The 55,695-nt window shown below is 66.7% G+C and carries 50 protein-coding genes, 1 tRNA gene and 1 pseudogene; 14 read left to right on the top strand and 38 right to left on the bottom strand.

Features of this window, described 5'->3' with window-relative positions; all coding sequences use genetic code 11:
* The first annotated feature begins 154 nt into the window (after positions 1–154).
* The 3 genes from N5J73_RS13190 to N5J73_RS13180 all read left to right on the top strand — a co-directional run bounded on the left by N5J73_RS13190 (position 155) and on the right by N5J73_RS13180 (position 3,133).
* Positions 155–922, top strand: coding sequence for a hypothetical protein (locus N5J73_RS13190; RefSeq protein ID WP_164078725.1), 768 nt, complete (start codon positions 155–157; stop codon positions 920–922).
* Positions 923–1,298: 376 nt separating this feature from the next.
* Positions 1,299–2,237, top strand: a complete 939-nt coding sequence (gene panE / locus N5J73_RS13185; RefSeq protein WP_049446500.1) for a 2-dehydropantoate 2-reductase — start codon at positions 1,299–1,301, stop codon at positions 2,235–2,237.
* Positions 2,234–3,133 carry an epimerase gene (locus N5J73_RS13180; protein ID WP_049446499.1) on the top strand — a complete coding sequence of 300 codons (900 nt, stop codon included), beginning with the start codon at positions 2,234–2,236 and terminating at the stop codon, positions 3,131–3,133. Before panE ends, N5J73_RS13180 begins: the two co-directional genes overlap by 4 nt.
* Before the next feature lie 89 nt (positions 3,134–3,222).
* On the opposite strand, the gene N5J73_RS13175 is transcribed toward N5J73_RS13180, so the two are convergent.
* On the bottom strand, positions 3,223–4,020 hold the full coding sequence (locus N5J73_RS13175) for a TatD family hydrolase (RefSeq protein ID WP_049443593.1): 798 nt from the start codon (positions 4,018–4,020) through the stop codon (positions 3,223–3,225).
* Positions 4,021–4,087: 67 nt separating this feature from the next.
* Here N5J73_RS13175 and hrpB point away from each other — a divergent pair, with 67 nt between their 5' ends.
* Both hrpB and N5J73_RS13165 read left to right on the top strand, forming a co-directional pair.
* Positions 4,088–6,592, top strand: a complete 2,505-nt coding sequence (gene hrpB / locus N5J73_RS13170) for an ATP-dependent helicase HrpB (RefSeq protein WP_279941042.1) — start codon at positions 4,088–4,090, stop codon at positions 6,590–6,592.
* Positions 6,593–6,736: 144 nt separating this feature from the next.
* Positions 6,737–7,111 carry a hypothetical protein gene (locus N5J73_RS13165; RefSeq protein ID WP_049443563.1) on the top strand — a complete coding sequence of 125 codons (375 nt, stop codon included), beginning with the start codon at positions 6,737–6,739 and terminating at the stop codon, positions 7,109–7,111.
* A 60-nt stretch (positions 7,112–7,171) separates the two neighbouring features.
* On the opposite strand, the gene N5J73_RS13160 is transcribed toward N5J73_RS13165, so the two are convergent.
* Positions 7,172–7,711 (bottom strand): pseudouridine synthase, encoded by a 540-nt coding sequence (locus N5J73_RS13160; protein ID WP_049443565.1) that lies wholly within the window; start codon positions 7,709–7,711, stop codon positions 7,172–7,174.
* A 160-nt stretch (positions 7,712–7,871) separates the two neighbouring features.
* Entirely contained in the window at positions 7,872–8,729 is an 858-nt protein-coding gene (locus tag N5J73_RS13155) for a class I SAM-dependent methyltransferase (protein ID WP_049443567.1), read from the bottom strand.
* Between the two features lie 169 nt (positions 8,730–8,898).
* On the opposite strand from N5J73_RS13155, the gene N5J73_RS13150 reads away from it, so the two are divergent.
* The 4 genes from N5J73_RS13150 to N5J73_RS13135 all read left to right on the top strand — a co-directional run bounded on the left by N5J73_RS13150 (position 8,899) and on the right by N5J73_RS13135 (position 13,331).
* Positions 8,899–9,855, top strand: coding sequence for an aldo/keto reductase (locus N5J73_RS13150; RefSeq protein ID WP_049443569.1), 957 nt, complete (start codon positions 8,899–8,901; stop codon positions 9,853–9,855).
* A 645-nt stretch (positions 9,856–10,500) separates the two neighbouring features.
* A tRNA-Gln gene (locus N5J73_RS13145) sits at positions 10,501–10,573 on the top strand.
* Positions 10,574–10,929: 356 nt separating this feature from the next.
* The gene (locus N5J73_RS13140; protein WP_049443571.1) at positions 10,930–12,054 is read left to right on the top strand and encodes a slipin family protein; all 1,125 of its coding nucleotides are present in this window, start codon (positions 10,930–10,932) and stop codon (positions 12,052–12,054) included.
* Positions 12,055–12,110: 56 nt separating this feature from the next.
* Positions 12,111–13,331 (top strand): RtcB family protein, encoded by a 1,221-nt coding sequence (locus N5J73_RS13135; RefSeq protein WP_279941041.1) that lies wholly within the window; start codon positions 12,111–12,113, stop codon positions 13,329–13,331.
* Between the two features lie 42 nt (positions 13,332–13,373).
* On the opposite strand, the gene N5J73_RS13130 is transcribed toward N5J73_RS13135, so the two are convergent.
* Both N5J73_RS13130 and N5J73_RS13125 read right to left on the bottom strand, forming a co-directional pair.
* Complete coding sequence (locus N5J73_RS13130) at positions 13,374–14,279, bottom strand: NAD(P)/FAD-dependent oxidoreductase (protein WP_049443575.1); 906 nt, start codon at positions 14,277–14,279, stop codon at positions 13,374–13,376.
* Positions 14,269–14,724, bottom strand: coding sequence for an Rrf2 family transcriptional regulator (locus N5J73_RS13125; RefSeq protein WP_049443577.1), 456 nt, complete (start codon positions 14,722–14,724; stop codon positions 14,269–14,271). Before N5J73_RS13125 ends, N5J73_RS13130 begins: the two co-directional genes overlap by 11 nt.
* A gap of 182 nt (positions 14,725–14,906) precedes the next feature.
* Here N5J73_RS13125 and N5J73_RS13120 point away from each other — a divergent pair, with 182 nt between their 5' ends.
* A complete protein-coding gene (locus tag N5J73_RS13120; protein ID WP_049443580.1) occupies positions 14,907–17,027 on the top strand; it encodes a methyl-accepting chemotaxis protein in 2,121 nt (706 codons plus the stop codon).
* A gap of 101 nt (positions 17,028–17,128) precedes the next feature.
* On the opposite strand, the gene N5J73_RS13115 is transcribed toward N5J73_RS13120, so the two are convergent.
* A complete protein-coding gene (locus N5J73_RS13115) occupies positions 17,129–18,031 on the bottom strand; it encodes a LysR family transcriptional regulator (protein WP_049443582.1) in 903 nt (300 codons plus the stop codon).
* 105 nt (positions 18,032–18,136) lie between these two features.
* Here N5J73_RS13115 and N5J73_RS13110 point away from each other — a divergent pair, with 105 nt between their 5' ends.
* Together N5J73_RS13110 and dkgB are read left to right on the top strand one after the other, a co-directional pair.
* Positions 18,137–19,351 carry an MFS transporter gene (locus N5J73_RS13110; protein WP_049443584.1) on the top strand — a complete coding sequence of 405 codons (1,215 nt, stop codon included), beginning with the start codon at positions 18,137–18,139 and terminating at the stop codon, positions 19,349–19,351.
* Between the two features lie 126 nt (positions 19,352–19,477).
* Complete coding sequence (dkgB, locus tag N5J73_RS13105) at positions 19,478–20,287, top strand: 2,5-didehydrogluconate reductase DkgB (RefSeq protein WP_049443586.1); 810 nt, start codon at positions 19,478–19,480, stop codon at positions 20,285–20,287.
* Between the two features lie 119 nt (positions 20,288–20,406).
* Here dkgB and N5J73_RS13100 read toward each other — a convergent pair whose 3' ends face one another.
* A complete protein-coding gene (locus N5J73_RS13100) occupies positions 20,407–21,108 on the bottom strand; it encodes an alpha/beta hydrolase (RefSeq protein WP_049443588.1) in 702 nt (233 codons plus the stop codon).
* A gap of 140 nt (positions 21,109–21,248) precedes the next feature.
* On the opposite strand from N5J73_RS13100, the pseudogene N5J73_RS13095 reads away from it, so the two are divergent.
* Positions 21,249–21,628, top strand: a pseudogene (locus tag N5J73_RS13095) (YbjQ family protein).
* Between the two features lie 24 nt (positions 21,629–21,652).
* Here N5J73_RS13095 and N5J73_RS13090 read toward each other — a convergent pair.
* Positions 21,653–24,379, bottom strand: a complete 2,727-nt coding sequence (locus tag N5J73_RS13090; protein WP_049443591.1) for a bifunctional acetate--CoA ligase family protein/GNAT family N-acetyltransferase — start codon at positions 24,377–24,379, stop codon at positions 21,653–21,655.
* Between the two features lie 85 nt (positions 24,380–24,464).
* Entirely contained in the window at positions 24,465–25,835 is a 1,371-nt protein-coding gene (gene mgtE / locus N5J73_RS13085) for a magnesium transporter (RefSeq protein ID WP_049443708.1), read from the bottom strand.
* A gap of 341 nt (positions 25,836–26,176) precedes the next feature.
* Here mgtE and N5J73_RS13080 point away from each other — a divergent pair, with 341 nt between their 5' ends.
* The gene (locus tag N5J73_RS13080) at positions 26,177–27,955 is read left to right on the top strand and encodes a monovalent cation:proton antiporter-2 (CPA2) family protein (protein ID WP_049443710.1); all 1,779 of its coding nucleotides are present in this window, start codon (positions 26,177–26,179) and stop codon (positions 27,953–27,955) included.
* Between the two features lie 39 nt (positions 27,956–27,994).
* On the opposite strand, the gene N5J73_RS13075 is transcribed toward N5J73_RS13080, so the two are convergent.
* The 29 genes from N5J73_RS13075 to N5J73_RS12935 form a co-directional block, all read right to left on the bottom strand.
* Complete coding sequence (locus N5J73_RS13075) at positions 27,995–31,333, bottom strand: ankyrin repeat domain-containing protein (RefSeq protein ID WP_049443712.1); 3,339 nt, start codon at positions 31,331–31,333, stop codon at positions 27,995–27,997.
* Positions 31,326–31,586: a YcgL domain-containing protein gene (locus N5J73_RS13070; protein WP_049443714.1), complete on the bottom strand. Its 261-nt coding sequence runs from the start codon at positions 31,584–31,586 to the stop codon at positions 31,326–31,328. Before N5J73_RS13070 ends, N5J73_RS13075 begins: the two co-directional genes overlap by 8 nt.
* A 163-nt stretch (positions 31,587–31,749) precedes the next feature.
* Positions 31,750–32,988, bottom strand: coding sequence for a beta-ketoacyl-ACP synthase (locus N5J73_RS13065; protein ID WP_049443716.1), 1,239 nt, complete (start codon positions 32,986–32,988; stop codon positions 31,750–31,752).
* Entirely contained in the window at positions 32,988–33,719 is a 732-nt protein-coding gene (locus N5J73_RS13060; RefSeq protein WP_049443717.1) for a 3-ketoacyl-ACP reductase FabG2, read from the bottom strand. The genes N5J73_RS13065 and N5J73_RS13060 overlap by 1 nt, the downstream gene beginning before the upstream one ends.
* A complete protein-coding gene (locus N5J73_RS13055; RefSeq protein ID WP_049443719.1) occupies positions 33,716–34,171 on the bottom strand; it encodes a dehydratase in 456 nt (151 codons plus the stop codon). Before N5J73_RS13055 ends, N5J73_RS13060 begins: the two co-directional genes overlap by 4 nt.
* Positions 34,168–35,352 carry a beta-ketoacyl-ACP synthase gene (locus N5J73_RS13050; protein ID WP_049443721.1) on the bottom strand — a complete coding sequence of 395 codons (1,185 nt, stop codon included), beginning with the start codon at positions 35,350–35,352 and terminating at the stop codon, positions 34,168–34,170. Before N5J73_RS13050 ends, N5J73_RS13055 begins: the two co-directional genes overlap by 4 nt.
* Positions 35,352–35,837 carry a DUF3261 domain-containing protein gene (locus tag N5J73_RS13045; RefSeq protein WP_243747244.1) on the bottom strand — a complete coding sequence of 162 codons (486 nt, stop codon included), beginning with the start codon at positions 35,835–35,837 and terminating at the stop codon, positions 35,352–35,354. The genes N5J73_RS13050 and N5J73_RS13045 overlap by 1 nt, the downstream gene beginning before the upstream one ends.
* A 216-nt stretch (positions 35,838–36,053) precedes the next feature.
* A complete protein-coding gene (locus N5J73_RS13040) occupies positions 36,054–38,408 on the bottom strand; it encodes an MMPL family transporter (protein WP_049443724.1) in 2,355 nt (784 codons plus the stop codon).
* Positions 38,401–39,030, bottom strand: coding sequence for an outer membrane lipoprotein carrier protein LolA (locus N5J73_RS13035; RefSeq protein WP_049443726.1), 630 nt, complete (start codon positions 39,028–39,030; stop codon positions 38,401–38,403). The genes N5J73_RS13040 and N5J73_RS13035 overlap by 8 nt, the downstream gene beginning before the upstream one ends.
* The gene (locus N5J73_RS13030) at positions 39,027–39,458 is read right to left on the bottom strand and encodes an acyl-CoA thioesterase (protein WP_049443727.1); all 432 of its coding nucleotides are present in this window, start codon (positions 39,456–39,458) and stop codon (positions 39,027–39,029) included. Before N5J73_RS13030 ends, N5J73_RS13035 begins: the two co-directional genes overlap by 4 nt.
* On the bottom strand, positions 39,445–40,995 hold the full coding sequence (locus N5J73_RS13025; protein WP_049443729.1) for an aromatic amino acid ammonia-lyase: 1,551 nt from the start codon (positions 40,993–40,995) through the stop codon (positions 39,445–39,447). The genes N5J73_RS13030 and N5J73_RS13025 overlap by 14 nt, the downstream gene beginning before the upstream one ends.
* Complete coding sequence (locus N5J73_RS13020; protein WP_049443731.1) at positions 40,985–41,926, bottom strand: acyltransferase; 942 nt, start codon at positions 41,924–41,926, stop codon at positions 40,985–40,987. Before N5J73_RS13020 ends, N5J73_RS13025 begins: the two co-directional genes overlap by 11 nt.
* Position 41,927: 1 nt before the next feature.
* Positions 41,928–42,698 carry a glycosyltransferase family 2 protein gene (locus tag N5J73_RS13015; protein WP_088480126.1) on the bottom strand — a complete coding sequence of 257 codons (771 nt, stop codon included), beginning with the start codon at positions 42,696–42,698 and terminating at the stop codon, positions 41,928–41,930.
* Positions 42,688–44,373 carry an AMP-binding protein gene (locus N5J73_RS13010; protein ID WP_049443735.1) on the bottom strand — a complete coding sequence of 562 codons (1,686 nt, stop codon included), beginning with the start codon at positions 44,371–44,373 and terminating at the stop codon, positions 42,688–42,690. Before N5J73_RS13010 ends, N5J73_RS13015 begins: the two co-directional genes overlap by 11 nt.
* The gene (locus N5J73_RS13005) at positions 44,366–44,917 is read right to left on the bottom strand and encodes a membrane protein (RefSeq protein ID WP_049443737.1); all 552 of its coding nucleotides are present in this window, start codon (positions 44,915–44,917) and stop codon (positions 44,366–44,368) included. The genes N5J73_RS13010 and N5J73_RS13005 overlap by 8 nt, the downstream gene beginning before the upstream one ends.
* Before the next feature lie 22 nt (positions 44,918–44,939).
* Positions 44,940–45,197, bottom strand: coding sequence for an acyl carrier protein (locus N5J73_RS13000; RefSeq protein ID WP_279941039.1), 258 nt, complete (start codon positions 45,195–45,197; stop codon positions 44,940–44,942).
* A gap of 18 nt (positions 45,198–45,215) precedes the next feature.
* Positions 45,216–45,473, bottom strand: coding sequence for a phosphopantetheine-binding protein (locus N5J73_RS12995; protein ID WP_046983475.1), 258 nt, complete (start codon positions 45,471–45,473; stop codon positions 45,216–45,218).
* Positions 45,460–46,257 (bottom strand): lysophospholipid acyltransferase family protein, encoded by a 798-nt coding sequence (locus N5J73_RS12990; protein WP_049443742.1) that lies wholly within the window; start codon positions 46,255–46,257, stop codon positions 45,460–45,462. The genes N5J73_RS12995 and N5J73_RS12990 overlap by 14 nt, the downstream gene beginning before the upstream one ends.
* Positions 46,250–46,990, bottom strand: coding sequence for a beta-ketoacyl synthase chain length factor (locus N5J73_RS12985; protein ID WP_049443744.1), 741 nt, complete (start codon positions 46,988–46,990; stop codon positions 46,250–46,252). The genes N5J73_RS12990 and N5J73_RS12985 overlap by 8 nt, the downstream gene beginning before the upstream one ends.
* Positions 46,991–47,204: 214 nt before the next feature.
* Positions 47,205–48,218, bottom strand: coding sequence for a cytochrome d ubiquinol oxidase subunit II (gene cydB, locus N5J73_RS12980; protein WP_049443745.1), 1,014 nt, complete (start codon positions 48,216–48,218; stop codon positions 47,205–47,207).
* Between the two features lies 1 nt (position 48,219).
* Positions 48,220–49,617, bottom strand: a complete 1,398-nt coding sequence (locus N5J73_RS12975; protein ID WP_049443747.1) for a cytochrome ubiquinol oxidase subunit I — start codon at positions 49,615–49,617, stop codon at positions 48,220–48,222.
* Positions 49,618–49,746: 129 nt separating this feature from the next.
* Positions 49,747–50,946, bottom strand: a complete 1,200-nt coding sequence (locus tag N5J73_RS12970; protein WP_164078606.1) for an ABC transporter permease — start codon at positions 50,944–50,946, stop codon at positions 49,747–49,749.
* Position 50,947: 1 nt separating this feature from the next.
* Positions 50,948–51,952 carry an FtsX-like permease family protein gene (locus N5J73_RS12965; RefSeq protein WP_279941037.1) on the bottom strand — a complete coding sequence of 335 codons (1,005 nt, stop codon included), beginning with the start codon at positions 51,950–51,952 and terminating at the stop codon, positions 50,948–50,950.
* A 6-nt stretch (positions 51,953–51,958) separates the two neighbouring features.
* Positions 51,959–52,246, bottom strand: a complete 288-nt coding sequence (locus N5J73_RS12960) for a hypothetical protein (protein ID WP_279941036.1) — start codon at positions 52,244–52,246, stop codon at positions 51,959–51,961.
* A gap of 33 nt (positions 52,247–52,279) precedes the next feature.
* A complete protein-coding gene (locus N5J73_RS12955; protein WP_152906632.1) occupies positions 52,280–53,098 on the bottom strand; it encodes a hypothetical protein in 819 nt (272 codons plus the stop codon).
* A complete protein-coding gene (locus tag N5J73_RS12950) occupies positions 53,095–54,306 on the bottom strand; it encodes a hypothetical protein (RefSeq protein WP_164078605.1) in 1,212 nt (403 codons plus the stop codon). Before N5J73_RS12950 ends, N5J73_RS12955 begins: the two co-directional genes overlap by 4 nt.
* Before the next feature lie 52 nt (positions 54,307–54,358).
* Entirely contained in the window at positions 54,359–54,664 is a 306-nt protein-coding gene (locus tag N5J73_RS12945; RefSeq protein WP_099589314.1) for a hypothetical protein, read from the bottom strand.
* A 267-nt stretch (positions 54,665–54,931) separates the two neighbouring features.
* Positions 54,932–55,147, bottom strand: coding sequence for a hypothetical protein (locus N5J73_RS12940; protein ID WP_049443757.1), 216 nt, complete (start codon positions 55,145–55,147; stop codon positions 54,932–54,934).
* Positions 55,144–55,695 (bottom strand): sigma-70 family RNA polymerase sigma factor (locus N5J73_RS12935; protein ID WP_279941034.1); only part of this gene is annotated, 552 nt, incomplete at its 5' end. The genes N5J73_RS12935 and N5J73_RS12940, both read right to left, overlap by 4 nt.

Below are 55,695 nucleotides of genomic sequence, written 5' to 3'. Positions count from 1 at the left end.
AACCGGCCCCACCCCGCCTTCGACAGATTGCCGCTGCTGTTGGTAGGTGTCGACCTTGGTCGACACGGTAGATCCACGCCATGCGTGGATGAAGCATTCACGGTAAGGCCGATGCTCGGCTCTTTTCGTTCGGGATTGCGGCTAGGCTGTGGTCATGAAGATCACTTCCATTCCGTTGGACAAGGCCGTGTCGGATGGCCCCGTCGATGCATTCAGCCATGTCCTGCTGAGCGATTCGCCCACGCTGGATGAGGTGCTGGATTGCCTGGCCTCGCTGCACGTGGCCGCTCCCCGCCATCGCTACCTGTGCACGCTCGATGATGCCGGCCAGTGCCGCTACACCAGCATGCACGCGTCAGACGACGCGCGCATCGCGCTGTACGAGGACGAAGACCCGGAAACCCCCGAGGATGCGTTGGCTGCACGCGAGCGGTTGCTGGCGCATGTCATCGCGCAGCTTGAGCATTCCACGCACCGGCTGCAGTGGCCCGCGCTGGCGGGCACGCTGATGTGCAGCGACGAGGACATCGAGGCGCTGGTCGCCGCCAATGCAACGCCGGACTTCATCGTCGACGAGGTGGTCTGCGTGCAGCAGGTGCCGGTGGACCGCGATGACCTGCTGATTGCCGCCCTGCCCAACGGCTACTTCAGCGCGGACTGGGACATCTTCCAGAACCATGCCCTGATACGGCATCTGCAGGAGCGCCACGACTACCGCCTGTTCGGACTTGGCGCATCGTGGCTGGGCTTCCAGCGCGACAGCGCGCCGTCGCCTGCACAGGCAAATGCGTTGGTCGCTGACCTGCAGCGCGTCTACGCGGCCGGAACACACGACACCTGGTCACAATTGGCTGCAACGCTGGCCACCCGCACCACACTGCTATTGGGCTATACCGAAGGCTTCAGCGAACAACTGACCTGAGCACCGCTCTGCACGAGCGAGCGCAGCGAGCGACCCGCTTCTGCTCCTGATCTGTTTTCCGTGGTGGCCGCACCCGGAAACTGTCAGGAGTCGTGTGCGATGGGCTCGCGGGGTATCCGCGCCATGGATGGCGCGGCTAAGCCCCAGGGGTGAGGGCGCTTTGCTTGCGAAGCATTGCTTCGCAAGCGCCCGAACGCACAGCCGCCAGCGGCTGGGCCGGACCGCGGAGCGGGGTTCACGGCGTCCCCCGCGAACCCATCTCACACGACCCAGCTCATGAAACCAACTGCGCGAACCACCACGAGGGGCTCCGCCGTTGGCCGCAATCTCCGGCACAATCGCACTCCTGATTCCCCCAGAAAACGGTGAACGTGCAATGCGCATCCTGATCCTTGGCGCCGGCGGTACCGGCGGTTACTTCGGTGGTCGCCTGGCCCAGGCCGGCGTGGACGTAACCTTCCTCGTACGCCCCGCGCGCGCCGCACAGCTGGACCGCGATGGCCTGGTCATCCGCAGCCCGATCGGCGATGCCAACTTCCCGGTGCAGCACGTCACCGCCGATGCGCTGCCCGCATTGGCCGCGCAGAAGCCGTTCGACCTGGTCATTCTCAGCTGCAAGGCCTACGACCTGGACAGCTCGATCGACGCCATTGCTCCAGCCGTGGGCGCGAACACTGCCGTGCTGCCCATCCTCAATGGCCTGCATCACTACAATGCGCTGGACCTGCGCTTCGGCCGCGAGGCGGTGCTGGGCGGCCTGTGCTTCATCAGCGCCACCAAGGCACCTGATGGCGCCGTGCTGCATCTAGGCAAGCCGGCCAAGCTCACCTTCGGCGAACGCGATGGCGGCGCGGCGTCCGCACGCGTACGTGCCTTCGCCGCCGCCTGCGCGCAGGCCAATCTTGATCACCTGGCCAGCGAACACATCGGCCAGGAACAGTGGATCAAGTACACCTTCCTGACCGCGCTGGCCGCCGCGACCTGCCTGCTGCGTGCGGATATCGGCACCATCGTCGCCACCGATGATGGCGAGGCGATCGTGCGTGGCCTGTACGACGAGTGCCTGGCCGTGGCCGAAGCTGCCGGTGAGCCGATTCCCGACGCCGCGCAGGACACCGCGCGCGGCACCCTCACCCAGGCCGGCTCTGCATTGAAGGCATCGATGCTGCGGGACCTGGAGGCTGGCCAGCAGGTCGAGGCCGAGCAGATCGTCGGCGACATGCTGGCGCGTGCACGCAAGGCCGATCAGGAAGCCCTGTTGCTGCAGGTCGCCTACAGCAGCCTGCAGGCCTACCAGGCACTGCGCGGCGCGTGAGCATCCCGTTGCAGGCCAGCGCGCTGCCTACGCGGGTGCTGATCCTCGGTATGGGCTGGAGCGGATGCGTGCTGGCCACGCAGCTGCAGGCACGGGGAGTGCACGTCGTCGGCACGGTGCGTGACCCCTCATCGGCGCCGGACGATGGCCTGCTGCGGCATCAGCTGCACGCTGACACTCCACCGTCGCCAGCCCTGCTCGATGAGATCGCGCAGGCCGAGGCCGTGCTATGCAGCGTGCCGCCCGATGCCGAGGGCGACCCGGCACTGCGTCTGCTGCTTCCGGCACTGCAGGGCAGCCCGGCACTGCGCTGGGTCGGTTATCTGTCGTCCACGTCGGTGTATGCCGACCGCGCCGGCGGCTGGATCAACGAAACCAGCGTGGCCGATGCCACTGAAACGACGGGCGTACGGCGCCTGCTCGCGGAAGCACAGTGGCTTGCACTGGCTGAACAACGCGGCATCGCCTCGGCGGTGTTCCGCCTGCCAGGGCTGTATGGTCCTGGCCGCAATGCCCTGCTGCAGTTGGCGGAGGGCCGTGCCCGCCATGTGATTCGGCCGGGCCTGGCGTTCAACCGCCTGCACGTAGAGGATCTTGCGGCAGTGATCATCGCGTCGATGCAGCGACCGGCGCACCGGGGCCTGTACCTGCCCAGCGACGACGAACCGGCACCACCACAGGATGTGCTGGCCTTCGCCGCGAAGCTGGGCGGGTTTGCGATGCCGCCTGCCGTGGCCTGGGACGACCCGACACTGAGCCCGACGCTGCGGCGCTTCTATGAGAGCAACAAGCGCATCGACAGCCGTGGCACGCGCCAAGCCCTGGGCTGGAAGCCGAGGTTCCCGACGTACCGGGAAGGACTGCGGGCTGCTGGAATCACTCTGACCCGCTTGTAGAGTCGAGCTTGCTCGACTGCTTCTGCACGGCAGTCGAGCAAGCTCGACTCTACGACACACGGTCGCCGCGTTCGACGCGACGAAGGGAATCAACCCGCGTCGGGCAGGCGGAAGAACGTACGCGTCGCGGCAGTTGCATTGGCCGCCGTCACCGCCACGTCCTCGCCACGGTCACGCGCCAGCTCTTCCACGATGTGCGAGAGGAACATCGGTTCGTTGCGTCGGTCCTTCGGCAGCGGCTTCAGCGTGCGCGGCAGCAGGTACGGTGCGTCGGTCTCGATCATCAGGCGGTTGGCCGGAATGTTCTTCACCAGCTCGCGCAGGTGCGCGCCGCGGCGCTCGTCACACAGCCAGCCGGTGATGCCGATGTACCAGTCCTGGTCCAGGTAATCGAACAGCTCATCGCGCTCGCCGGTGAAGCAATGCACCACCGCCGGCCCGATGCGGCCTTCGAAGTTCTTCATCTGCGCCATGAAATCGGCATGCGCATCACGCTGGTGCAGGAACAGCGGCTTGCCATTGTCTGCGGCCAGCTGCAGCTGGCGCTCGAACGCACGGTGCTGCGCCGGGCGCGGCGAGAAGTCACGGAAGTAGTCCAGCCCGCACTCGCCCACCGCCACCACTTCCGGATAGGCGTGCAGCGCGCGCATCTCGGCATCGCATTCTTCGGTGTACTCCACCGCGTGATGCGGGTGCACGCCGGCCGTGGCATACAGGAAGCCCGGATGCTGCTGCGCCAGCTGCACCGCCAACGGTGAGTGCTCGCGGCTGGCACCGGTGATGACCATCTGCACCACGCCGGCCTGCCGTGCGCGGTCGAGGACGGCATCGCGGTCACGGTCGAAGGAGTCGTGGGTCAGGTTGGCGCCGATATCGATCAGGTGCATGGTCATCGCGGGGGAAAAGTGCCCGCGCATTGTACCTGCGCCCGCCATGGCCCCTTATCCTTTGCACATGAACGCCCCGCTCTTCCCGATTTCCCCGCTGCTGCCGCAGATCCAGCAGCACCTCGCCGTGCAGCCACGGCTGGTGCTCGAAGCTCCGCCCGGCGCCGGCAAGACCACCCAGGTGCCACTGGCCCTGCTCGATGCGCCGTGGCTGCAGGGCCGGAAGATCATCCTGCTGGAACCGCGCCGGGTGGCCGCACGCAGCGCTGCACTGTTCATGGCGCGGCAGCTGGGCGAGGAGGTCGGTGGCACGGTCGGCTATCGCATCCGCTTCGAGAACAAGGTCTCGGCGCGCACGCGCATTGAAGTCGTCACCGAAGGCATCCTGACCCGCATGCTGCAGGACGACCCGATGCTGGAAGAGGTCGGTGCGCTCCTGTTCGACGAATTCCACGAGCGCCATCTCAGCGGCGACCTCGGCCTGGCTCTGGCGCTGGATGTGCAGGCGCAGCTGCGCGACGACCTGCGCCTGGTGGTGATGTCGGCCACGCTGGATGGCGAGCGGCTGGCGCGCTTCCTCGATGCGCCGCGGCTGAGCAGCGAGGGCCGCAGCTACCCGGTGGCGGTCAGTTACTTCCCGGCGCGCCGCGATGAGGCGCTGGAACTGCAGGTGCGCCGCGCGGTGCAGCAGGCGCTGGCCGAACACCCCGGCGACCTGCTGGTGTTCCTGCCCGGTCAACGCGAGATCGCGCGCGTGCAGGCGGGGCTGCAGGAATCACTCGACGGCAACGTCGAGCTACTGGCCCTGCATGGTGAGCTGCCGGTGGAACAGCAGGCGCGCGTGCTGCAGGCCGCCAGCGATGGTCGCCGCCGCGTGGTGCTGGCCACCAACGTGGCCGAGTCCTCGGTGACCCTGCCCGGCGTGCGTGTGGTGATCGACAGCGGCCAGGCGCGCGAACCGCGCTACGACCCCAACAGCGGCTTCACCCGGCTGGACGTGGTGGCCATCGCCCAGGCGTCGGCCGACCAGCGCGCCGGTCGCGCCGGTCGCGTGGCCGAAGGCGTGGCCTGGCGGCTGTGGCCGCAGTCGCAGCGGCTGGAGCCGCAGCGCCGCGCCGAGATCGATCAGGTGGAACTGGCCGGACTGGCACTGGAACTGGCCGCGTGGGGCAGCAGCGACCTGCGCTTCCTCGATCCGCCACCGGCCGGCCCAATGGGCGCCGCCCGCGAACTGCTGCAGCGGTTGGGCGCGTTGTCCAGCAGTGGCGCGATCACCGCACTCGGCCGGCGTGTGCTGGCGCTGGGCACGCATCCACGGATGGCGGCGATGCTGCTGGCGGCGCCCGATGCACGCGCACAGGCGCTGGCCGCCGATCTGGCCGCGCTGTTGGAAGCCCGCGACCCGCTGCGTCAGGGTGGCGACGCGCTGGCGAGCCGTTGGCGCGCGCTGGCCGCGTTCCGCAATGGCCGCGCACCGGGTGACGCCAACCGCAGCGGTCTGGCCGCCATTGATGCGGCCGCCAGGCAGTGGCGACGTCGCCTGCGCTGTGATGCCGCGCCGCCGGCCAGCATCGAGGCCCACGAGCTGGGCGACCTGCTCGCACATGCCTTCCCCGACCGTATCGGTTTCCAGCATCCCGGTGATCCGCTGCGCTACCTGCTGGCCAATGGCCGCAGCGCGCGCCTGCACGAACTGAGCGACCTGCGTGGCGAACCGTGGCTGGTGGCCAGCGAGCTTCGCTTCGAGGCACGCGATGCGCTGCTGCTGCGTGCCGCACCGGTGGACGAAGGCCAGCTGCGCAAGGCGTGGCCGGAGCGCTTCGTCACCGAAGACGTGGTGCGCTGGGACAGCGAGCGCCGCGCCCTGGTGGCGCTGCGCGAGGCCCGTTTCGACCGCATCGTGCTGGACAGCCGCTCGGCCGGGCGGGTCGATCCGCAGCACGCCGCGCAGGCCCTGACCGACGCGGTCGCCGAACTCGGCCTGCAGGCCTTGCCGTGGACCGAAGGCCTGCGCCAGTGGCAGGCCCGTGTCGAATCGCTGCGACGCTGGATGCCGGAACTGGACCTGCCCGACTGCAGCGACGCGGCCCTGCTGGCCACGCGCGCGCAGTGGCTGCAGCCCGCGTTCGCCGGCAAGACCCGTCTGGATGCGCTGGACGAATCCAGCTTCGGCGAGGCGCTGAAGTCGCCCTTGGAGTGGTCACAACGGCAGCTGGTCGAACGCCATGCACCGATCCGCATCACCGTGCCGTCCGGGCTGGAGCGGCCGATCACCTATGCGCTGGACAGCGAGAGCGGCGAACCACTGCCGCCGGTGCTGGCGGTGAAGCTGCAGGAACTGTTCGGCCTGGCCGACACGCCGCGCATCGCCGATGGCCGCGTGCCGCTGACCCTGCACCTGCTCTCCCCCGGTGGCCGCCCGCTGCAGGTCACCCAGGACCTGCGCAACTTCTGGGAAAACACCTACGCGGAAGTGAAAAAGGAAATGAAGGGCCGCTACCCACGCCATCCGTGGCCGGATGACCCGTGGACGGCCACGGCCACGCACCGGGCCAAGCCGCGCGGAACCTGACCGGTCGTGCCGGCACGGCCGATTGCGGAGCCTGCCTGATCCTGAATGGCTGCGGTAAAGTCACACCACGTGCGTCCCCGACTGACATACCGTTTACGGGCAACACGCGACACTGGACTTCGACCCGAGGCAAAGGACCCCCGCATGAGCAAGCTGACCGTAATCACCGACCGCGCTCTGGAGCGCGCCCTGGAGCTGGCCCACACCGCCGGCGATGGCCTGAAGAGCGCCGGTGGCAGCCTGCGCAACGCGGACTGGATCAAGACCGGCGCCGCCCTCGGCGCAGTCAGGACCGGCGGCAAGGTCGCCACCAAGTTCGCCCGCCGCAACCCGGCCGTGACCATTGCCGCAGCTGCCGTCGGCGTCGGCCTGCTCGGCTACGCGTTGTACCGCAAGCAGCAGAAGAAGAAGGCTGCCAATGGCCACGTGGTGAATGGGCAGGCGCAGCGCATCAACGCACGCGACCGCCGCAACGACACCGTGGTGGACGAGCACAGCGATATCGGCAGCGACGCCTGAGATCGTCGGCCACTGCCAGGGCCGGGGTCCTTCCGCAGGAAGGGCTCCGGCCTTTTCATTTCAACCGATCTGCCGCCACTGCCCCGGCTGCAGGTCCTCCAGCCGGTACGGCCCCATCGACACCCGCACCAGCCGCAGCGTCGGCAGGTTCACCGCCGCGGTCATCCGCCGCACCTGGCGGTTGCGGCCCTCGCGGATCGTGATCGCCAGCCAGGCATCGGGCACGGTCTTGCGGAAGCGCACCGGCGGATCGCGTGTCCACAGAGACGGCGCCGGATCGAGGCGCTGGATCTTCGCCGGCAAGGTCGGCCCATCATTGAGTTCCACCCCATCGCGCAGCTCCTGCAGCTGCTCATCGCTGGGCGTGCCTTCCACCTGCACCCAGTAGGTCTTGTCGGCCTTGTGCTTCGGGTCGGTCAACTTGTGCGCCAGCGTACCGTTATCCGTCAGCAGCAGCAGGCCTTCGCTGTCATGGTCCAGGCGGCCGGCGGCATACACGCGCGGCGGCAGGCCGAACCCGGCCAGGGTCGGCCGCGGCGGCACGCTGCGGTCGGTGAACTGGCAGAGCACGTTGAAGGGCTTGTTGAAGGCGATCAGCATTGCGGGCACGGCAGTCGGCGGGTGGGGCATTGTCCCATGCCGTGCCACGCGCCACGTCCCTGTAGTGCCGAGCCCATGCTCGGCTGCTGTTGTTTCCTGTCGCGCTGCGCGCGATGAGCCGAGCATGGGCTCGGCTCTACAGGGTCAGCGCATGCCCCCCTTACGGCTTGATGAAGCGCAGGGTCATGCGGTCGCTTTCGCCGATCGCCTGGTACTTCGCATCATCGGCCTTGTCGTGCTGGTTGGTCGGCGGCAGCGTCCACACGCCGTTCGGGTGGTCCTTGGTGTCACGCGGGTTGGCGTTGACCTCGCTGCGCGCGTCCAGCTTGAAGCCGGCGGCCTCGGCCATCGCGATCACCTGCTGCTGGCCGACATAGCCGGTGTCATCCTCGTCGGCCACATCGGCCTTGGCGCGATGCTCGACCACGCCCAGCACGCCGCCCGGCTTGAGCACGTTGAAGAAGCCCTGGAACATGCCCTGCGCCTGGCCGGCCTTGCGCCAGTTGTGCACGTTGCGGAAGGTCAGCACCACATCGGCTGAATTGGCAGGGCCGAACACCGGCTTGGCCGGATCGTAGGCGACCACGGCGGTCTTGCCGAACTGTGCCGGTGCACCGGCATACTTCTTTTCCAGGCTGTCGCGGCTGCGCTGCTGGTAGTCACGGCCGCGGCCTTCGGGCACGGCCATCGGATCGACAACGGCGGCAACGTAGTGGCCCTTGTCATGCAGCAGCGGCGCCAGGATCTCCGAGTACCAGCCGTTACCGGGGGTGATCTCGATGACGGTCTTTTCCGGTGCCACCTTGAAGAACGACAGCGTCTGCGCCGGATGACGGAAGCCATCGCGCTTGACGTTGTTGGCATCACGGGTCGGCGCCTTCACTGCCGCGTCGATGGCCGGCGACACCTGGATCTGCGCCGGCGCCACCGTGGCCGGTGCGGCGAACGCGGGAACAGCGGCAAGCAGGGCCGAGGCAAGCAGCAGGCGGCAGCCACGCAGGGACGAAGCAGGCATCATCGGGACGACTCCAGCGGAAGATGCGGCGAGACTAGCAGCCACGGCGCCCCAGGTGTTCACAAAACGTTAGCGGCGTGCGCGTTGCGGAACACTGTTTTGTGGCCATCGCCGCAGCACGGTCACACTACGCGTCTTATTCTGGAGCACTTCCCCCAAGGAGTCCGTGCCCATGACGGCAATCCGCGAACTGGGCCGTTCCGGCCTGCATGTACGTCCGCTCGCCTTCGGTGGCAATGTGTTCGGCTGGAGCGCCGATGAGAAGGCCAGCTTCGCCCTGCTCGATGCCTTCGTCGACGCCGGCTTCAACCTGGTCGACACCGCCGATGTGTATTCGGCCTGGGTGCCGGGCAATGTCGGCGGCGAATCGGAGACGCTGATCGGCAAGTGGTTTGCCCGCAGCGGCAAGCGCGACAAGGTGGTGCTGGCAACCAAGGTGGCCAAGTGGGCCGAACGCCCCGGCCTGACCCCGGACAACATCAATGCGGCGGTCGAGGATTCGCTGCGCCGCCTGCAGACCGACGTGATCGATCTGTACCAGGCCCACGAGGATGATGAGTCGACGCCACTGGAAGCAACCCTGGCCGCGTTCGGCCGGTTGATCGAAGCCGGCAAGGTACGTGCGATCGGTGCCTCCAACTACAGCGCCACGCGGCTGGCCGATGCGCTGAAGGTGTCCACCGACTACAAGCTGCCCCGTTACGAAACCCTGCAGCCGGAGTACAACCTGTACGACCGCGCCGGCTACGAGAAGGAACTGGAACCGCTGGTGCAGCGCGAACAGATCGGCGTGATCGGCTACTACGCGCTGGCCAGTGGCTTCCTCAGCGGCAAATACCGCACGCCGGCCGATGCGGCCAAGAGCCCGGCGCGTGGCGAGAACGTGGTGAAGCGCTATCTGAATCCGCGTGGCCTGCGCATCCTGCAGGCACTGGATGACGTGGCCAGCAAGCACAACGCCAGTGCCGCGCAGATCGCACTGGCATGGCAGATCGCACGGCCGTCGATCACCGCGCCGATCGTCAGCGCCACCAGCGTCGAGCAGCTGCACGATCTGCTGGCAGCGGCCAACCTGTCGTTGAGCGTGCAGGATATCGCGCAACTCGACGCCGCCAGCGCGGAAGCCTGAGTTGTAGTGCCGGCCGCTGGCCGGCATTCCACAACAGCGAAGAAAATAATTGAACAAAATGGTTGCGCGCGAGTAAATCGTGGTTTATCGTGCGCACCTCGTTTCAACAACCACTGGAAACTTCCCTTGAACGCGCATTCCGTCGCCACCGCCAAACTGCTGCCATGCCTGCGCATGGACGTGCTGGCGCGCGCGTTCGGCAAGGAAGACCAGCTGACAACGGCCTGATATCCGCCCTGCGGAGATCGGCCACCCCGATCTCCGAGGCCTGACGACGCCCTCGGAACGCAAGTCCCGGGGGCGTTTTCGTTTGCGTCGGCACAAGGAACCGCGATGCCAGAACTGCACCCCGCGCGGCAACCCGCCGCTCACTGACCCAGGCTTTTCCCGCCCCGCCGAAGGATTTACTTCGCGCGACCGGCAGCGCCTGGACATTATCTGCATCGCATCAAAACATTATCGCTCGCCGATAATGTCGGTGGCCTGCACCCTCGATTCTCCAACGGTCCCGTTTCAACCACGGGCTGGTGCGCGCGGCGTTGCCGTGGCGTATGCCGGAGGTCGCGGACATGCCATCGCCTGGATCGCCTGCTGGAGGCAGGCGCCGGTTCGCCGGTACGCGGTTCGATTCCGCGCGGTCCCCAACTGGATAGCTCAGTAGGGTAGAGCAACGGATCCTGATTCCGTCTGTCGTGGGTTCGACTCCCACTCCAAACCACATGACCTGTCACGTCATGACTTGAAGCAACACCCGGGGCGCAAGCCCCAGCGGCCATCGTCGCCGTCCACCGCCATCGCCTTCGGGCGGGGCGTGGAAGGCAACGGACCGCACGCCGGGCCTCGGTCCGCCGCCACTGCCAGCCACGTTCCGCCCCGGTGCTGCCTGCCGGCAACGACGATGGCAGCAGTGCCGGTGCACCGAAGGCTCCGCGCGCGGACCGTCCGCCGATGGCCGCCCTCTTCCGCTGCCTGCACGTGGTGTGCAGGCGGCCTCGCCACGACCTGAGCGACCCGGGTCATGGCGGTTCATCCGCAACGGGTCGAACCACCAGAGCCATACAAGGAGAGACTCCCATGTTCTGGACCATCAAGGTCGTGATCGGCGACGGCGAGCGCGGCCTGGTGTATCGCAACCGTCGTTTCCAGCAGATCCTGCTGCCGGGCGTGCACCGCCTGTCGCCGTTCGGCGGCCGGCCGCACGTGGACATCCACACTGCATCGAAGGGCGCGGCCTATACCGGCAGCGACCAGGACAGCCTGATCGAAGCGCTGGGCACACAGTTGGACACGCACTTCGTGCTGGCCAACGTCGGTGCCGGCGAGGTCGGCCTGGTGCTGCGCAACGGTCGCATCGATGAAGTTCTGCCGCCGGGCAGCCGCCGTCTGTACTGGCGTGGTTCGGTCGATACCCAGGTGCAGGTAATGGCGTTGGGTGACGAGCCGCGCATTCCGGCGGACGTGCAGCAGCGCCTGGGCCAGTTGGGCGTGCTGCCGCGTGTGGCGGTGATCAGCACGGTGCCGAGCGAGTCGGTCGGCCTGCTGTTCATCGATGGCACGCTGCGGCAGACGCTGGACGCCGGCCTGCACGCGTTCTGGAACTTCAACGGCAACGTGTCGGTGGAGCGTGTGGAACTGCGTGCACGTTCACTGGACGTGTCCGGCCAGGAGCTGCTCAGCCGCGACAAGGTGACCCTGCGGGTGAACCTGGCCGCGACCGTGCAGGTCGTCGACCCGGTGCGTGCACACCGCACGCTCAGCAATGCCGATGAGTTCGTCTACCGGCAGCTGCAGTTCGGCCTGCGCCAGGCAATTGCCGCGCGCAGCCTGGACGAGCTGCTGGGCGACAAGGCGGCGCTGGACGGCGAGATCGCCTCACATGTGCAGGCGGCAATCGAGGGCCACGGCGTGCGGTTGCTCGGCGTCGGCATCAAGGACGTGATCCTGCCGGGTGAGATGAAGGAGATCCTCAACGGCGTGGTGCTGGCCGAGAAGCAGGCCCAGGCCAGCGTGATCCGTCGCCGCGAGGAGGCCAACGCCACGCGTTCGCAGCTCAACACCGCAAAGCTGATCGAGGACAACCCGGTGCTGATGCGCTTGAAGGAGCTGGAGGCACTGGAGAAGGTCACCGAGAAGATCGACAAGCTCACCGTGTTCGGCGGCCTGGATGGCGTGCTGAAGCAGCTGGTGACGATCAGGTAGGGGGTAGCGGCGGCGCAGGGACGCGCCGCCGGCCCATCAAGGACAAACACGAAGACATGGACACTCAACAGAACTATCAATGGCTGCACGCCGAGGGCACCACGCCGATCAAGGGCTGGGTCAACGGTGTGCCGCTGGAAGCGCAGGCGCATGAGCAGCTGCGCAACATCGCCGCGATCCCGTTCGTCGGGCCGTGGGTGGCCGTGATGCCGGACGTACACCTGGGCAAGGGCGCGACCGTGGGCTCGGTGATCCCGACCCGCGGTGCGATCATCCCGGTCGCGGTCGGCGTCGACATCGGCTGCGGCATGGCGGCGGTGCGTACCACGCTGCGCGCCAACGACCTGCCCGATGACCTGCGGCAACTGCGCAACAGCATCGAGCGCAGCATTCCGGTGGGCAACGGGCGCGGCGGCGAGCATCACCGCATGCCCGACAGCATCCACACCCGGCTGGTGCAGTCCGGGCTGGCCGCCGGCCTGGAGAAGATCAAGGACAAGCACCGCCGCATCCGCACCGACAAGCTGGACCGCCAGCTGGGTACGCTGGGCGGCGGCAACCACTTCATCGAACTGTGCCTGGACGAGACGGACACGGTGTGGGTGATGCTGCACAGCGGCTCACGTGGTACCGGCAACCTGATCGGTACCTACTTCATCGAGAAGGCGCGCGAAGAGCTCGCGCGCCGTGTGCTCGGCTTCCACCTGCCGGACAAGGACCTGGCGTTCTTCATGGAAGGCGAGCCGCTGTTCGATGACTACGTCGAAGCGGTGTCGTGGGCTCAGGACTACGCCCGGCACAACCGCGAGGCGATGATGTCGCGCGTGCTGGCCGAGATGCGGCATCGACTGCCGAAGTTCCAGCTCGCAACGATGGCGGTGAACTGCCACCACAACTACGTGCAGAGGGAGACGCACCACGGGCAGGAACTGCTGGTAACACGCAAGGGTGCGGTCAGTGCGCGTGAGGGCGAGCTGGGCATCATTCCCGGCAGCATGGGCACGCGCAGCTACATCGTGCGTGGCAAAGGCAACGCGGACAGCTTCCACAGCTGCAGCCACGGTGCCGGCCGGGTGATGAGCCGTGGCGCCGCGCGCCAGCAGATCACGCTGGCCCAGCACCGCGAGGCCACCGCGCACGTGGAATGCCGCAAGGACAGCGGCGTGCTGGACGAATCACCGGCCGCGTACAAGTCGATCGACGATGTGATGGCCGCGCAGCTCGACCTGGTCGACGTGGTGCACACGCTGCGCCAGGTGCTGTGCGTGAAGGGGTAATGGCGCGGTGCCGACCAAGATCGGCACCCACCTGTGCAAGGATCAGCGCGCCACGCTGTCCTCGGCCACAAGCGCATGGTGCAGGCCAATGCCCGCACGCACGCCCTCGGCAGCAGCCAACGTGATGTTGCCGACCGTCGTGGCATCGCCTGCGGCATACACGTTCGGCACCGAGGTCTGCTTCATCGCATCGACCTCGATCAGCACGCCCAGCGGGCTCTCGGCCAACGCGCAGCCCAGCTGCTGCACCAGCGGCGTGGCCATCGCCTGGGTGGCCGACACGAACAGCGCACGCTGGGCGATGCGGCGGCCGTCGGCCAGCTCCACTTCCAACCAGGTCGGCTGGTCGCCCTGCACGCCCAGTACCGGCGAGGTCTCGATCTGCACGCCGCGCTGCTGCATGGCGGCGCGCTCGTCATCAGTGATGTCCAGTCCCATGCTGAAGAACGTGACATTGCCCCAGTCGGCGAACAGCGGCGCCTTGCTGGCGGACATCGGATGGCCGCCAAGCAGGCCGATGGCACCACCACCCACTTCATAGCCATGGCAGTAGGGGCAGTGCAGCACGGTGCTGCCCCAGCGCTCGGTCAGTCCGGGCAACGCCGGCAACTGGTCGGCGATACCACTGGCCAGCAGCAGCTTGCGCGCCGCCATGACCTGGCCATCGGCGGTGCGTACTTCCACACCTTCGGCGCTGGCGCTGGCCTGCAGGGCTTCGGCATGCACCCAACGCACCGTGGGGTAGTCCAGCAGCTGCTGGCGCGCGGTCTTCAGCAGCTCGGCGCCGCTGACGCCATCCAGCCCCAGCACCCCGTGCGAATGACCGGCGAAACGATTGCGCGGCGAACCGGCGTCGATGACGGTGACCGGGCGACGGGCGCGGGCCAGGATCAGGCCGGCGGCAATGCCGGCGTAGCTGCCGCCGACGATGAGCACATCAGGATTCATGGTGACCTTCCAGGGAACGGTGATGGGCAAGATGTCGGGCGAAGTCGGCGCCGAGCTGGTCCAGCGTGGTCGCCTGCAGCCGCGCTTCGAGCAGGCGCTGCGCCTCGCGTGCGCCCTCGAGCAGGGCGCCGTTGACCAGCTGCTGGATCGGGCAGCCGCCACCCGAATCGCGGGCCCCGACCTGCACCAGCGGCGGTGCGCCCACGGCCAGATAGATGTCATGCAGGGTAATTGCGGCAGCATCGCGGGCCAGCAGGCTGCCGCCGCCGTGGCCGCGGGCACTGCTCACCAGGCCGGCCTTCTGGAGTTGCGTCAGCAGGCGCCGGATCACCACCGGATGGGTGGGCAGGCACGATGCCAGCTGCTCGGAGGTGCGCGGGGCGGCCTGGCCGACCAAGTGCGCCATTACATGCAGGGCGTCGGAAAGCGGGTTCGCGGATTTCATGTAACAACAATAGTTACATTTAAATCCTCTGTCGAGAGTCCGCATTCGTTCCATATGGACACATTTGTCCTATGAAACATCTCCTTCACATCACTAAACGAAACGCGAATGTGATGCGCGTCCCACTTCAGCATGCACGCATCGGGTCGATACCGCATTGCCCCTTCCCGAGAGTCCCTTCCATGAAAGCGTCTGTCCGTGCTCCGCGCCTGCAGTCCAAGCTGCTCGGCGCGGTTTCCGTTGGTCTGGCCGTGGTCCTGCTGTGCGCACTGGCGGGCCTGGCCTCCGCCTGGTTGAAGTTGTCCACCGAAGTTCCGCCCGAAGTCGCGCACAGCCGCGATGCGGAACGCCTGCAGCGTGAGTTCCGCGGCCAGGTACAGGAATGGAAGAACGTATTGCTGCGCGGCCGCGACGACGCACTGCGTCAGCGCCACCTGGAGGCGTTCGACAGTGAAGGCCGCCTGGTCGAGCAGCTGGCCAAGGGACTGACCAGCAGCCCGGATGCGCGCACGCGTGATCTGGCACAGGCCTTCATCGGCCTGCACGCACAGCTGCAGCAGGACTACCACGGGGCGCTGCAGGCGTTCGCCGAGGCCAGCTACGACCCGGCCGCCGGCGACAACCTCGTGCGCGGCAAGGATCGCCCGGTGGCGACGGCACTGGATGCGCTGAGCACGCACGCCACGCAGGTGGCCGAAGCGGCGCTGACGGCACGCTCGCAGCAGGCACGCCAGACCCTGCTGCTGTGCGCGGCGCTGACCGTGCTGGCTGCGGTGCTGCTGCTGATGGGACTGGCCTGGTGGCTGCGGCGTGCCGTCGTGCAGCCGGTGCTGGCGGTGGAAGCCGCCGCGCGTGCAGTCGCTGCCGGCGACCTGCAGCACGTTGTGCAGGTGCGCAGCCGCGATGAGATCGGTCGCCTTGCGCAGGCGATGCAGGCGGTGCAGTCCACGCTGCGCGACGTGCTGGATGCACAGGCCACGATGGCACAGGCGCATGAAGCCGGCAGCATCAGCCACCGCATGGATGCCGATGCCTTCCCCGGCGCGTTCGGCACGATGGTGGCCGACAGCAACGCGCTGGTCGACGCGCATATCCAGGTAAAGCTGCGTGCGATTGCGATCATGGGCCGTTACGCGATCGGTGACCTCAGCGAGGACATGGAACGCCTGCCCGGCGAGAAGGCCGTGATCACCGACGCATTGGATACGGCCAAGGCCAATCTCGGCGTGATCAATGGCGAGATCCGCCGCCTGGCCGAGGCCGCTGCCGCCGGTGACTTCAGCCAGCGCGGCGACAGCGCACGCTTCGAGCATGACTTCCGCGCGATGGTCGACGGCCTGAATCGATTGATGCAGACCACCGAACTGAACCTCGGCGAGGTCTCCAGCATGCTGCGCGCGATTGCCGATGGCCGCCTTGGCGCGCGTATGCACGGTGATTTCCAGGGCGTGTTCGCGCGTATCGCCGGCGACGCCAACACCACCGCTACGCAGCTGGCAACCATCGTCACCGACATCAAGCACGCCTCCGGCAACATCCACACGGCGGCAGCGGAGATCGCCGCCGGCAACAACGATCTGTCACGCCGCACCGAACAGCAGGCGGCCAATCTGGAAGAGACAGCGGCATCGATGGAAGAACTGACCTCCACCGTGCGCCAGAACGCCGAGCATGCGCGCCAGGCCAACCAGCTGGCGATCGGCGCACACAGCGTGGCCTCGCAGGGCGGTGAAGTGGTCGGCCAGGTCGTGGCGACGATGGATGCGATCGAAGGCTCGTCGCGGCAGATCGCCGACATCATCAGCGTGATCGACGGCATCGCCTTCCAGACCAACATCCTGGCGTTGAATGCGGCGGTGGAAGCGGCGCGTGCCGGCGAGCAGGGCCGCGGCTTCGCGGTGGTCGCCAGTGAGGTCCGCACGCTGGCACAGCGTTCGGCGGCGGCCGCGAAGGAGATCAAGTCGCTGATCGAAGCCTCGGTGGAACAGGTCGGGCACGGTGCACGGCGCGTGCGTGAGGCCGGCGACACCATGGCCGAGATCGTGGCGTCGGTGCAGCGCGTGACCGACATCATGGCCGAGATCTCCGCCGCCTCGCAGGAGCAGAGCGCGGGCATCGAACAGGTCAGCCAGACCGTGATCCAGATGGACGGCACCACCCAGCAGAACGCCGCGCTTGTGGAGGAAGCCAGTGCCGCCGCACGCAGCCTGGAACAGCAGGCGAACCGCTTGATCGACGCGGTGGAGGTGTTCGATCTATCGACCACGGCGGATGCGAAGGGCGGGTTGGCCCGCGCGGCCTGATGGGTCCGGTTGCCGGCCAGCGTCAGATGGGTAGCGCCCGACCGTTGGTCGGGCGATGGCAGGGGCAGTGCGGACCAACGGTCCGCACCCACCGAATCCGATCAGCGCACGTAATCGCTCTGCGCCATCGCATCGGCAAGGTAATCCACGAACGAGCTGATCCGTGCGGACACCGCGGTGTTGCGGTAGTACACCGCGTGGATCGGCTGGTACACATCCAGCGTCTGCGCCGCCAGCACCGGCACCAGCGTGCCGGCAGCGCGGTCGCGGTCGGTGACGAAGTCGGACAGGCAGGTGATGCCGACGCCTTCCACCGCCAGTCGGCGTAGTGTTTCCCCGCTGGACACCGCGATATCCGGACGCACCCGCAGCAGGCCATCGGCGTCGCCCGGCAGCGGCCAGTGATTCAACGATTCCGGTTCGTTGAAGCTGAGCAGCGTGTGCTGGCCCAGCGCGGCGACGCTGGTCGGTTCGCCGTGTGCAGCCAGGTAGGCCGGGCTGGCCACCAGTCGCAGCTGGCACCGCCCCAACGGCCGCGCATGCAGGGTGGAGTCGGCCAGCGGCCCGATCCGGATCGCCAGATCGGTGCGCCGCTCGAGCAGGTCGATGTAGCGGTCGGAGCTGTTCAACTCCAGCTGCACTTCGGGGTAGCGCGCACGATAGCCGCTCACCAGCGGCGCGATCACGTGCAGCACGAACGGCATCGCCGCATCCACGCGCAGGCGCCCGGCCGGGCGCTCGCGGCGCGCCGCCATCTGTTCCTCGGCCGATTCCACCGCATCGATGATCGCCCGTGCATGGCGCAGGAATGCCTCGCCCTCGGCGGTCAGGTGCAGTCGGCGGGTGGTGCGGGTCAGCAGGGTGATCCCCAGCTTGTCCTCCAGCCGGCCCAGCGCACGGCTCACGCCCGAGGGCGTCTGCCCCAGCTGCTCGGCAGCGGCACTGATCGACCCGCTGTCGATGACCGTGAGGAAGGCCTGCATTTCGTCCAGAGTGGTCTTCATGCCGCCATTATTGACTGAGCGGCAATAGTGATTGGCGTGAAGACCGGTTTTTCGGCAAAGGTGCGCCGCGCACACTGCGCGCCTTCCTTCCCTCCGGAGCCGGCCATGATCCGTGGCATTCCCCTCGCCCTGCTGGCGTTGACCCTCGGTGCCTTCGCCATCGGTACCACCGAGTTCGTCATCGTCGGCCTGATTCCCACCATTGCCGCCGACCTCCAGGTCAGCCTGCCCTCGGCCGGCCTGCTGGTCTCGCTGTATGCCCTCGGCGTGGCCATCGGTGCGCCGGTGCTGACCGCGCTCACCGGCCGCGTACCGCGCAAGTCGCTGCTGGTGGCCCTGATGGTGCTGTTCACCCTCGGCAACATCATCGCCTTCCTGGCGCCGGGTTACACCTCGCTGATCATCGCCCGCATCCTCACCGGCCTCGCCCACGGCGTGTTCTTCTCGATCGGTTCGATCATCGCCACCGCGGTGGTGCCGAAGGAGAAGGCCGCCAGCGCGATCGCGATCATGTTCACCGGCCTGACCGTGGCACTGGTGACCGGAGTGCCGCTGGGCACCTTCATCGGCCAGCACCTGGGCTGGCGCGCCACCTTCCTGGCGGTGGCCGGCCTCGGCGTGATCGCCCTGCTCGGCGCGCTGCTGTTCGTGCCGCGCAGCCTGCCGCAGAGTACGCCGGCCAGCTTCCGCCAGCAGCTGGCCGTGCTCGCCCAGCCCCGCCTCCTGCTGGTCTATGCGATGACCGCGCTGGGCTACGGCGGCACCTTCCTGGCCTTCACCTATCTGGCGCCGATCCTGCAGGACGTCACTGGTTTCTCCGCCAATGCGGTCAGCCTGGTGCTGCTGGTGTACGGCGTGTCGGTGGCGATCGGCAACCTGTGGGGTGGGCGCATGGCCGACCGCATGGGCCCGGTGCCCGCGTTGAAGCGCATCTTCGCCCTGCTGGCCGTCGTGCTGTTCGTGCTCACCTTCACCGCCTACAACACCTGGCTGATGCTGCTGACGGTGCTGGCGCTGGGTGCGGTGGCGTTCGGCAACGTGCCCGGCCTGCAGGTGTACGTGGTCAAGCAGGCGCAGCGCTATGCGCCGCAGGCCACTGACGTGGCCTCGGGGCTGAACATTGCCGCCTTCAACATCGGCATCGCGCTGGGCGCCTCGCTGGGTGGCCTGGTGGTGGAGCACGTTGGCCTGATGCACACGCCGTGGCTGGGCGCGCTGGTGGTGGTGGGCGCGTATGCATTGACCGTGCTCAGCGGCCGCCTGGACCGCCGCGACGGCATCGATGACCGCGCCGATGGCATCGCCGTGGCCGCGCATTGAGCGATGTCATGCCGTGCCGGCGCCTTGCCGGTACGGTGGTGCAATGCACCGTTGCCGGCACGCATGCAGCCAGTGGCCTACCCTTTGCCGGATATTCGCATCCCTCCCCCTCTGCTGGAGCTCCCCATGACTGTCCCCGCTTTCGGTCTCGGCACCTTCCGCCTGAAAGACCAGACCGTGATCGACTCCGTGCGCAACGCACTGGATGTCGGCTACCGCGCCATCGATACCGCGCAGATCTACGGCAATGAAGCCGAGGTCGGCCAGGCCATCGCCGATTCCGGCGTGCCGCGCGAAGAGATCTACCTGACCACCAAGGTCTGGATCACCGAGTTCAAGCGCGAAGCGCTGCTGGCCAGCCTGCGTACCAGTCTGGAGAAGCTGCGCACCGACCACGTCGATCTGGCACTGATCCACTGGCCGTCGCCGAACGACAAGGTCGACGTGCCGATGGAGGAGTACCTGCCCGCACTGGCCGAGGCCAAGGCACAGGGTCTGACGAAGGCGATCGGCATCTCCAACTTCACCATCGCGCAGACCCGCAAGGCGATCGGCATCCTCGGTGCCGACGCCATCGCCACCAACCAGATCGAGATCCACCCGTACCTGCAGAACCGCCTGCTGGTGAAGTTCCTGCAGGACAACGGCATCCACATCACCGCCTACATGAGCCTGGCCTATGGCGAGGTGATCAAGGACCCGGTGATCCAGGCCATTGCCGGCCGTCACCAGGCCACTCCGGCACAGATCGCGCTGGCCTGGGCGCTGCAGCAGGGCTTCTCGGTGATCCCGTCGTCGACCAAGCGCGAGAATCTCTCGAGCAACCTGGAAGCGGCAGCAATCCGCCTGACCGACGAAGACATGGCGCAGATCGCCAAGCTGGACCGCGGCCATCGCCTGGCCAACCCGGAAGGGATTGCACCTGCCTGGGATTGAACCCAACTGCGGTTGCGGATCGCAATCGGTAGGTGCCGACCTTGGTCGGCACTGACCTCTGATCGATCATTGAAACACCGTGCGGACCAAGGTCCGCACCCACCAGAAGCGGCTTTGGCCTACGCCTGCAGCAACCACCCGCGCATCGCCGCACTGACCTCTTCCGGCTTTTCCATCGGTGCCAGGTGCCCGCAGTCGGGCACCACCACCAGTTGCGAGTGCGGCACCATCGCGTGCATTTCCTCGCTCACCGCCAGCGGCGTGATGCGGTCGTTTGCGCCGCAGACGATCAACAGCGGATCGCGGTAACCGGCCAGCACATCATGCCCATCGCGGCGTTCCAGCGCGCTCTGGCGCAGGAACACTGCCGCGCCCAGGCGGGCGGTCATGTCACGCACGCGTTGCACCAGCACGTAATCATCCAGCCGCGAGGCATCGATGTAGCTGCGCATCAGCGCGTCGCCGAAGCCATGGAACTTGCCGGGCAGGCGCACGCTGGCGCGCTGGCTGCGGCGCTGTTCGGCCCGCTCGGGGGAGTCGGCGTGGATCGACGTATCGATCAGCGCCAGCTGCAGCACGCGTTCCGGCGCGATACGCAGGATCTGCTGGGCGACGAAGCCGCCCAGCGAGAAACCCGCCAGGGCGAAGCGCTCGGGTGCCTGCGCCAACACGTCCTCGGCCACCGCCTGCAGCGTCTCACCACGGGTCTGGTCACCCACGGTGCAATCGGCAATGTCGGCCAGATCGGCCAATTGCGCGCGCCACAGCTCGGCATCGTTGAGCAGGCCGGGCAGCAACAACAGGGGGATACGGTCGGTCATGGTGGGTATTGTCGCGCCATCACGGTGACGGAACCATGCCGCAACGGGCGGTTGCATTGTGGAGTCGAGCCATGCTCGACTGCTGCACAGCCAGTCGAGCACGGCTCGACTCTACAGAAGGCAGCGACACGGACGCGGCCATGGCAGACCCCCGCAACAGCGGCAATCCGACGACCTCGCTGGCACGTTTCGACGATTCACTGGTCACCACCACCTTCGAGCTGCCCGGCTTCCGCATCACGCGCAACCTGGGCGTGGTGCGCGGCATCACCGTGCGCTCGCGCTCGATCGTCGGCAACTTCCTCGGGGCATCCAGACGATTTTCGGTGGCAACATCACCCTCTACACCGAGCTGTGCGAACAGGCCCGCGAGGAAACCTGCCGCGACCTGATCAAGCATGCGCGGCAGCTCGGCGCCAACGCGATCATCGGCATGCGCTACGACGCCACCGACGTGATGACCGGGCTGACCGAGGTGCTGTGCTATGGCACGGCGGTGGTGGTGGAACCGTTGCGGTGAGACCGGTGCATCGCCGAGCGCGGATCACGCCACCGGCGGCACTTCGGGCACCTCGACCTGCTGTACCGGCAGGGTCACCATCATCACCGTCGGGTCGTCCGGGTCCAGTTTGGTCTTGAAGCCCAGGCTCTGGCACATCGCCAGCATGGTGCTGTTCTCGCGCAGCACCTGGCCTTCGACCACGTCCAGGCCCAGCCACTTGGCATACTCGATCATGATCGCCATCAGCCGCCAGCCGATGCCGTGTCCCTTCAGGTCCGAGCGGATCAGGATGCCGTACTCGCCACGGTGGTAATCGGCATCGGCGTGCAGGCGCACCGCGCCGAGCATTTCGCCACTGCGCGGTTCGATCGCCACCAGCGCGATCGAGCGTGCGTAGTCGAGCTGGGTCAGGCGGGCGATGAACTCGTGGCTGAAGTGCTTTACCGACTGGAAGAAGCGCAGGCGCAGATCCTCATCGCTGACACGGGCGAAGAACGCACGGAACAGCGCGTCGTCTTCCGGCCGCACCGGGCGCACGAAGGCGCGGCCGCCATCGGACAGTTCGATGGTGCGCTCCCACTCCTTCGGGTACGGGAATACCGAAAAACGCGGATGGCCACGGCCCTTGTGCAGAATTCGCGAGGGCGCGATGGCCACGCGGGCGTCGAGGGCGAGGATGCCCTTGCCGTCGACCAGCAACGGATTGATGTCCAGCGTGCGTACTTCGGGAATGTCGGCGGCCAGTTGTGCCAGCTTGACCAGCGCCAATGCCAGTGCGCGCTCGTCGGCGGCAGGAACATCGCCATAGGCCTTGAGGATGCGCGAGGCACGGGTCTGGCCGATCAGCTCATGGGCCAGGCGCAGGTCCAGCGGCGGCAGCGCCAGCGCCTTGTCGTTGATCACTTCAACTGCAGTACCGCCACGGCCGACCACGATCACCGGACCGAACGTCGCGTCATCGGCAATGCCAACGATCAGCTCGCGCGCCTTCGGGCGCACGATGGTCGGCTGTACCAGCAGGCCGTCGATGCGCGCATCCGGCCGCAGCTGGCGTGCGCGCGACAGGATCGCGTTGGCCGCGCTCTGCACCGCCGGCAGCGTGGACAGGTTGAGGCGCACGCCATCCACTTCCGACTTGTGCGGAATATCCGGCGAGAGAATCTTCAGTGCGACCGTGGCACCGCGCTCCAGCAGCGGCTGCGCCAGGTCCATTGCCTCGTGCGCATCGCGCGCATGCATCACCGGCGCGGAGGGAATGCCGTAGGCTTTGAGCAGTTCATGCGTGGCCAACGGGTCCAGCCATTGCTGGCCATTGGCCAATGCCGCATCGACCAGCGCGCGTGCGGCCGCGGCGTCGACACTGAAGTCCTGCGGCAGGCTGGGCGGCGTTTCCATCAACGCGTTCTGCGCTTCGCGGTAGCGCACCAGGTGCTGGAAGCCGCGCACCGCTTCGGCCTCGGTCGGATAGGTCGGCACCCGCGCCGCGTTGAGCGTGGCCGTGGCCTGGTCATCGTTGCCCAGCCACACCGCGAACACCGGCTTGTCGCGGTGATGGCGCGGGCGCAGGCCGAGCGTGCGGGTGAGTGCCTGCGCAGCGTCTGCAGACGAGGTGAATGCGGTCGGCACGTTGACCACCATCACCGCGTCATTCTCGTTGTCGGCCAGCAGCGCTTCGATGGCGGTGGCATAGCGCTCACCATCGGCGTCGACCACGATGTCGACCGGATTGCTGCGCGACCAGCCCTGCGGCAGCACCGCATCGAGCTTCTGCACCGTACTGTCGGACAGGTTTGCCAGCGTGCCGCGCAGCGCGATCAGCTGGTCCACGGCAAGGCGGCCGACACCGCCACCATTGCTGAGAATGGCCAGGCGACGACCGGGGAAGGTCCCCAACCGGCCCAGCGATTCAGCAGCGGTGAACAGTTCGTCCAGCGCGCTGACACGCAGCAGGCCGGCACGGTTGAACGCCGCACCGTAGACGTCGTCGGCACGGGCCAGCGCCTGCACATGGGTATCGCGGCTGCCCGGCTGCACCCGCTCGGCGCGGCCGGACTTCACCACCACCACCGGCTTGGCACGCGCGGCGGCACGCGCGGCCGACATGAACTTGCGCGCATCCTTGATCTGCTCGACATAGAGCAGGATGGCGCGGGTGCGGTAGTCGGTGGCGAAGTAATCGAGCAGGTCGCCGAAGTCGACGTCCATCGTGTCGCCCAGCGAAACCACGGCGGAGAAGCCGACCGAACGCGCCACACCCCACTCCACCAGCGCGGCGGCAATGGCCGAGGATTCGGAGATCAGGGCGAGGTCGCCGGCCTGCGGGAAGTGTGCGGCGATGCTGGCGTTGAGCCGTGCATGCGGTGCGATCACGCCCAGGCAGTGTGGGCCAAGGATGCGCAGGCCGTGCTTGCGCGCCACCGTCTCCACCTGTTCCGACAACGAGCCCGGGCCTTCGCCCAGGTGCGCGGTGAGGATGATTGCTGCCTGCACACCGCGTTCTGCGGCGGTACGCACCACCTGCGGCACGATCGCCGCCGGTGCGGTGATCACCACCAGGTCCGGCACCCAGTCCAGGTCCTTCAACCGTTTGATCGTGCGGATGCCATCGATCTCGGCATGCCGCGGGTTGATCCACGCCACCTTGCCGGGGAAACCGGTGCCGCGCAGGTTGCGCATCACCGCGCGGCCGGCCGAACGCTCACGCGGACTGCCGCCGATCACCGCGACCGACTGCGGACGGAACACAGACTGCAGGTGGTAGGTACTCATGCGCCTACGGTACCCAAAAAAGGGGACGGAGGGGATTAAGTCGTTTGTGGCACAAACGACTTAATCCCCTCCGTCCCCTTTTTTGTTACAGCAGCGTGCCGTGCAGGATCATCGCGGCGATGCTGAAATAGATCACCAGGCCGGTCACATCCACCAGGGTGGCCACGAACGGCGCCGAAGCGCTGGCAGGGTCGAAGCCGAGCCGCTTGAGGATGAAGGGCAGCATCGAGCCGGACAGCGAACCGAAGGTGACGATGCCGACCAGCGCGGCGCCGATGGTGATCGCCAGCAGGATCCAGTGCTCGCCGTAGTCGTGCAGGCCGCCCAGCTGCCAGATCACGATGCGCACGATGGCCAGGCAGCCAAGGATCGCGCCCAGCACCATGCCGGTCGGGACCTCGCGCAGGGCCACCTTCCACCAGTCGCGCAGGCGCAGTTCGCGCAGCGCCAGGCTGCGGATCAGCAGCGAGGTGGCCTGCGAACCGGAATTGCCACCCGAACTCATGATCAGTGGAATGAACAGGGTCAACACCACCGCGCGTGCCAGTTCGTCCTCGTAGTGCTGCATCGCGCTGGCGGTCAGCATCTCACCCAGGAACAGCACGCTCAGCCAGCCGGCGCGCTTGCGCAGCATCTCGAGGAAGCCGATCTGCATGTACGGCTTGTCCAGTGCTTCCATGCCGCCGAACTTGTGCGCGTCCTCGGTGGATTCCTCGATCAGCGCATCGAGCACGTCGTCCACGGTGACGATGCCCAGCATCTGCTGCTGGTCGTCCACCACCGGAATCGCCAGCAGGTCGTGGCGGCGGATCAGCCGCGCCACTTCTTCCTGGTCCATCAGCGCGTCCACCGTCACCGGCGGATTGACCTGCGCCACGTCCAGGATCGACTCCTCGGGCAGGCCGGTGATCAGCCTGCGCATGGTCACCACCTGCTGCAGCTGTTGGCTGGCCGGGTCCAGCACGTAGATCGCGTACACCGTTTCACGGGTGCGCTCGACCTGGCGGATGTGCTGCAGGGTCTGCGCCACGGTCCAGCTGGCAGGCACCGCCACGTACTCGGTGGTCATCAGCGCGCCGGCGGTGTTCGGCGGGTAGCTGAGCAGCTTCTGGATGGCCTGGCGGGCGTCGGTGCCCAGCAGCGGGATCAGCCGCGCGCGTTCCTCTTCGTCCAGCTCGTGGACAATATCGGTGGCGCGATCGTCGGCCATCAGTCCAAGCAGCGCGGCGGCGCGCGCCGGTGGCAGCTCGGCCACCAGCTCCCCGCTGCGCTGCAGTTCGGGTGCTTCGAGCATCTTCACCGCACGCGGCAACGGCAGCGCGGCCAGCGTTTCCGCGGCGCGGGTCAGTTCCAGCGTGTTGAGGAATTCCACCGCGTCGGCGGTGTTGTAGTTCGCCAGCGGTGCGGCCAGTGCGGCGGCATCGGCCACCTGGCGCAGCAATTGCTTCTGGTTCATCGGGTTTGCCTTGTGGGGGTGCGACCTCGCGCAACGCCAACGCAGGCAAACCGTCCCGATGTCAGGCGGTGGCCATCGCTGGCGTCGAACGAGGTCGACTTCTACTGTCGCTGGACATGGGTTGGGGACTCCGGGATGCGTATGCCGACGGACGCGCCGCCGGCGGCGGGCAGTCTGGACCCGTGGGCCATGCAGGTCAACCCGGCGGCCCTGCGGCGGGACCCGGCCGGTTGTTCTCGTGCGTACACAGACTGGCGCGCATAATGGCGGGGTGGCGTTCGCCACGCTTTTCCCCACCCGACCGGACGCACTGCGGGCTTCCCCGATGACCAGGTATTCCCATGCATAGCGGTGGTCTGGAACTGGCCCTGGTGCTGCTGCTGGCGGCGGTCATCGCCGTGCCGGTGTTCAAGAGATTCGGCTTCGGTGCGGTGCTGGGCTACCTGGCGGCCGGGGTGGTGCTGGGCCCGGACGGGCTGGGCTTCGTGCAGGATGCGGACCGCATCCTCGGCGCTGCCGAGATCGGCGTGGTGATGCTGCTGTTCGTGATCGGCCTGGAGCTGTCGCCGGCACGCCTGAAGGTGATGCGGCGCTCGGTGTTCGGCGCCGGTGCAGCGCAGGTGGCGCTGTCCGGGCTGGTGCTGGGTGGCCTGCTGCTGCTTGACCATTTCCAATGGAAAAGCGCGCTGGTGGTGGGCGTGGCACTAGCGCTGTCGTCCACGGCGGTCGGCCTGCAGCTGCTGTCCGAGCACAAGGCGATCAACAGCGACCATGGCCGGCTGGGCTTTGCCATCCTGCTGTTCCAGGACCTGATCGCGATCCCGCTGCTGGCAGCCATCCCGCTGCTGGGCGGGGCGAAAAACGAGACCCTGCGCATCGAGGATGCGATGGTGGCGCTGGGTGCGCTGGCAGTGGTGATCCTGTGCGGGCGCCCGGTGCTGCGCAGGGTGTTCAGCATCATTGCACGCACCCGCAGCCCGGAAGTATTCACCGCCACCGCCCTGCTGGTGGTGCTCGGCACTGCCTGGTTCATGCAGGAGGCCGGCCTCAGCCCCAGCCTGGGCGCGTTCCTGGCTGGCGTGCTGCTGTCCGATTCGGAGTTCCGGCACGAACTGGAAGCGCAGATCGAGCCGTTCAAGGGCCTGCTGCTGGGCCTGTTCTTCATCGCTGTGGGCATGGGCATCGACCTCGACCGCATCGCCGCCGAGCCGTGGCTGATCGCGGCCGGGGTGGCGATCCTGCTGGTTGTGAAGTTCAGCCTGCTGTACGTGATCGGGCGTATCGCCAAACTCAGTTCGCGGCAGTCACTGCTGTTGGGCAGCGTGCTGTGGCTGGGCGGCGAGTTCGCCTTCGTCGTATTCAACGAGGCGCAGCGCGCGCACCTGCTGGGCAACGCCAACCACGACCGGCTGGTGGCGATCGTCGGCCTGTCGATGGCGATCACGCCGCTGTTGATGATCGCGCTGCTCAAGCTGCTGGGCCAGGAGAAGGCGGCGCCGCGCCAGGCCGCCGAGGCCGACAAGGTGGCGCCGGACAACCGGCCCAAGGTGCTGATCGCCGGCATGGGCCGCTTCGGCCAGGTGATCGCGCGCCTGCTGACCGCGCAGAAGGTGCCGTTCGTGGCGCTGGAAGCGAATCCGGACACCGTGGCCGACCTGCGCCGCTTCGGCAACCAGCTGTACTACGGCGACCCGACCCGGCCGGAGATGCTGCGCGCTGCGGGCGGCGAGCACATCGATGTGTTCGTGATCACCGTGGATGACCCGGAGACCAACCTGCGCGCGGTACGCATGGTGCGCCGGCTGTACCCGGACGCGAAGGTGCTGGCCCGCGCACGCAACCGCCAGCATGCGTGGCGTCTGATGGACATGTCGGCCGAGCCGTTCCGCGAAGTGTTCGGCACCAGCCTGGAGATGAGCGGCCGCGTGCTGACTGCATTGGGCGTGGCGCCGGACGTGGCCGAGCGCCATGTGCAGCGCTTCCGCGAGCACGACGAACAGCTGCTGCGCGACCAGTACCTGGTGTACGACGACGAGGCGGCGGTGATCCAGACCTCGCGCGATGCGCGCAACGACCTGATGCACCTGTTCGAGGCCGACGCGGAAAGCGACGGCAAGTAGGCGTGCCGGCCAGCGGGCGGCACTACCCTTTTCCCGGGATCAACCGTTGTCGCGCAGGAACCGCGCCATCGACGAAACACCCGGCACGCGCGGTTCGAACTCGCCGGCCACGTCGATGAAGCCACGCATCACCGCGATCTCGCGCGGGCTGCGGTTGAGGCTGTCGCGCGCTTCCGGATCGGCACCAGCGCGCAGCAGGCGCTGCACCAGCAACGGCAGGCCATGCAGCGCGGCCAGGTGCAGCGGACCGAAGCCGCGCGGATCGCGCACGTCCAGGCTGACGTCCTCATCCAGCAGGCGCTCTACCGCCGCCATCACCACCTGCTCGTCGCAGGCAGTGCCCGGCTCGGCACGCGCACCCAGCAGCAGCAGCAGCGGCGTGACCGAACCGGCGGCGGCCTGGTCCGGTTCGGCACCGGCCAGCAGCAGGGTGTCGAGCAGCGCCAGCAGGCGCGAACGGTCGCGCGCACTGAAGCCGTACAGCGCAGCACAGTGCAGAGGGCCCAGCTGCTGCGCATCACCGGCATGCACGTCGGCGCCGGCGGTGAGCAGGCGCGCGACGATGTCCGGCAGGCCCAGCGCCGAGGCCAGCATCAGCACGGTCACGCCGCCCGGCAGGCGGTGTTCCAGCTTGGCGCCGGCATCGAGCAGGGCCGAAACGATATCCACCTGGCGCATGCTGACCGCCGCCGACAGCGGCGTAGCCCCACTGGCCGCAGCGTGCTGCGGATTGGCGCCACGCGCCAGCAGCAGGTCGGTCACCGCCAGATGGCCACCACCGGCGGCACGCAGCAGCGCGGTGCAGCCCTGTGCGTCGACCGCATCAACGGCGAAGCCCAGGTCGATCAGGCGGCGCACGGCATCCACATCACCGGCCATCGCGGCGGCCGGCAGATCGGCCTCGCGCAGCGTACGGCGCGGCAACGGCCATACCCGCCAGTCGAGCCAGTCGGCCAGATCACGGCGACCGATCGACAGCGCCACGCCCAGCGGCGTCTGCCCGTCGGCAGCACGTGCTTCCGGCGATGCACCGTGCTGCACCAGCAGCTTCAGCGCGCCTTCGCGGGCCAATGCAGTGGCCAGGTGCAATGCGGTCATGCCATGGCTGTCGCGCGCTTCGCGATCGACACCGGCCTTGAGCAGGGCCTGCTGCAGGCGCAGCCAGCCCAGGCGCACCGCCAGCGACAACGGCGGATCACCGGCCGGCGAAGCGGCGAACGGATCGGCGCCACGTTCCAGCAGTTCCAGTGCCAGCTGTTCCAGGCCACGGGCGGCCTGGTCGTGCTGCGCACAAGCCGCCAGGAAACGCGCCAAGCCACCGCGTCCGGCCGGTGACAGGCCACGCTGCAGCATCACCTGCAGCGCCGGCACCGCATCGATGCCACGCGACAGCAGCGCGAACATCGGCGTGTCCGAGCAGGCATCGCGTACGTAGGGATCAGCACCATGCGCCAGCAGCCAATCGACCGCGTCCGGCTCAAGCGCAAGTTCGGGGTCAAGCAGCAGGCTGCCCAGTTCTTCCGGCTGGCACAGCTTGGCCAGCGCGGCCATGCCGTCGGTGTTGCCGAAGCCCAGCGCTTCGCGCAGCAGGGTCAGCGGCGGGCGATCCGGCAGCAGGCCGCTGGCCGCGGCCGCTTCGCCGCGCTCGGCCAGACCATCGCTGACCGCAGCCGGCAATGGATAGGAGGGATCCAGCAGGGCGACGATCGCCCAGCGGCCGGCTTCGGCGGCGTAATCCACCGCACGACGGCCGACCGGATCGGTCGCATCGGCAGCAATGCCCAGATCGACCAGGCGCTTGATCAGCAGCGGGGAGACGTCCTCGGCCATGACGGCCAGCTGCACCGCATTGCGGCCTTCGCCGTCCACCGCGATCAGGTCGGGCTTGTGCGGCAACAGATGTTCAATCACACCGGCGCGACCGGCGCGGGCCGCTTCCAGCCACGGCGTGCGACCAAGCGCATCGCGCGCTTCCAGATTGGCGCCGGCGGCGAGCAGCACACCGATGATTTCCACGTGGCCGGCCAGCGCCGCCTCGTGCAGCGCACTGCGGCGCTGGCGATCACGGGCGTCGGCGCGCGCCTTGTGCTTGAGCAGCAGCTGCACGCCGGCCGGATCATCGTCTTCGGTGGCGGCAGCGGCGAGCAGCACCGGCGTGCCCTCGGCCGGTTCGCTGCGCGCACCGCGTTCGAGCAGGAAGCGAGCCAAGCGCCAGTTGCCGACCTGGCAGGCCACGGCCAGCGGTGACCAGCCCTCGTTGTTCAATGCATCGACTTCGGCGGCAGCGTCGCGCAACAGCGCCGCCACGCCCGGGTCGGAACTGCGCGCGGCATGGTGCAGCGGGGTGTTGCCATCGCTGTCGGTAGCACGCGAATCAGCACCGTTGGCGAGCAGGGTCATGACCGCTTCGGGGCGACCATGCCAGCTGTCACGGGTGGCGGCCAGCAGCGGGGTCATGCCCCGGTGCGGTGCATTCACATCAACGCCGCGGGCGATCAGTTCGCGCAGCAGGCGCAGATCGGGCAGCACCGCCGCCAGCACCGCCAGGCTGCGCTGGTCGCGCCAGTTCGGGTCCGGCAGCGCATACGGATCGGCACCGGCCTGCAGCAGCTGCAGGCCGCGGTCGATGCGGCCATGGCGGGCGGCTTCATACAGTGCCGGGGTCAGCTCCTGCGGTGCCATCGCCTCCAGCGGCACGGATTCGGCCGCGGCGGCAAACATCGGTTCGTGCTCGTTGCTGGCCGTGGCCAACGGGCTGGAGCGCAACGACACCAGCGGCGCCGGCGCCACCCGCTGCAGCAGCAGGTGCAGCAGCGGCGACAGCACCAGCACCGCCAGCGCGGCCGGCCAGCGTGCGCTTTCCGGCAGCAGGTCGGGCCAGGCCGGCAACACCACCAGTGCAGCCAGTGCGATCACCAGCGCGGCCACGCCGAGGCCACGCCAGGCGGTCAGATCGCGCCCTGCCAGCGCCTGCCAATGCTGGGCCAGGCTGCCGTCAAGGCGTTCAACGTCGTTCCACAACGGCCAGGTACGCCAAGCCGCCAGCAGGCCGGCACTGACCAGCACGCTCAGGCCCAGCACAGCGGCCAGGCTGCCGCTGTCGCGCAGCGCCGCCAGCGGCCAGGCCAGCAGCAGCGCCAGCAGCAGCGGTGCGGCGGCCCACAGCGCCAGCAGCGCGGGCAGGTCCTGGCGTGCGACCACCTTCAGCGGCAGCAGCGCACGGCTGCGGCGCCACCACGACACACCCAGCGCGAACGCAGGCTGCGCCAGGGCGGCAAGGATGGCACCCGGAATGCCGCCCACGGCGGCGCCCAGCGCCAGTACGGCACCCACGGCGAAGGCGATCGACAGTACGCGCGGACGGGAGGCGTCAGTCATAGTGCCGCGGCATCAGGCTGGCCACCGACGGCGGCACCTGCAGGTAGAACCCGCGTTCGCTCATTTCGCTGCGGACCTTTTCGGGATCGGCCCGGGCCAGGCGGCGCTGGGCATCCAGGGCCACCTCCAGGACGAAGGCAAGCGTTCCCAGCGAGGTGAGCAGCGGCGCAGGCAGCGCGCTGAAATCATCGCGTCGGGGAACGTAGACGTAGGTGTCCGGCTTGAGTTGGCTTTTATAGACGTAGGCGTGCATGTCCGCGGGACGATAACCCGGGAAGAGCCATGATTGTGTCGGAAAGCCGACACCGGGGAAAGCCGTCAGCCGACGATGGCGGCGCGATCGGCGGCGTTTCCCCTGCGGGGTTCAGCAATGTGGCGGTGGCGTTCAGCCACTCGCACACCTGGCGGCTGCGGAATCACTCGCCCCAGCGACGGAACACCAGGGACGTGTTGATGCCCCCGAATGCGAAGTTGTTGCTCATCACGTACTCGGCCTGGAGTTCGCGGCCCTGGCCGGTGATGAAGTCCAGCTGGCCGCAGCGCGGATCGACCTCCACCAGGTTCAGGGTCGGGGCAAACCAGCCGGCACGCATCATCTCGATGCTCACCCAGGCCTCGAATGCACCGCAGGCGCCCAGCATATGCCCGACGTAGCTCTTCAGCGAGCTGATCGGCATCCGCGAGCCGAACACCTGCGCGGTAGCCTGGGTTTCGGCGATGTCGCCGTGCTCGGTCGCGGTACCGTGGGCGTTGACGTAGTCGATCTGCGCCGCGTCCAGTCCGGCATCCTCCAGCGCCAGGCGCATGGCCTGGGCCATGGTGTCGGCACTGGGCTGGGTGACGTGCTGGCCGTCGCTGTTGGTGCCGTACCCCACCACCTCGGCAAGGATGGTCGCACCGCGCGCCAGCGCGTGCTCCAGGTCTTCCAGGATCAGCGTACACGCGCCCTCGCCCAGCACCAGGCCGTCGCGGCCGGCATCGAACGGGCGTGGCGTCGACTGCGGGGCGTCGTTCTGCACGCTGGTCGCGAACAAGGTGTCGAACACCGCGGCCGCGGCGGCGTCCAGCTGCTCGGCACCGCCGGCCACCATCACCGTCTGCTTGCCGCTGCGGATTGCCTCATAGGCCGCGCCGACGCCCTGGCTGCCGGATGTACAGGCACTGGACGTGGTGTAGACGCGCCCGGACAGACCGAAGAACACGCCGATGTTGACCGGTGCGGTGTGGCTCATCATCTTCAGGTAGGTGGTGGCGCTGATGCCATCGGTGGTGAACTCGTTGAGCATGCGGCCGAGTTCGCCGATGGCCTCATGGCTGCCGGAGGAGGAGCCATAGGCCACTCCGGTACGCCCGCTGCGCAGCACCGGATGGTCTTGCAGCCCCGCTTCGTGCAGGGCGATTTCGGTGGCACGCACCGACATGATCGCCACCTTGCCCATCGAACGGGTGCTTTTGCGGTTGTAGGTCGGCGGCAGCTCGAACGGCTGCGCCGGTGCGGCCAGTCTGGTGTTCAGCCCGGCATAGACATCCCACTCGGGCATCGCGCGCACGGCGTTGCGGCCGCTGCGCAACTGCGCGTGGATGGTCGGCCAGTCGTGGCCGAGCGGACTGATGGCGGCGGCACCGGTCACCACCACTCGATGGTCGATGCCCATCAGAGCATGCCTCCGTTGACCGAAATCACCTGCCGGGTGATGTAGCCGGCCGGCTCGGACAGCAGGAAGGCCACCGTCGCCGCCACCTCATCGGGACGACCAACGCGGCCGGCAGGAATCAGTTTCAGCGCGTGCTCCACCACTTCCTCGTTGAGCATCTCCGTCTCGATCAGGCCCGGCGCCACGCAGTTGACCGTGATCTGGCGGCTGGCCAGTTCCAGTGCCAAGGCCTTGGTAGCGCCGATGATGCCGGCCTTGGCCGCGCTGTAGTTCACCTGGCCACGGTTGCCGGCAATGCCTGACACCGACGACAGGGTGACGATGCGGCCCGGCTTGCGCCGACGCACCATCGGCATGATCAACGGATGCAGCACGTTGTAGAAGCCATCCAGGTTGGTGTGGATGACCTGGTCCCAATCCTCCGGCGACAACGCCGGGAAAGCGCCGTCGCGGGCGATGCCCGCATTGCAGACCACGCCGTAATACGCGCCATGCGCGTCCACGTCGGCCTCCAGCGCCGCGCGGGCGGCATCACGATCGGACACGTCGAAGGTGAGCACGCGCGCCTGCACGCCCAGGGCCTGGATCTCGGCGACCACGGCCTGTGCCTCCTCCACGCGGCTGCGGCAATGCACCGCCACATCGAATCCGTCATGGGCAACACGCAGCGCAATGGCGCGGCCGATCCCCCGGCTGGCGCCTGTCACCAGCACGCATCGATTCCCAGTCATGCCTGTCCACTCTCCAGATAGGCCTTCGCGTCGAGCGGCTCGTACACCGACACGTTGGCAACCGCCCATTCTTCCTCGCCCGCCAGGATCCGGCAGGCGAACATCCCCAGCCCATTGTCGCCCAGCAGTTCGCGACGCGCCTGCACACGCAGGCGGGTTCCGCTCGGGAAACCACTGCGCAGGCTGCTGTAGCGCCGACTGCCGAGCAGGAAGCCCAGCTGCGGCGCTGCGCCAGCCGCACGCGCGCGACACCCCGACCAGGCGGCAATCGCCTGCGCCATGTACTCGATGCCGATCCAGGCCGGCATTTCACCGTTCTCGATGAACAGACCCGTCCCGGGTACCACCAGTTCGGCCTCGATGCTGTCCTGGTCCCATCGCAGTATCCGCTGCAGCAGGCACATGTCCTGGCGATGCGGCACCACTTCCTCGATCGCGTAGAGAGGGTTCATCGGCGTTCCAGTGCCAACACCGCATTGCTGCCGCCGAAGGCAAACGAGTTGCTCAGTATCCGTCGCAGCGGGCGTGCCAGGCGGGTGCCTGGTGCCACCAGTGACAGTTCCGGCAGCGCCTCATCCACGGCGCCATCCCACCAGTGCGGTGGCAGCCGCTGCAGCGGGTTCTCGGCCAGCATCATCCAGCACAATGCCGCCTCGATCGCGCCGGAGGCGCCGAGCGTATGCCCGGTAAGCGGCTTGGTCGAGCTGGCCGGTACATCGGTACCGAGCACCTCCGAAACCGCCAGGCTTTCCATGGCGTCGTTGTGGTCGGTGGCGGTGCCATGCAGGTTCACGTAATCGACATCAGCGGGCGACCAGACAGCGCGCTTCAGTGCCTGCCGCAGCGCATCGATGGCGCCTTGGCCTTGCGGGTCGGGTGCGGACATGTGGTGGGCGTCGGAGGACTCACCCCATCCTGCCAGCGCCACCGGGCCGATGTCGCGGGTGAGCAGGAACAGCGCGGCGCCTTCCCCGATGTTGATGCCGGATCGATGTTGCGAGAACGGATTGCAGCGCAGCGCGGACACCGACTCAAGCGCGCTGAAACCCGCAACGGTAAAGCGGCACAGAGAATCGGCGCCACCGGCGATGACCGCATCGACCACCCCGGCGCGTAACAGGCGCGCAGCCGACACCAGGGCCTTGGCACTGGATGAACATGCCGTGGACAGCGTCCATGCCGGGCCCTGCGCACCACTGCGCAGCCGCACGAACTGCGCGGCCGTTCCCATTTCCTGCTGCGCGTAATCGTAGTCCGCCGGCCAATGACCGTTGCTGGCGTGGGAGCACATGGCCCGCTCGCCTTCGCCAATACCCGAAGTGCTGGTCCCCATCACCACAGCCACGCGCTCGGCGCCATAGCGGGCGATGGCCGCGGCCACCGCAGGCGCGATCTGCGCCAGCGCAACCGCCAGCAGCGCGTTGTTGCGCCCACGCAGGGCCAGCGGGAGCTCGTCCAGCGTCGGCAGCGGCGTGCACACCTCCCCCAACGCCAGGGTCCGCCCCGGCAACAGGCTGTCGTTGTTGCTCAACCCACCCGGCACCTCGGCGAACATCGCCTCCGCCACCACCGCGCGGCCCTCGCCCAGCGCGCAGACAATGCCCAGGTCGTTGAGGAAAACGGCAGTGTCCATCAGTCCTGCCCAGCCATATCGATCGATTCGATGCGCAGCGCGTAGCCTTCTGCGCGGTTGTCCAGCTGCAGGCTGCCATCCTGCAGGCGTTGCAGCTGCAGCCACACCGTACCGTCGCGCGACAGACTGCGCTGGTGGCCGTCATCACCGACCTGCCAGCCAGGCGGCAACACGGCGGCGATCGCGGCCGTCGGCCACAGCGCGAACTGCAGATCATCCAGCACGCGCTCCGCGCGAACCTGCGGCGGCAACCACGATGCACGCTGTTCGGTCAACTGCCGGCCATCCCAGTGCAGACGAACGCCGGTCTGGCCCATGGCCTGCACCGCCAGCTGCACCTGCTGCGCATCGGCTTCCAGCAGAGCGTCGAGATCACGTTCGTGGCGCCCGAAGCGGAAATGCAGCTGCTGCTGCAGCGCCAGTGGCGTCGGCAGGCTGGACGGAGCCAACCGCAGCGGCGGCAGCTCGACCTGCGGCCTTGGCATGCGCCCGGCGCAGGCGGACAGCAGCGCGCACAGCAGCAGCGCCGCAATGTTGCGCACGATCAGCTGCGGCACGCGGCCTCCAGCACACGTGTACGGCAGCCGCTGTTGATGGGATTGTTCATGTAACGCCCTTCCGGATACGGGTCGAGGGGGGATAGATGATGTTCCCGAAGTGGTCGCCGCGCCAGCGTCGGGCCAGGGCGCCAGCGCTCCGATTCAGGACGGCGGCAATGCATGGGGTGACGGTCGGAACAACGGCGAGATGAGCCAGACCAGGCCGATGCCGAACAGCAGCGTGAGGCCGAAGGCGCGCAGCGCCGGGGTCTGCGACAACCCCAGCAGGCCGAACGACAGCCAGGTGCTGGCCGCGCCCACGCACACCGCCAGCCATGCGCTGGCATCACCGCGATGCTCGATCAGGAAGATGCCGTAGTCGATGCCCATGCCGAGCAGCAGCATCAGCGCCAGCACGTTGAACAGCTGCAGCGGCTGGCCGAACAGGCCCAGCAAACCCAGGGTCAGCGCACCGGCAATGAGCGTCGGCGCGAATACTCGCCAGGCCTGGCGGCGGTAGCGCAGCCACAGCGCGCCGAACACCAGCGCGATACCGACCAGCAGCAGCCCTCCCATCAGCTTGCGATAGTGACCCAGCAGCTGCGAGAAATCGGCAGTGCGGTCCACCCAGCGCACGCCCGGCAGGCCTTCGGCCGCGCCCTGAAGGGTGGCCAGCGCATCGGCACGCGAGAGGTCATCGACCATCACCACGCTGATCATCTGCCCGCCCACGTCGCCCACCCACAGGTGGCGGAACGGCTGCGAGGCCGGCGAGGCCAGGAAGGCTTCGGCGGTGAGCGGCGCATTCGCGAACTGCGGTCGCTGCAGCGGCTCGCCCACGGCCTCGGACACGGCGGACAGCACACCCGGTTCCACCTTCGCGGTCAGCGCGGCATCTGCCTGCTGTCGCGACGGCGACGGCAGCCAGTCGCTGATCGCGCGGTAGCCACCAATGCGTTTGTCGTTGGCCAATACACGCAGGCGCCCGGTCAATGCTTCCTCACGCTGCAGCAGCTGCGCGGCATCCACACCCTGCACCAGGTAGAACTGCGCCGGGCTGGGCATGCCCAGCAGCTGGCTGAGGCGGATCTGCTGTGCCATCAATGCCGGCGGCGAGGACTGCAGGCTGCGCAGGTCGTCGTTGCTCTGCAGGCGCGCGATGCCGATCGCAGACAGCGCCAGCGTGATCACCACGAACAGCGTCACCGCACGGCGACCATGCAGACGCGGGAAGCGCTCCAGCGTGCTGCCCAGCCACTGCGAGAAACGGGTCTGGCGGATTTCACCACCATCCAGCCACGGGAACCAGAAGATCACCGTCAGGAACGCGGCCGCCAGGCCGACCACCGAGAACAGCGCCATCTGGCGCAGGCCCGGGAAAGGCGTCAGGCCAAGCGCCAGGTAGGCCAGTGCGCTGGTCAGCAGCGCCAGCCACAGGCCAGGCAGTAAGTGCCTCAGCAGCTTCCAGCGGCGATCAGCCGGCTCGGCCTGGCGCGAGGCGAACCAGTGAATGCCATAGTCCTCGGCCACGCCCACCAGCGATGCACCGAACACCAGGGTCAACACGTGCACGTTGCCGAACACCAGCACGGTCACCGCCAGCGCCACGCCACAGCCGATCAGCAGCGACGTGGCCACCAGCAGGATCGGACGCAGCGAGCGGAACGCGAGCCACACCAGCAGCAGCACCGCCGCCAGCGAGCCCCAGCCGATGGTATTGATCTCCCGGTTGGCCTGCACTGCCGCCGCCTCGGCATGCAGCGGCACGCCCGCATGCAGGATCTCCAGGTCCGGAGCGGCAGCCTTCGCCGCCTGCCCGGCGCGTTCCAGCAATCCATCCAGATGGCGCTCGCCATCGAGCTTGAACGCCGAGCCCGGCGTATCGAACTGCAGTGCAGCCCAGTGCCTGCCTTCGGCATCGAGCAGGCCATCATCGCCCAGCCGCAGGCCCGCGCCCTGTGCCTGCTGCTGCCACCATTGCGGCCATAGCGACAGCGGATCCTGCCGCCACTCGGTCAGACGTGGGGGCCCCATCGGGCCGTACAGCGCGGCCAGCGCCTGCTCGGCCAACGCGCCCGGTTCGCCGCCCTGCAGCTGCTCGCGCTGGGCCGGGGTCAGCAGGCGGTCGCGGTACGGCGCATAGAACGCGCGCGCCTCATCGAACCAGCCTTCGATCGAGCCGCTGGGTACCAGCAACGCGTGATCGGCGTCCTTGGCCATGGCCGCAGCAAACGCGGCCTGCGCACGCTTGGCGGCAGCGCCGTCCTTGCTGCCGAGCAGCACCACCACCTGCCGCGAACTGCCATCGGCGATGCGCCGGGTGACGTCGCTCAACAGACGGTCATGCGCGTCCTGCGGCAGCAGCGCGAGGATGTCGGTGTCGATCCGCGATTGCTGGCTCCACAGGTGCCACTGCTGCACGCCCAGCGCCAGCAGCAGCAGCAGCCAGGCGATGCCCAGCCAATGCCACCAGCGCCGCAACCGGTCCGGTGCATTCAACGCCACGTCCTCACTCAAAGCGGCGCGCCTCGTCTGCGCTGAGCGCGGCCGGAGCCTCGCTGAGCGCGTTGAACTGGATCAGCGTGCGGTCCTTGCTGGCCTCGACAATCTCGACCTGGCGCACGTAACGGTCGCCCTGCAGAGTCAGCGACTGGAACGCCTTGGCCAGCATCGCCGACTTCGGCGTCAGCTGCAGGCGCCAGCCCTGTCCTTCGCGGCTGACCGTCACGTTGAACGGGCCGGACAGCGCCTGCACGTCGCCACTCATCAGCGCGAACATGATCGCGTTCACCGAGCGCATCGCCGGCTGCTGCCGCGCATCGAGCTCGACGCGGGTGCTGCCGTCACGCTGGCGGCTCAGGATGCGGTCGGCAGTGACCACCACCTCGGAGGGAAACGGCTTCAGCGTGGTCCAGATCACGCCATGCTGGCGCGCGACCACGAACCGGCCCTGCGAGCGCAATGGGTTCCTGAAGCCGCTGACCTGCTTTTCCTGCGTGAACTGGCCACGCAATACGTCCGGCCGCGCCACCGCCTGGGTGATCGCGTCGATGGCCGGATCGGCGGCCTGCACCAGCGGTGCAGCCAGCAGCAACACCGTGCACAGCAGCGCACGCGCGAAACGGTTGGCTCGGTTCATGGCGCAGGCACTCCCAAGCGTTCCCACAGTACCGGCGGGCACTGGTACAGCATTTCCCTGCTGGCCGCGTCCACCGCCACCTGGATGGTCATTGCGCGCGTCAGCACCTGGCCGCTCTGCGCATCGAGGATTTCATAGTCGATCTTCAGCCGGTTCTCCCATTCCACGAGGCGCGCGACCACGCGCAGCGGCTGGTTGAACAGCAGCGGGCGCACATACTTCACCCGTGCATCGACCACCGGCCAGAGGTAACCCGATTCGAGCATCTGCGGGTAGTCGTAGTTGTAACGACCCAGCAGTGCACAACGCGCGATCTCGAAGTACTTGAAGTAATGGCCATGCCAGACCACGTTCATCGGGTCGCAGTCATGGAAGGCTGGGGCCAGCGCAACTTCGGCCACCCGTTCGATTGCTTCATTCACCGGCATACAGCTCCCAACGTTGCGCGCGGATCTCCACCAGCAGGTCCCGCAGTTCGCGATCCAGCGCGCGGTCTTCTTCGACCAGGGCAATGCGCTGCCCCAGGTCGGCGTACATATCGGCCAGACTGCCATGCAGCTGCGCGTTCAGGCCAACCCGTTCGCGCAGCGCCAGGCCCTGGCGGGCAGCCACCAGCATCGCGGCCACCACCTGTTCGGTCAGTTCGATCACGCGCAGGCAGTCGCGCGCGGCGATGGTGCCCATGCTGACCTTGTCCTGGTTATGGCATTCAGTGGACCGCGAGAACACGCTGGCCGGCATGGTCTGCTTCAGTGCTTCGGCAGTCCACGCCGAAACGCTGATCTGCAGTGCCTTCAGGCCATGGTTGATGGCCGCACGCGGGCCGGTGGCGGCCGACAGGTTGGCCGGCAGTCCATGGCTGTAGCGCGCATCGACCACCAGCGCCAGCTGGCGGTCGAGCAGGTCGGCAATGTTGGCGACCGTGTTCTTCAGGGTATCCATCGCCAGCGCGATGTGGCCTCCGTAGAAGTGGCCGCCGTGCAGGATGCGCTCGCCATCCACATCGATCAGCGGGTTGTCGTTGGCGCTGTTCAGTTCGGTTTCGATCAGCTGGCGCAGGAACGGCAGGCTGTCTTCCAGCACGCCGATCACATGCGGTGCGCAGCGCAGCGAATAACGGTCCTGCAGGCGCTGTTCATTGCGCGGCGGGTGCTCGCTGTGCAGGTCGCTGCGCAGGCGCGCGGCAATGCGCATCTGGCCCGGGTGCGGTTTGGCCGCGAACAGGTCTTCGTCGAAGTGGTGCGCGTTGCCGTCGCTGGCCAGCACATTGAAAGCGGTCAGGCGCGTGGCCATGCGTGCCAGGTAGTCGGCGCGCTGCCAGGCGAGGCAGGCCAGGCCGGTCATCACCGCGGTGCCGTTCATGATTGCCAGGCCTTCCTTCGGCCGCAGCTTCAGTGGCGCCATGCCGATCTTCGCCAGCACTTCGCCCGCTGGCTGCACGCGGCCGTCGTGCAGCACCTCGCGCTCGCCACACAGCACCGCCGCCACGTAGGACAGCGGGGTCAGGTCACCACTGGCACCAACCGAACCTTCGGCCGGAATCAGCGGCAGTACATCGTGCTGCAGCAGCGTAGCCAGGCCTTCCAGCAACGGTACGCTGACACCGGACATGCCACGCACCAGCGAGGCCAGGCGCGCGGCCAGCACCGCGCGGGTCTCGACCGGGTCCAGGTAACGGCCGAGGCCGCAACCATGGTAGGTGTACAGATGGTGCGGCAGTTCCGCTACCAGCGGCGGCGGAATGTTCACCGTGCACGAGTCGCCGTAGCCGGTGGTCACACCGTAGATGACGCCATCATCGCGCAGCAGGCCGTCGAGGAAGTCGGCACCGCGCTGGATGTGCGCGCGGAACGCCGGCGCCTCGCTCAGCGCGGCTTCGCAACGGCGCCGGGCCAGGGCAACCACGTCTTCGATGGTCAAGGGTGCATCGCCAAAGCGGCACACGGTTAAGGCGTCAGTCGTCATGCGGAGCCTGATCCCAGAAGGGGAAGAAATTGAACCAGTCCAGCGGCGACTGGATGACCTGCTGTTCCAGCCAGCCCGCATAGCGCTGCACCTGCGCGGACAATGCCGCATCACGCGACCCCCGTGGCAGCACGATGCGATCGGCGAACGGCTCGAACACGACCCGATAGCCCTCGCCCTCATGCAGGCAGGCCATGGTGTAGACCGGGCAGCCCAGTGCGGCGGCAAGTACATACCCACCGATGGGGAACGGCGCACGTTGCCCGAGGAAATCGGCGCTGAGGCAGCGCCCACCACCGACCGGCGTTCGATCGCCGACAATGGCCACGAAACCGCCAGCGGCCACCTTGTCGGCCAGCATCATCGCCGTGGCAGGCCCCATTTCGGTGACCTGCACAAGTTCCACTGCTGCAAGCGGATCCAGCCGACGCAGCAGGCGATTGAAGCGTTGCGCATGCGCGGTATGCACCAGCACGGTAATGCACAGGCCGGGGACCCGCTCGGCCAGCACCTGGCACAGTTCCAGGCAGCCGATGTGCGCGGTAAGGATCAGCCCGCCTTCGCGCTGCGCGATCCTCTCCAGCACCGGGGTGCGATGCAGGTGGATGCGTTCGGGCGGATAGCGCCCACCGATGCCGAGGATCTTGTCCAGCATCGTGTCGGCAAATGCAAAGAAGTGGCGCAGGCTGTCGCGCCGGGTCGGCGCGCGACCCAGCACGCCGCTGTAGGCCTGCAGCCGCTGCAGATACTGCATCGAGGCCTCGCGGCCAACGCGATTGCCCAGCCAGTGGCAGGCCACCACCGGCCACACGCACATGCGGAACGGCCAGCGCCCGAACCAGCGGTGCACCCAGTACAGGACCAGCACGCCGGCCACCGAGGTGGATTCACCGATATCGGCCCAGTGCGGGGCACCCTGAGGGGTCGCCATTTCAGCGCTGCCCCCGCAGGCGGCGGCGCAGCAGGCGCGGTGCGCGCCAGAGCATGCCGAAGAACAGGCGGGTGTGCATGCGGGTGATGCGTACGTTGTCGCGCCACATATCAAAGTGCGACACGCCATCGGAAGGATAGGTCACGCGCGTGGCCAGGTGCTCGACCGGCACCTGCCGCCAGTACAGGCGCACGATCACCTCGGTATCGAAATCCATGCGCCGGCCGATGGTCTCTTCGCCGGCCACGCGCAGAACCGGTGGCAGTGGGTAAACGCGGAAGCCACACATGGTGTCGCGCAGGTGCAGCGACAGCGTATTGATCCAGACCCAGATGTGGGTGGCGTAGCGGCCATACAGCCGTGCCTTCGGTACGCTGGCATCGTAGGCCGGGATACCACAGATCACCGCATCCGGATGGGCACGCGATACCTCGATGAAACGTGGCAGGTCGCCGGTATCGTGCTGGCCGTCGGCATCGATCTGCAGCACGTGGCTGTAGCCACGCGCGTGGGCCTCGGCGAAACCGGCCAGCATCGCCCCGCCCTTGCCCTGGTTGATGTCCAGGCGCAGCAGGTCGACCCCCTGGCGCTGCGCCAGCGAACGCAGCACTGCTGCACACGCGTCATGTGAGCCGTCGTCCACCAGCAGGCATGGAAGGCCGGAAGCCAGCACGCCGTCGACCACCGCCGCGATCGCATGTTCGTGGTCGTAGACAGGAATCACCACCAATGGCGCGAACGCGGCACTGGCACTGGAGGAATCAATCCGCATCGGCGAACACCACTTTTCCGCTGGAGTGCATTCCGTGGCTGGAGGTATAGCGGAAACCCAGCACGCCACGCGCCGCATCCCAGTCCAGATGCAGGGTCAGCACGTCACCCGGCCGCGCGACGTGCTGGAACTTCACCGCGTCCATGCGCAGGAAACCCGCCGGCATCGCGAACGCCTGTCGGCCGAAACGCACCGCCCAGTCCAGCTGGGCCACACCGGGCAGGATGGGTGCCTGCGGGAAGTGGCCCTGGAACGGCCGTAGCGCCGGGTCGAGGGTCATGCGCAATGTCGCGCTGGACGTATCGCGGTGATCCCACAGCGGTACCGGCATCAGCGGCTGGAACAGTGCCGCCAGCGCCGCCTGGGTGACCTTGCCCTGCGCATTGAATGGCAGCGACTGGACCAGTCGCCAGCGACGTGGACGGGTCACTGCGTCGTGGCTGTGGGCCAGCCGCGCACCCAGGCGCTGGCCGAGTGCACGACGCGCCGCGTCACCACCGTCCAGCAACGCGGCATCTGCCGGCACCACCACCGCTGCAAGCTGCTCGCGCTGGCCCGGCAGCACCAGCACGCGTGCATCCTCCACTTCGGTGTCTTCGCGCAGCGCTCGTTCCAGCGCATCCAGCGAGACGCGCCGCTCTTCGATCTTGACGATGCGATCGGTTCGGCCCAGCAGGCGGAAACACCCATCGGCCAGCGCTTCGACGCGGTCCTGGGTGCGCCACCAGCCGGCGTTCTCCAGGTGTGGCGACGCCACGGCCAGGCATCCCTCCTCGATCCGCCACTGCACGCCCGGCAGTGGCCGCCACGGCGGCAGGTCGGTTTCCCAGCGACGCCAGGCGATGCCGCCGGTCTCGCTGCTGCCATACACCTCGGTGGGAGCCACGCCCAACCACTGCCGCACCTGCCGCGCCGCTTCTTCAGGCAGCGGGCCACCGGAGGAGAACACTGCGCGCAGGCGGCCATGCAGGCTGAACCAATCCAGCTGTTCGGGCAGGCGCTTGAGGTGGGCCGGGGTGGCCACCAGCAGTGTTTCGGTACCGGACAGCGCCGCCACCAGATCTTCATGGAAGAACCGGCGCGGATGAATCAGGCGACCGGCGGCCAGCGGCCACAGCACACGGAACAGCAGCCCGTAGATGTGCTGGTGCGAAACCGTGCCATGCACCTCCGCCCCTTCCAGCTGCGCACCGAACGCAGCCTGCAGCGCGTCGACTTCGCGCGCCAGCTGGTCCAGGCGCTTGCTGATCGCGCTGGGTTGGCCGGTGCTGCCAGAGGTGAACACGCACAGCTCGCAGGCGCGCTCGTCCAGCATCCGCAACGCGCCGTCCACCTCTGCATCCACCACCGCCAGCGGGCGGTAGTCGGCGGGGACATCGCCAGCAAAACCACTCACCTGTGACTGCAGGGCCTGCAGCGTGGCCGACAGGTTGTCAGCCGCCAGGAATACCCGCTTGCCGGCATGCCAGGCACCGTACAGCGCTGCAGCGAAGGCCACGGCATCGTCGAAGTACAGGGCCCAGTCGCGCCCCTCGGCAGCGGCAAAGGCCGAGCGCCACGCCAGCACGCGCCGGTGGAACCCGGCGTGGTCGAGCAGCACACCGTCGCAGACACCGACCGGGCGTTGCGGCCGCGCATCCAGCAGCAGCCGATCCAGGGCAATCCACTCAGCCATGCGTGTGCACCGCCCTGACCCGTTGCCGCACCAGCCACTCACCCGCAAACAGGATTCCCATCAACACGTACGCCAGCAAACCGTTGTAGAGCATCCAGACCCGGTCCGACGCATACAGCGCGGTCAGCAGGGCCAGGCTGCCGTTGAAGACAAAGAAGCCGCACCACACCTGGGTGACGCGACGGGTATAGGGCACCGCCGACGCAGGCAGGTCCGGCTCCTGCAAGCGGGCCAGGCGCTCGACCACGGGAGGACCGAATCGAAGGCTGCCGGCAAACAGGACCAGCATTACGGCATTGACCAGCGCCGGGTACAGCTTCAATGGCAGCGCCTGGTTGAGTACCGTCGCCAGCACTGCGAGCAGGCCGGCACCCGCTGCCGCGCCCCACCACACCGGTTGCCGCGTGCCCAGTGCCCGCAGCAGGGCCAGCGCGAACAACAGCAGCGACGACCAGCGCGGCTCGAAACGGCCCATCGCCAGATAGACCAGCAGCGGATAGGCCAACGAGATCGCAGCCACCGCCACCGTGCGTGCGCGTGCCATGGGAACGACGGCCGCGCTGCGGTCAGGCGGCCGCCTGGTCCGGCAGCAGGCCATGCGTCACATCGACGATGTCCTGCACCGTACGCATGGTCTTGAATGCTTCCGGCTGCAGGTTGCGTCCGAGCAGCGGCTTGAGCTGAACGATCAGATCGACCGCATCGATGCTGTCGATGTCCAGATCGTCGTACAGCCGGGCCTGGGGCGTGATCCGGGCCGGTTCGATCTCGAAGCTGTCGGTGAGGATGGAAACGATGCGATCGAACAGTTCATTCTTGGTCATGGCAGTTCCTGGCACCGGTTACGACCGATGGGCGGCGACGAACTCGCCAAGCGCGCGCACGCTGGAAAAATGGCGGCGGGTCTCTTCCGAGTCGGATGACAGGCTCACACCGTACTTCTTCTGCAGCGCCAGGCCCAGTTCCAGCGCATCGATCGAATCCAGGCCAAGGCCCTCGACGAACAGCGGCGCAACCGGATCGATATCCTCCGGCGTGATGTCCTCCAGTGAAAGCGAGGAAATGATCAATACCTTGATCTCGTGCTCAAGTGCTTGCACGGGTGGGGTCTCCAGACAGGTCGAAGTAACGGGAAAGGTGCTCGGTGACGCGACGTGCCGCCAGGGCATTCCCTCCTGGCGAGTCGTCTTCGACCAGAAATGTCGAGATCGGGATATCTTCGCCGATCTGCAGCCGAACGTGAAAGCAACGTGAGGGAATACGATACCACTTCTGCCCTTTGGCCAGGGTCGGCGGCGTACAGGTGATCCGCACCGGCGTGATGTCCAGACGGCCGCGGACGGCGATGTTGGCGGCGCCGCGCTGCAGCCGCAGTGGCTGCCCGGGCACGCTGCGGGTGCCCTCCGGAAAAATGACCAGGCTGCCACCCGCACGGACCGCCTTCACGCAGTCATCGACCAGGCCCGGCCCATCGTCGTTGGCAATGTAGCCGGCGGCCCGCACCGCACCGCGCATGAACGGGCTGCTGGCTACCGCGCGCTTGACCACGCAGTCCGCGTTGGGCAGCAATGACACAAGGCAGACCACATCGATGAGTGTTGGATGGTTGGCCAGCACCAGCAGGCCGTCGCGCTGCAGGCGTTCGCGCCCTTCGATCTCGCAGGTCATCACACCCAGGCTGCGCATCAGCCGCAGCTGGCCGGCAAAGGCGAGCTGGACCAGGCGGCGGGCACGGCGGCGCCGCGCGAGTGGGTCGCGCATCAGCAGCAGCAGCGGCATTACCACCGTTCCCAGCACCAGCCCGCCCAGCCCAAAAGCAAGAAAGCACAGCGCCGTGCCGAACACACGCCAGGCATGATCGAGACGGCGCAGCCCCTCAGCCACGGCGGCCCCAGGACCAGCGTTGTCCCTGCGTTACATGCTCAAGCGCCGGCATCTTCGACAACAGGAAACGGTGCAGGTCCAGTGCGTGCGGCAGATGGCCCGGCACGCCCTCGGCAGCACCGGCCGGTTCCCAGCGCAGTGACAGGGTCGGGCAGCCCTCGCGGGGCTGGGTGAGACGCCAGCACCATGCGAAGAACACGTCGGGTTCGTCGGCGAACGGCGCGTATATGCCCGGCAGGGGCGATTCGTACACCACCACACGCACCTCACGGGCGCCGTCGGCCAGCAGACCGACCGCTTCCAGGCAGGCGGCTTCTGCCGTGGCCCGGCCCGCGGCCAGCGCCAGGTAGTTGCCGCGATGACCACGGGCAATCGAGTACAGGGCGGCAATGGCGTTGTGCACCGACAGCCCGAAGGTCGTGGGCGACAGGGGTTCTTCGGCTGCCAGCGATGCCAGCAGATCCATCGAGCGGGGCACATCGCCATGTCGGCTGGCGAAAACCAAGGGCACCTGGCTGTCGGCACCCTGCGCGTCCTCGCACCAGCATGCGGCCTGGATCGCCATCCGGCCCAGCCGTTCGATACGCCGACGCTGCATCGCCGGGATTTCGGTGAGCGCTGGCGCGCCCTCGCCCACGGGCAGGAACGGCGCATCGGCCCAGCGCAGCCATTGGCTGCGCTCGGTCAGGCCAGGCGCCCAGGCGGCCCAGTCGACGACGGAGAATTCAATCATCTAGCGGTGGTGTTTCACTGGGGGAACGATAGGCACGGGCCACTCAAGGCGACGCGCGGCTCCCCCTTCCTGCAGCCGTGCGTCCGTCCAGGACGTTGCCGGCTACCCCCTTGGCTGCCGGAAAGGAGCGCACGCTATCACGTCCAACGCAGGGAATGCAGTCTTCACAAACAACAACGCGGGAACGGCCAGCCGCAGTTCCCGCGCACGAATCTCAGTGGTAGCCGGCGTCAGCGTGCACTTTGCCGCGAAATACCCGGTAGGACCACGCTGTATAGCCGAGGATGACTGGCAGCAATATGACCAGCCCGACCAGGGTGAATCCCAGCGAAGACGCCGGCGCGGCGGCCTGCCACAGCGTCATCGACGGCGGCAGCAGGTACGGCCACATGCCCAGCACCAGGCCAAGGAAGCCAAGCACGAACAGGGCCAGGCTGAGCAGGAACGGCGGCAGGTCGCGGCGCGGATGAGTGGCGCTGCGCCACAGCGCGGCAGCCACCGCCAGGGTCAGCAACGGCACCGGCGAGAGCCACCAGAAGTTGCCGTCGCTGAACCAGCGTTCCATCAGGCGCGAATCGAGGAACGGCAACCAGCTGCTGACCAGGCCCATCGCCGCGATCACCGCCACCACCAGCGGGCGGGTCATCTGCCGCGCGAGCGCCTGCACGCGCCCTTCGGTCTTCAGGATCAGCCAGGTGCTGCCCAGCAGCGCATAGCCGGCCACCAGCGCGGCACCGGTCAGCATGGCGAACGGGCTGAACCAGGCGAACGGGCCGCCGTGGTAGGCACCGTCCACCAGCGGGATGCCCTGCACCAGGGTGCCGAGGATCACCCCCTGGGCGAACGTGGCCAGCAGCGAACCGAGGCCGAACGCCACGCTCCACAGCCGGCGCGAACGATGTGCCTTGAAGCGGAACTCGAACGCCACGCCGCGGAACACCAGCGCCACCACCAGCAGCAGCACCGGCAGGTACAGCGCCGACAGCAGCACCGCATACGCCTTCGGGAACGCCGCCAGCAGGCCGGCGCCACCGAGCACCAGCCAGGTCTCGTTGCCGTCCCAGATCGGCGCGGCGGTGTTCATCATCAGGTCCAGCTGTTCCTCGTCCTCGGCGAACGGGGCAAGGATGCCGATGCCGAGCACGAAGCCGTCCAGCACCACGTACATCAGCACGCCGAAGCCGATTACCGCGAACCATGCCACCGGCAGCCAGGTCATCAGGTCCATGTCAGCGCTCCTCCAGCGGTTCGTCGGCGGCCGACAACGGACGCGCCGGGGTGTGGCTGCCGTGGTCCAGCGACGGCCCTTCGGCATAGGGCTGCGGCCCGTGGCGCAGGATCTTCACCAGGTACCAGATGCCCCAGCCGAACACGAAGGCGTAGCCCACCACGTAGACGCCCAGCGACAGCGCGGTCATCCACGCGCTCTGCGGGCCCACTGCATCGGCGGTGCGCAGCACGCCATACACCACCCACGGCTGGCGGCCCATCTCGGTAACGAACCAACCCGACAGCAGCGCGATGAAACCGCTGGGCAGCATCCAGTTCCAGCCGCGCAGCAGCCACGGCGAATCCAGCAGCTTCTTCCGCCACAACTGGAAGGCCGACACCCAGGCCAGCACCAGCATCAGCGTGCCCAGCCCGACCATGATGCGGAAGGCGAAGAACACCGGCGTCACCGGCGGACGCTCGCTGGCCGGCACCGAGGTGAGAGGATCGAAGGTGCCGTCCAGGCTGTGGGTGAGAATCACGCTGCCCAGCTTCGGGATGGCCACTTCGAAATCGTTGCGCTCCTCCTTCTCGTTCGGCAGCGCGAACACCACCAGCGGCACGCCCTCGCCTTCCCTGGTTTCATGCCAGTGCGCTTCCATCGCCGCGATCTTCATCGGCTGGTGCTTGAGCGTGTTCAGGCCATGCATGTCGCCGACGAAGATCTGCACCGGCACGGTCAGTGCGGCGAACGCCACCGCCGCGATCAGCATGCGCCGTCCCGCTTCCACGTGCGTGCCCTTGCGCAGGTACCACGCGCCCACGCCACCGATCACGAAACAGGTGGTGATGAACGAGCCCAGCGCCATGTGTGCCAGGCGATAGGGGAACGACGGATTGAATACCACCTGCCACCAGTCCACCGGATGCACGATGCCGTTGACCATCTCGTAGCCGGCCGGGGTATGCAGCCAGCTGTTGGACGACAGGATCCAGAACGTGGAGAACAGCGTGCCCAGCGCGACCATGCAGGTGGACAGGAAATGCAGGCGCGGCGAGACCCGGCCCCAGCCGAACATCATCACGCCGAGGAAGCTGGCTTCTAGGAAGAACGCGGTCAGCACCTCGTAGGTCAGCAGCGGTCCGATGACGGTACCGGCCACCTCGCTCAGCCGCGGCCAGTTGGTACCGAACTGGAAGGCCATGACGATGCCGCTGACCACGCCCATGCCGAACGACACCGCGAAGATCTTCTGCCAGAAGAAGTACAGCTCGCGCCAAACGGGCAACTTCGTGCGCAGCCAACGCCATTCGATGAAGGCCAGCCAGCTGGCCGTACCAATGGTGAAGGCGGGGAACAGCACGTGGAAACTGATGACGAATCCGAACTGGATCCGGGACAACAACAACGCGTCCAAGGGACGCCTCCTGCCTGAGACCGGTGGGATACCAGACCACTTTAGGAGGATTTCGTTAAGGTGGGATGCGACCGGGTGACGCGCTGCTTCACTTTGTCGCAGGGGGACCCGAATTACAGGATGAATGGGCTACAGAGGCTTCAGCAAGGTCAAGGGCGGCTCCTTGGCGATTCGCAGCGCCCGGGGTACCAGTGCAGTCAAGCAGGCCGCCATCACCAGCACGACAGCGCTCGATATCGAGAACCACGGTGAACCTGTGATGCCGTCCTGCAGCGACCCTACCCACTGCAACGACAACGCACCGAGCAGGGCGCCCAACGTGGTGAACAGTGAAACCTCGAACATGATTTCGGCAAAGATCACAGATCCGCGCGCACCCAAAGTGCGTCGGATTGCGATGGAGTGCCGGCGTCGATCAAGCCATGCACCTACAACTCCGGAAATTCCGGCCATCAGGACACCGAGAACAACGGCCGTCATGACCGCGAGCACGGTCGTAGCGAAGCGATCAGCTTTGACGTAGGCGTCGCGATATCCCGCCAGCGTCTCGACACCGGTCGGATTCACGATCCGATAAGGCCGTTGCAGCGCATCGACAATGCGATCAAGCGATGAACGATCGACCATAGACCTCCACTTCGCCAGATAATAGCGACTCGCGCCCATGGGAAGGCCCGGAAGCAACGCCCACTGCGAGTCTCGCTCATTGCCTCCTGGCGCCGGCCCAGCAACAGACGCAAATACGCCCACGACGACCCGGCTGCTGCCGGGGCCGAAGTACAGGTGACGGCCAACAGCACTCTCCGTTCCGAACAAATGTGCAGCCAGCGTTTCACTTATCAGCACCACCGGAGCGCCTTCAAGCATGTCGTCCTCTGCGGCATCCCGCCCCAGGACGATTCCCGCGCCCAGCATCGCCAGCAAGCCAGCGCTGGCAGTTACCACGGGAATGCGATCACATCCAGCAATGTCTGTCGTGCCGGAGCTCATCGAGTGCGCCATGGCCGACTCGCTGGTGCACACGCCGTATCGATGAGCTCTTCCCCCGAACGGAACGGAGTCGCTCACAGCCGCGCCCTGAACACCGGGTAGCCGGATCGCGGACAGGTCTGCCCGCAGCACTGCTTCATCGGCGCCTTCTTCGACATCCGAGACTCCGACCACACCAATCGATGCTGCCTCCCGGATGCTCCCGGTGTTCAATCTGGCGAAGCTGTCCAGCGTAGATTGCAGTGCGAACGCACATGCCAGGCTTGCAAGCGCTGCCTGCACTGCAAGCAGTGCGGCGCTTCCCAGGTGTCGTCGGGTCTCCCTCATCGATTCGAACATTTCAGGCAGCTCCCTTCGCGAAGGCACTCGACAGTGAGCTGACCCTGCAGATTTCAAACGATGGGACCAATGAGCAGAGCAACGTCGTGACGACTCCCAGGGCAGCCGCCATCAGCATTGCCCCAGCATGCATCGCTGTGATCGCGCTGGGCAGAACGTCTCCCGCAGCAACCACCCGGATTCCCAGTGCATAGGTGCCGACAGCGAGTGCACTGCTTGCGACTCCCGCCGCGATGGATTCCCACATGAGCTGGACGAACACGTCCCGGCGTCGCGCTCCCAGTGCACGTCGTATAGCGAGCTCCCGCCTACGGCGCCCCAGACTGAAGCTCAGCAGTGCCGCCGCATTGACGACGCACACACCGAGAAGGATCAGTGACAGCCGAAGCTGCATCCTGGCCCGCTCCGGAACCAATCCCAGCCTGTCCAGCCACTCCATCAACGGCCAGAGTGCCACCTGTTGGGTACCTGGCTCGGTCCGAAGGCCCTTTGCCTGCGCATAGGCGTTCAGACCCGCGCGGTAGGCGGCGACATCATCTGCGGTAGGCAGCCACGCCCACAGTTGAAGCCATGAAACGTTCCCCCCTGCAAGATCCGTGTCCTGGTCACCACCCCAGATCGCCGTCCCGTCCACAACAGTCAACTTGTCCGCGATTGCGGTTTCAACTGGCAGGTAGATCTCGTCAGGCTCCACAAACGGCCGGCGTGTGAGATCTCCCTGAAACATCGGCACCGGATGCCAATCCTCCGCGACACCCACTACGGTGTAGGTGCGTCTGCCCAGTTCCAACGGATGACCAACGCAGTTCTGTGCACACTCACGCTTGGCGAGCGCACGCGACAGGACCACCATTCGACTCGCAGCATGTCCCTCCTCGGCAGTCCATGCCCGCCCTTGAACAACGGCAATGCCAAGGACACTGAAGACTTCGGACGTGGCGAACCTGGCGCGCAGTCTTGCGCTCGACTCTCCCGGCCGGGAGAGCGTCACCGCCCCCCCTGCCATAGCTGCCTATTTCCACGTCCCGCCTTGGTTCAGAAGCGCCTTCGCGTCTGGCCAGGTCAGTGCCTGACCAGAATCCGGAGAACCACTGCGGAGTGCATCTGGACGCGCGTCAAGGTACGGGCGGAACAATGTCGAGCTCCGGTCTGGTGCGGGATCGGACGATGCCTGGAAAACAATGGAGAGCATCACAGTCGTGATCCCTACCCCTGCACCCAGCATGAGAGCGATTGCCAGATGAGTGCCGATTCGCTGCTTGAATCGAATCAACGCCATCTTGATGTAGTAACCGTGCACGTACCCTCCTTGGCCTTTGCAGCGCCCTCAACTTCAACTCGACGGAACTCCTCGTAGAAGAAGTTGCTCTCTTTCTCTCAGCTCACCTACTCCAGCCATGTATGGGCTGCAGGCACAGAAGGTCAGGCTTTCGTCCTCTTGGTACACCAGAATCTCCGCCATCCTGTTGTCGAACAGTTCCCGGCATGCGTATACGAGAGCGGGAAAAACCCCGAGATCCGCCTTGGGTCGCCCCTTTGGGAAACTCAGAGTGAACGCCTCTCCGTGATAGCTACATATGATTGGGGTGCCTTGCGGTTGTTCGACGAAGAATGGATGCCACTGCTGCTCCCCTTCTACGACATCGGAATCACCATTCCACCGGAAGTAGGACCAGACTGACTTCTGTACGAACTTGTCCAGATGCGACATATCAGGCATTCGATGACCGAACCCAAAAGCGAACTGTGGCGTTCTGATTTCTGGGATACGCTCGGAAATAAGCTTCCACTGCACATTCAAGGGGAGAAGCGATCTACTCACTCCGCGAGGACCAATTCCGTGTGCCAGTGCGTGTGCTCGCGACAGAACCGAACCCAAAGCCGTGTATGCCCAGTTCTCATGCAGACGGAATGTACGAAGACGCTTTCCAATCTCGGTGCAGGAGAGATCGAATACTCTGTTGATGATGTAGGAAGAACACATGCTCGGAATCGATTTTTCCAGTACGGGTTCAATGATTCCAGCCTCCTGAACGCGCCAATTTCGAGTCAGCTCGTCCAGATGGATCACACTCACACCCCGAACATCCCCGAGCACGGCTGCGACGACGTCTTCCGGATCGGAGTGGATAACAATGGTTGGAATCTTCATGCCGCGTTCTCCAGCGTTTCCGCTGGCATTCTTTGGCTGTACTCGGCCCTGATCTCCTCCTGAATTTCATCCACGACCGCCATCAGCTGCAAAGAGGCGGGTGACTCCAGTACGAATAGCGTCGATATCTTCCGTTCGATGAAGAATCCGCCGGCTACGTGCATCAGTCGTCGCTTCATTCTCCTCCCGGATTCCTCTCCAATCCCAGCACCGATACCAACCAACCTCCCGAGAAGCTGGTGGATGGCGTAGTAGACAAAAACCGCATGAGCCAGTGAATGGTTGGGAATGAAGTTGCCTGACCACGGTGAAACCGGGCGAACTCTGATTGCACCTGACATGAACTTCCCATGCACCTCTTCATAGGCGGAGAGGTACGAGTGGACGGACTCATGCAGAATTGCCTCTGCGCAGATATCTACGGTCATTTCCGGCCTGTGAACGTTGAGGATTCGGATGCAACCTGCATGAATCGGTCGATACTCGGATCCAAGATTCAGAGGTGAAGCCTGATCACCCAGCTCGATCGACTTCCTCACGAGCACACGCCTTGTGAATGTTCGAATCAGGAGACCCAGATGTGGAGTGGCTTCATCCACAAGCCTTATGGCAGCTTCCAGCTTTTCTTGGATTACGGCGAGCTCTTCTGATGAGATGCTCAGGTATGGATTGCAGAACGTTCCGCTCTCTGGCTCGTTCCGACGCGCCAGCCCGCTGTCCACGTCCAGAGTGATCACACCACCCACCTTTGCGCGCTCGACCTTCTCAAATCCGGATTCATGCCGCCTGATCACCCACTCCCCAAGGGGGCTTTCGACTCCTCTCCCTTGGTGAAATTTGCCCATTTCGTCATGGATGGGAGCAACTGGACACTCCGCCATTGCGGCGAGATGAAGCGCCTCGATGGTTGTGACAGGCATTCCGTCTGTATCTTCATGGGAGACTCCATCTGGATCATCCATGAATCCGGAAACCCACGGGGAGCCAAGCAATCTTCTTCTCGCCGCAGCATCCAGCTGCTTGAATGTTCTTTCAAAATTCTCAACACGCTCTTGATTCTCAAGCCGCTCATCTCTGAATCTTGAAAGAGCCTCACCCAGACGACGCGGAGCTACTTCGAACCATGCATCCAGCAGCACCGAGCAAACATCAACCGTTCTGCATGGATCTTCAATTGCTCTCCTGAGATCCTCTATGGAAGTTCTCATCACCCTCTCCTTGGTGACGGACGGCCACCCCCATAGGCGACCGTCCGCGTTCTTAGACGTTGAACTTCTGGGCGTCAGGAACTACGTGCGCAAGCTGGAGCTCTTCACCTGACGAGTAGTGACCGCAGTGAGTACCACCGCTTGAGTAGTTGGTACATTGAACACCCGCGATCTCGTTGTCGCCGGCTCCTTCTTGCAACTCCTCCACACTGGCGAGAGTGATGTCCAGCACGGAGGCGTTCTGGATCTGCGTGAGATCATTGGACGCACTTCCCTGCGATGCAGATGCGACTCCGGATAGACCAAGCATTGCAATGAGCGCCGGAGGAAGAAGCACGGACTTGCAGATCTTCGACATTATTCAGCTCCTTTGAAGTAGATACTGCTGGATATGGCCGTGAGCTTGCGCGGCTCCTGGCCAGCGTCAGCGATTGCTGACGATCTAGACTTTTCCAGGAGAGTCATCGACATCAATAGCAGCAGATTCCTTTGCAACTATCCTCAGTGCGGGGATCTCTTCGTAGCGTCTGGAGATGGCGCAATCCGTCGGATGCGGGGGATTCTCCGAATCAGCGACATTGGGAATGACGGAGGAAAATTCACGCCGGATACGACTGACAATCGATTAATTCCAGAAGTACCAGACCGCCGCAGCCACCAACGCGCCCAGCAACACCACCTGCACCACCACATAGCCCACGCCACTGTCGCGTGACTCAGCGGCGATCCGCTTCTGCAGCGCCTCGCTCACATCCGGCGTTTCTTCCTGCTGCACCTGCTCACGCAACGCCTGCGCCAGCGCGCGCTTTTCCGCATCGCGAGGGTCGGTCGGTCGGTTCACAGCAGTTCTCCGGCGGCGGCATGCCGCGTCAGTTCCTGCTTCAGGACCTGGCGCGCGCGGTGCAGGTGGCTCTTGATGGTACCGCGTGCCAGTCCGGTCACCTGCTCGATTTCGGCCAGATCGAAATCCTCCAGGTAGTGCAGGCCGACGATCAGCCGCTGCGGTGCACTCAGCCGTTCCAGCGCCGCGCCGAGCTGGCGCCCGGCCTGCAGCGCCTCGCTCAACTCAACCGGGCCCGGGCCTTCATCGCCGACACCCAGTTCCTCCGGCACCTCCACGGCCACCATCCATTGCGCTTCCAGCCGCCGCCGGCGCAGGTGCTGCAGCGCCGTGGTGTATGCGACCCGGGAAACCCAGGTGCGCAGCGAGCATTCAAAACGAAACCGATGCAGCTGACGGAACACCGCCAGGAAGGTTTCCTGCAGCAGGTCGGCCACCTGATCGCGGTCGCCCACCATGCGCCCGATCACGTGCGCGCAGGTGCGTTGATGGGTCTCGACCAGCTGCGAAAACGCCGCCTGCGAGCCGTCGATGATGGCTCGCACCAG

Origin of the sequence: Stenotrophomonas sp. GD03654 (genome assembly GCF_029845105.1) — a bacterium.
GTDB lineage: Bacteria > Pseudomonadota > Gammaproteobacteria > Xanthomonadales > Xanthomonadaceae > Stenotrophomonas > Stenotrophomonas africana.
This window is presented reverse-complemented; position numbering and strand designations above follow the sequence as displayed.

Excerpts from the sequence above, each read along its gene's own strand:
- N5J73_RS13190 (WP_164078725.1), top strand. The coding sequence starts at position 155 with ATGAAGATCACTTCCATTCCGTTGGACAAGGCCGTGTCGGATGGCCCC.
- panE (WP_049446500.1), top strand. The coding sequence starts at position 1,299 with ATGCGCATCCTGATCCTTGGCGCCGGCGGTACCGGCGGTTACTTCGGT.
- N5J73_RS13175 (WP_049443593.1), bottom strand. The coding sequence starts at position 4,020 with ATGCACCTGATCGATATCGGCGCCAACCTGACCCACGACTCCTTCGAC.
- hrpB (WP_279941042.1), top strand. The coding sequence starts at position 4,088 with ATGAACGCCCCGCTCTTCCCGATTTCCCCGCTGCTGCCGCAGATCCAG.
- N5J73_RS13165 (WP_049443563.1), top strand. The coding sequence starts at position 6,737 with ATGAGCAAGCTGACCGTAATCACCGACCGCGCTCTGGAGCGCGCCCTG.
- N5J73_RS13160 (WP_049443565.1), bottom strand. The coding sequence starts at position 7,711 with ATGCTGATCGCCTTCAACAAGCCCTTCAACGTGCTCTGCCAGTTCACC.
- N5J73_RS13155 (WP_049443567.1), bottom strand. The coding sequence starts at position 8,729 with ATGATGCCTGCTTCGTCCCTGCGTGGCTGCCGCCTGCTGCTTGCCTCG.
- N5J73_RS13150 (WP_049443569.1), top strand. The coding sequence starts at position 8,899 with ATGACGGCAATCCGCGAACTGGGCCGTTCCGGCCTGCATGTACGTCCG.
- N5J73_RS13140 (WP_049443571.1), top strand. The coding sequence starts at position 10,930 with ATGTTCTGGACCATCAAGGTCGTGATCGGCGACGGCGAGCGCGGCCTG.
- N5J73_RS13135 (WP_279941041.1), top strand. The coding sequence starts at position 12,111 with ATGGACACTCAACAGAACTATCAATGGCTGCACGCCGAGGGCACCACG.
- N5J73_RS13130 (WP_049443575.1), bottom strand. The coding sequence starts at position 14,279 with ATGAATCCTGATGTGCTCATCGTCGGCGGCAGCTACGCCGGCATTGCC.
- N5J73_RS13125 (WP_049443577.1), bottom strand. The coding sequence starts at position 14,724 with ATGAAATCCGCGAACCCGCTTTCCGACGCCCTGCATGTAATGGCGCAC.
- N5J73_RS13120 (WP_049443580.1), top strand. The coding sequence starts at position 14,907 with ATGAAAGCGTCTGTCCGTGCTCCGCGCCTGCAGTCCAAGCTGCTCGGC.
- N5J73_RS13115 (WP_049443582.1), bottom strand. The coding sequence starts at position 18,031 with ATGAAGACCACTCTGGACGAAATGCAGGCCTTCCTCACGGTCATCGAC.
- N5J73_RS13110 (WP_049443584.1), top strand. The coding sequence starts at position 18,137 with ATGATCCGTGGCATTCCCCTCGCCCTGCTGGCGTTGACCCTCGGTGCC.
- dkgB (WP_049443586.1), top strand. The coding sequence starts at position 19,478 with ATGACTGTCCCCGCTTTCGGTCTCGGCACCTTCCGCCTGAAAGACCAG.
- N5J73_RS13100 (WP_049443588.1), bottom strand. The coding sequence starts at position 21,108 with ATGACCGACCGTATCCCCCTGTTGTTGCTGCCCGGCCTGCTCAACGAT.
- N5J73_RS13090 (WP_049443591.1), bottom strand. The coding sequence starts at position 24,379 with ATGAGTACCTACCACCTGCAGTCTGTGTTCCGTCCGCAGTCGGTCGCG.
- mgtE (WP_049443708.1), bottom strand. The coding sequence starts at position 25,835 with ATGAACCAGAAGCAATTGCTGCGCCAGGTGGCCGATGCCGCCGCACTG.
- N5J73_RS13080 (WP_049443710.1), top strand. The coding sequence starts at position 26,177 with ATGCATAGCGGTGGTCTGGAACTGGCCCTGGTGCTGCTGCTGGCGGCG.
- N5J73_RS13075 (WP_049443712.1), bottom strand. The coding sequence starts at position 31,333 with ATGACTGACGCCTCCCGTCCGCGCGTACTGTCGATCGCCTTCGCCGTG.
- N5J73_RS13070 (WP_049443714.1), bottom strand. The coding sequence starts at position 31,586 with ATGCACGCCTACGTCTATAAAAGCCAACTCAAGCCGGACACCTACGTC.
- N5J73_RS13065 (WP_049443716.1), bottom strand. The coding sequence starts at position 32,988 with ATGGGCATCGACCATCGAGTGGTGGTGACCGGTGCCGCCGCCATCAGT.
- N5J73_RS13060 (WP_049443717.1), bottom strand. The coding sequence starts at position 33,719 with ATGACTGGGAATCGATGCGTGCTGGTGACAGGCGCCAGCCGGGGGATC.
- N5J73_RS13055 (WP_049443719.1), bottom strand. The coding sequence starts at position 34,171 with ATGAACCCTCTCTACGCGATCGAGGAAGTGGTGCCGCATCGCCAGGAC.
- N5J73_RS13050 (WP_049443721.1), bottom strand. The coding sequence starts at position 35,352 with ATGGACACTGCCGTTTTCCTCAACGACCTGGGCATTGTCTGCGCGCTG.
- N5J73_RS13045 (WP_243747244.1), bottom strand. The coding sequence starts at position 35,837 with ATGCCAAGGCCGCAGGTCGAGCTGCCGCCGCTGCGGTTGGCTCCGTCC.
- N5J73_RS13035 (WP_049443726.1), bottom strand. The coding sequence starts at position 39,030 with ATGAACCGAGCCAACCGTTTCGCGCGTGCGCTGCTGTGCACGGTGTTG.
- N5J73_RS13030 (WP_049443727.1), bottom strand. The coding sequence starts at position 39,458 with ATGCCGGTGAATGAAGCAATCGAACGGGTGGCCGAAGTTGCGCTGGCC.
- N5J73_RS13025 (WP_049443729.1), bottom strand. The coding sequence starts at position 40,995 with ATGACGACTGACGCCTTAACCGTGTGCCGCTTTGGCGATGCACCCTTG.
- N5J73_RS13020 (WP_049443731.1), bottom strand. The coding sequence starts at position 41,926 with ATGGCGACCCCTCAGGGTGCCCCGCACTGGGCCGATATCGGTGAATCC.
- N5J73_RS13015 (WP_088480126.1), bottom strand. The coding sequence starts at position 42,698 with ATGCGGATTGATTCCTCCAGTGCCAGTGCCGCGTTCGCGCCATTGGTG.
- N5J73_RS13010 (WP_049443735.1), bottom strand. The coding sequence starts at position 44,373 with ATGGCTGAGTGGATTGCCCTGGATCGGCTGCTGCTGGATGCGCGGCCG.
- N5J73_RS13005 (WP_049443737.1), bottom strand. The coding sequence starts at position 44,917 with ATGGCACGCGCACGCACGGTGGCGGTGGCTGCGATCTCGTTGGCCTAT.
- N5J73_RS13000 (WP_279941039.1), bottom strand. The coding sequence starts at position 45,197 with ATGACCAAGAATGAACTGTTCGATCGCATCGTTTCCATCCTCACCGAC.
- N5J73_RS12985 (WP_049443744.1), bottom strand. The coding sequence starts at position 46,990 with ATGATTGAATTCTCCGTCGTCGACTGGGCCGCCTGGGCGCCTGGCCTG.
- cydB (WP_049443745.1), bottom strand. The coding sequence starts at position 48,218 with ATGGACCTGATGACCTGGCTGCCGGTGGCATGGTTCGCGGTAATCGGC.
- N5J73_RS12970 (WP_164078606.1), bottom strand. The coding sequence starts at position 50,946 with ATGTTCGAATCGATGAGGGAGACCCGACGACACCTGGGAAGCGCCGCA.
- N5J73_RS12965 (WP_279941037.1), bottom strand. The coding sequence starts at position 51,952 with ATGGCAGGGGGGGCGGTGACGCTCTCCCGGCCGGGAGAGTCGAGCGCA.
- N5J73_RS12955 (WP_152906632.1), bottom strand. The coding sequence starts at position 53,098 with ATGAAGATTCCAACCATTGTTATCCACTCCGATCCGGAAGACGTCGTC.
- N5J73_RS12950 (WP_164078605.1), bottom strand. The coding sequence starts at position 54,306 with ATGAGAACTTCCATAGAGGATCTCAGGAGAGCAATTGAAGATCCATGC.
- N5J73_RS12945 (WP_099589314.1), bottom strand. The coding sequence starts at position 54,664 with ATGTCGAAGATCTGCAAGTCCGTGCTTCTTCCTCCGGCGCTCATTGCA.